This is a genomic window from Dechloromonas sp. CZR5 (assembly GCF_008711155.1).
Lineage (GTDB): Bacteria > Pseudomonadota > Gammaproteobacteria > Burkholderiales > Rhodocyclaceae > Azonexus.
Genome location: NZ_VUYQ01000002.1, coordinates 673213 through 728511 on the forward strand (window position 1 = coordinate 673213; position 55299 = coordinate 728511).

General features: G+C 62.8%; 58 protein-coding genes, 1 pseudogene and 2 riboswitches (2 of these 61 cut by a window edge). Of the genes and pseudogenes, 25 read left to right on the top strand and 34 right to left on the bottom strand.

Annotated elements, in window-relative coordinates; all coding sequences use genetic code 11:
• From F1002_RS08365 to F1002_RS08390, 6 genes and pseudogenes are all read right to left on the bottom strand, one after another.
• Nucleotides 1–17 carry the 5' portion of an acyl-CoA dehydrogenase gene (locus F1002_RS08365; protein ID WP_150428551.1) on the bottom strand. The gene continues 1120 nt to the left of window position 1, outside the view, so the window shows 17 of its 1137 coding nt (coding positions 1–17); its start codon is at nucleotides 15–17; its stop codon lies beyond the left edge, outside the window.
• Entirely contained in the window at nucleotides 14–919 is a 906-nt protein-coding gene (locus F1002_RS08370) for a DMT family transporter (RefSeq protein ID WP_150428552.1), read from the bottom strand. The genes F1002_RS08365 and F1002_RS08370 overlap by 4 nt, the downstream gene beginning before the upstream one ends.
• On the bottom strand, nucleotides 920–2110 hold the full coding sequence (locus F1002_RS08375) for an acetyl-CoA C-acyltransferase (protein WP_150428553.1): 1191 nt from the start codon (nucleotides 2108–2110) through the stop codon (nucleotides 920–922). It lies immediately after the preceding gene.
• A 38-nt stretch (nucleotides 2111–2148) separates the two neighbouring features.
• Nucleotides 2149–3315 (bottom strand): annotated as a pseudogene (gene can, locus F1002_RS08380) (carbonate dehydratase); the annotation flags it as partial.
• A 92-nt stretch (nucleotides 3316–3407) separates the two neighbouring features.
• A complete protein-coding gene (locus F1002_RS08385; RefSeq protein ID WP_150428555.1) occupies nucleotides 3408–4580 on the bottom strand; it encodes an isovaleryl-CoA dehydrogenase in 1173 nt (390 codons plus the stop codon).
• Nucleotides 4581–4612: 32 nt separating this feature from the next.
• On the bottom strand, nucleotides 4613–5059 hold the full coding sequence (locus F1002_RS08390; RefSeq protein ID WP_150428556.1) for a PaaI family thioesterase: 447 nt from the start codon (nucleotides 5057–5059) through the stop codon (nucleotides 4613–4615).
• Nucleotides 5060–5327: 268 nt separating this feature from the next.
• Between F1002_RS08390 and F1002_RS08395 the strand changes: the two genes are divergently transcribed.
• Nucleotides 5328–6809 (top strand): ABC transporter ATP-binding protein/permease, encoded by a 1482-nt coding sequence (locus tag F1002_RS08395; protein ID WP_150428557.1) that lies wholly within the window; start codon nucleotides 5328–5330, stop codon nucleotides 6807–6809.
• A gap of 10 nt (nucleotides 6810–6819) precedes the next feature.
• On the opposite strand, the gene F1002_RS08400 is transcribed toward F1002_RS08395, so the two are convergent.
• Nucleotides 6820–7212, bottom strand: a complete 393-nt coding sequence (locus tag F1002_RS08400) for a MerR family DNA-binding transcriptional regulator (protein ID WP_150428558.1) — start codon at nucleotides 7210–7212, stop codon at nucleotides 6820–6822.
• Between the two features lie 99 nt (nucleotides 7213–7311).
• Between F1002_RS08400 and F1002_RS08405 the strand changes: the two genes are divergently transcribed.
• The 3 genes from F1002_RS08405 to F1002_RS08415 all read left to right on the top strand — a co-directional run bounded on the left by F1002_RS08405 (nucleotide 7312) and on the right by F1002_RS08415 (nucleotide 10676).
• On the top strand, nucleotides 7312–8337 hold the full coding sequence (locus F1002_RS08405) for an MBL fold metallo-hydrolase (protein ID WP_150428559.1): 1026 nt from the start codon (nucleotides 7312–7314) through the stop codon (nucleotides 8335–8337).
• Between the two features lie 33 nt (nucleotides 8338–8370).
• Nucleotides 8371–10206: an alpha/beta hydrolase gene (locus F1002_RS08410; protein ID WP_150428560.1), complete on the top strand. Its 1836-nt coding sequence runs from the start codon at nucleotides 8371–8373 to the stop codon at nucleotides 10204–10206.
• Between the two features lie 110 nt (nucleotides 10207–10316).
• Nucleotides 10317–10676, top strand: coding sequence for a MoaD/ThiS family protein (locus F1002_RS08415; protein ID WP_150428561.1), 360 nt, complete (start codon nucleotides 10317–10319; stop codon nucleotides 10674–10676).
• A gap of 34 nt (nucleotides 10677–10710) precedes the next feature.
• Here F1002_RS08415 and F1002_RS08420 read toward each other — a convergent pair whose 3' ends face one another.
• Genes F1002_RS08420 through F1002_RS08430 form a run of 3 tightly spaced genes read right to left on the bottom strand, consistent with a single transcriptional unit; the run spans nucleotide 10711 to nucleotide 13086 of the window.
• Entirely contained in the window at nucleotides 10711–11163 is a 453-nt protein-coding gene (locus F1002_RS08420; RefSeq protein ID WP_150428562.1) for an SCP2 domain-containing protein, read from the bottom strand.
• Nucleotides 11164–11165: 2 nt separating this feature from the next.
• Complete coding sequence (locus tag F1002_RS08425) at nucleotides 11166–12068, bottom strand: U32 family peptidase (protein ID WP_150428563.1); 903 nt, start codon at nucleotides 12066–12068, stop codon at nucleotides 11166–11168.
• Nucleotides 12069–12078: 10 nt separating this feature from the next.
• Nucleotides 12079–13086, bottom strand: a complete 1008-nt coding sequence (locus F1002_RS08430) for a peptidase U32 family protein (protein WP_150428564.1) — start codon at nucleotides 13084–13086, stop codon at nucleotides 12079–12081.
• Nucleotides 13087–13286: 200 nt separating this feature from the next.
• On the opposite strand from F1002_RS08430, the gene F1002_RS08435 reads away from it, so the two are divergent.
• Both F1002_RS08435 and F1002_RS08440 read left to right on the top strand, forming a co-directional pair.
• Nucleotides 13287–14948: a PAS domain-containing hybrid sensor histidine kinase/response regulator gene (locus F1002_RS08435; protein ID WP_191090343.1), complete on the top strand. Its 1662-nt coding sequence runs from the start codon at nucleotides 13287–13289 to the stop codon at nucleotides 14946–14948.
• Complete coding sequence (locus F1002_RS08440; protein ID WP_150428566.1) at nucleotides 14941–15834, top strand: response regulator; 894 nt, start codon at nucleotides 14941–14943, stop codon at nucleotides 15832–15834. Before F1002_RS08435 ends, F1002_RS08440 begins: the two co-directional genes overlap by 8 nt.
• Before the next feature lie 6 nt (nucleotides 15835–15840).
• Here the strand turns inward: F1002_RS08440 and F1002_RS08445 are convergent, their stop codons facing one another.
• The 6 genes from F1002_RS08445 to F1002_RS08470 are packed head-to-tail and all read right to left on the bottom strand — an operon-like array spanning nucleotide 15841 to nucleotide 22383.
• A complete protein-coding gene (locus F1002_RS08445) occupies nucleotides 15841–16833 on the bottom strand; it encodes a septal ring lytic transglycosylase RlpA family protein (RefSeq protein WP_150428567.1) in 993 nt (330 codons plus the stop codon).
• The gene (gene rodA, locus F1002_RS08450; protein WP_150428568.1) at nucleotides 16830–17942 is read right to left on the bottom strand and encodes a rod shape-determining protein RodA; all 1113 of its coding nucleotides are present in this window, start codon (nucleotides 17940–17942) and stop codon (nucleotides 16830–16832) included. Before rodA ends, F1002_RS08445 begins: the two co-directional genes overlap by 4 nt.
• On the bottom strand, nucleotides 17939–19849 hold the full coding sequence (gene mrdA / locus F1002_RS08455) for a penicillin-binding protein 2 (RefSeq protein ID WP_150428569.1): 1911 nt from the start codon (nucleotides 19847–19849) through the stop codon (nucleotides 17939–17941). Before mrdA ends, rodA begins: the two co-directional genes overlap by 4 nt.
• 12 nt (nucleotides 19850–19861) lie before the next feature.
• Entirely contained in the window at nucleotides 19862–20383 is a 522-nt protein-coding gene (gene mreD / locus F1002_RS08460; RefSeq protein ID WP_150428570.1) for a rod shape-determining protein MreD, read from the bottom strand.
• A complete protein-coding gene (gene mreC / locus F1002_RS08465) occupies nucleotides 20383–21309 on the bottom strand; it encodes a rod shape-determining protein MreC (protein WP_150428571.1) in 927 nt (308 codons plus the stop codon). The genes mreD and mreC overlap by 1 nt, the downstream gene beginning before the upstream one ends.
• Before the next feature lie 30 nt (nucleotides 21310–21339).
• Nucleotides 21340–22383 (bottom strand): rod shape-determining protein, encoded by a 1044-nt coding sequence (locus F1002_RS08470; protein ID WP_150428572.1) that lies wholly within the window; start codon nucleotides 22381–22383, stop codon nucleotides 21340–21342.
• A 104-nt stretch (nucleotides 22384–22487) separates the two neighbouring features.
• Between F1002_RS08470 and gatC the strand changes: the two genes are divergently transcribed.
• From gatC to gatB, 4 genes are read left to right on the top strand one after another with little or no spacing between them, the layout of a single operon-like run.
• A complete protein-coding gene (gene gatC, locus F1002_RS08475; RefSeq protein ID WP_150428573.1) occupies nucleotides 22488–22775 on the top strand; it encodes an Asp-tRNA(Asn)/Glu-tRNA(Gln) amidotransferase subunit GatC in 288 nt (95 codons plus the stop codon).
• On the top strand, nucleotides 22772–24244 hold the full coding sequence (gene gatA / locus F1002_RS08480) for an Asp-tRNA(Asn)/Glu-tRNA(Gln) amidotransferase subunit GatA (protein WP_150428574.1): 1473 nt from the start codon (nucleotides 22772–22774) through the stop codon (nucleotides 24242–24244). Before gatC ends, gatA begins: the two co-directional genes overlap by 4 nt.
• A complete protein-coding gene (locus tag F1002_RS08485) occupies nucleotides 24244–24786 on the top strand; it encodes a hypothetical protein (RefSeq protein WP_150428575.1) in 543 nt (180 codons plus the stop codon). The genes gatA and F1002_RS08485 overlap by 1 nt, the downstream gene beginning before the upstream one ends.
• Before the next feature lie 13 nt (nucleotides 24787–24799).
• Complete coding sequence (gene gatB / locus F1002_RS08490) at nucleotides 24800–26254, top strand: Asp-tRNA(Asn)/Glu-tRNA(Gln) amidotransferase subunit GatB (RefSeq protein WP_150428576.1); 1455 nt, start codon at nucleotides 24800–24802, stop codon at nucleotides 26252–26254.
• Here gatB and F1002_RS08495 read toward each other — a convergent pair whose 3' ends face one another.
• Nucleotides 26255–26905: a hypothetical protein gene (locus F1002_RS08495; protein WP_150428577.1), complete on the bottom strand. Its 651-nt coding sequence runs from the start codon at nucleotides 26903–26905 to the stop codon at nucleotides 26255–26257. It abuts the gene before it with no gap.
• Complete coding sequence (gene pyrE / locus F1002_RS08500) at nucleotides 26898–27539, bottom strand: orotate phosphoribosyltransferase (RefSeq protein ID WP_150428578.1); 642 nt, start codon at nucleotides 27537–27539, stop codon at nucleotides 26898–26900. Before pyrE ends, F1002_RS08495 begins: the two co-directional genes overlap by 8 nt.
• A gap of 48 nt (nucleotides 27540–27587) precedes the next feature.
• Between pyrE and F1002_RS08505 the strand changes: the two genes are divergently transcribed.
• The 5 genes from F1002_RS08505 (at nucleotide 27588) to F1002_RS08525 (ending at nucleotide 29779) form a co-directional block, all read left to right on the top strand.
• A complete protein-coding gene (locus F1002_RS08505; protein WP_150428579.1) occupies nucleotides 27588–28367 on the top strand; it encodes an exodeoxyribonuclease III in 780 nt (259 codons plus the stop codon).
• 84 nt (nucleotides 28368–28451) lie between these two features.
• Nucleotides 28452–28766 (top strand): YqjD family protein, encoded by a 315-nt coding sequence (locus F1002_RS08510; RefSeq protein ID WP_150428580.1) that lies wholly within the window; start codon nucleotides 28452–28454, stop codon nucleotides 28764–28766.
• A 55-nt stretch (nucleotides 28767–28821) separates the two neighbouring features.
• Nucleotides 28822–29178: a phage holin family protein gene (locus F1002_RS08515; protein ID WP_255584477.1), complete on the top strand. Its 357-nt coding sequence runs from the start codon at nucleotides 28822–28824 to the stop codon at nucleotides 29176–29178.
• Nucleotides 29175–29468, top strand: a complete 294-nt coding sequence (locus F1002_RS08520) for a YqjK-like family protein (RefSeq protein WP_150428582.1) — start codon at nucleotides 29175–29177, stop codon at nucleotides 29466–29468. The genes F1002_RS08515 and F1002_RS08520 overlap by 4 nt, the downstream gene beginning before the upstream one ends.
• A 2-nt stretch (nucleotides 29469–29470) precedes the next feature.
• Complete coding sequence (locus F1002_RS08525) at nucleotides 29471–29779, top strand: hypothetical protein (protein ID WP_150428583.1); 309 nt, start codon at nucleotides 29471–29473, stop codon at nucleotides 29777–29779.
• Here the strand turns inward: F1002_RS08525 and F1002_RS08530 are convergent.
• Genes F1002_RS08530 through F1002_RS08540 form a run of 3 tightly spaced genes read right to left on the bottom strand, consistent with a single transcriptional unit; the run spans nucleotide 29763 to nucleotide 32769 of the window.
• On the bottom strand, nucleotides 29763–31031 hold the full coding sequence (locus F1002_RS08530) for an AmpG family muropeptide MFS transporter (protein ID WP_150428584.1): 1269 nt from the start codon (nucleotides 31029–31031) through the stop codon (nucleotides 29763–29765). The two genes, F1002_RS08525 and F1002_RS08530, sit on opposite strands and share 17 nt — an antisense overlap.
• Entirely contained in the window at nucleotides 31031–31642 is a 612-nt protein-coding gene (gene metW / locus F1002_RS08535; protein ID WP_150428585.1) for a methionine biosynthesis protein MetW, read from the bottom strand. The genes F1002_RS08530 and metW overlap by 1 nt, the downstream gene beginning before the upstream one ends.
• Nucleotides 31639–32769, bottom strand: coding sequence for a homoserine O-acetyltransferase (locus tag F1002_RS08540; RefSeq protein ID WP_150428586.1), 1131 nt, complete (start codon nucleotides 32767–32769; stop codon nucleotides 31639–31641). Before F1002_RS08540 ends, metW begins: the two co-directional genes overlap by 4 nt.
• Before the next feature lie 240 nt (nucleotides 32770–33009).
• Between F1002_RS08540 and F1002_RS08545 the strand changes: the two genes are divergently transcribed.
• A complete protein-coding gene (locus F1002_RS08545) occupies nucleotides 33010–33615 on the top strand; it encodes a PilZ domain-containing protein (RefSeq protein WP_150428587.1) in 606 nt (201 codons plus the stop codon).
• 69 nt (nucleotides 33616–33684) lie between these two features.
• On the opposite strand, the gene F1002_RS08550 is transcribed toward F1002_RS08545, so the two are convergent.
• From F1002_RS08550 to F1002_RS21200, 10 genes are all read right to left on the bottom strand, one after another.
• Nucleotides 33685–35775, bottom strand: coding sequence for a diguanylate cyclase (locus F1002_RS08550; RefSeq protein WP_150428588.1), 2091 nt, complete (start codon nucleotides 35773–35775; stop codon nucleotides 33685–33687).
• Nucleotides 35772–36719 (bottom strand): ABC transporter substrate-binding protein, encoded by a 948-nt coding sequence (locus F1002_RS08555; protein ID WP_150428589.1) that lies wholly within the window; start codon nucleotides 36717–36719, stop codon nucleotides 35772–35774. Before F1002_RS08555 ends, F1002_RS08550 begins: the two co-directional genes overlap by 4 nt.
• Before the next feature lies 1 nt (nucleotide 36720).
• Entirely contained in the window at nucleotides 36721–37311 is a 591-nt protein-coding gene (locus tag F1002_RS08560) for an SCO family protein (RefSeq protein WP_150428590.1), read from the bottom strand.
• Nucleotides 37308–37646, bottom strand: a complete 339-nt coding sequence (locus F1002_RS08565) for a hypothetical protein (protein WP_150428591.1) — start codon at nucleotides 37644–37646, stop codon at nucleotides 37308–37310. Before F1002_RS08565 ends, F1002_RS08560 begins: the two co-directional genes overlap by 4 nt.
• A gap of 57 nt (nucleotides 37647–37703) precedes the next feature.
• Entirely contained in the window at nucleotides 37704–38495 is a 792-nt protein-coding gene (locus tag F1002_RS08570) for a cobalamin-binding protein (protein WP_150428592.1), read from the bottom strand.
• A gap of 3 nt (nucleotides 38496–38498) precedes the next feature.
• A complete protein-coding gene (locus tag F1002_RS08575; protein WP_223879505.1) occupies nucleotides 38499–39389 on the bottom strand; it encodes a cobalamin-binding protein in 891 nt (296 codons plus the stop codon).
• Nucleotides 39386–40378 carry a threonine-phosphate decarboxylase CobD gene (gene cobD, locus F1002_RS08580; protein WP_150428594.1) on the bottom strand — a complete coding sequence of 331 codons (993 nt, stop codon included), beginning with the start codon at nucleotides 40376–40378 and terminating at the stop codon, nucleotides 39386–39388. The genes F1002_RS08575 and cobD overlap by 4 nt, the downstream gene beginning before the upstream one ends.
• Nucleotides 40371–41279 (bottom strand): adenosylcobinamide-phosphate synthase CbiB, encoded by a 909-nt coding sequence (gene cbiB / locus F1002_RS08585; RefSeq protein ID WP_150428663.1) that lies wholly within the window; start codon nucleotides 41277–41279, stop codon nucleotides 40371–40373. The genes cobD and cbiB overlap by 8 nt, the downstream gene beginning before the upstream one ends.
• Nucleotides 41279–42025 carry a 5,6-dimethylbenzimidazole synthase gene (gene bluB, locus F1002_RS08590; RefSeq protein ID WP_150428595.1) on the bottom strand — a complete coding sequence of 249 codons (747 nt, stop codon included), beginning with the start codon at nucleotides 42023–42025 and terminating at the stop codon, nucleotides 41279–41281. The genes cbiB and bluB overlap by 1 nt, the downstream gene beginning before the upstream one ends.
• A 40-nt stretch (nucleotides 42026–42065) precedes the next feature.
• Nucleotides 42066–42251: riboswitch (cobalamin riboswitch) on the bottom strand.
• Nucleotides 42252–42290: 39 nt separating this feature from the next.
• Entirely contained in the window at nucleotides 42291–43151 is an 861-nt protein-coding gene (locus F1002_RS21200; protein WP_223879506.1) for an ACT domain-containing protein, read from the bottom strand.
• A 159-nt stretch (nucleotides 43152–43310) separates the two neighbouring features.
• Between F1002_RS21200 and F1002_RS08605 the strand changes: the two genes are divergently transcribed.
• Nucleotides 43311–44774 (top strand): cobyric acid synthase, encoded by a 1464-nt coding sequence (locus F1002_RS08605; RefSeq protein WP_150428596.1) that lies wholly within the window; start codon nucleotides 43311–43313, stop codon nucleotides 44772–44774.
• A gap of 13 nt (nucleotides 44775–44787) precedes the next feature.
• Here F1002_RS08605 and F1002_RS08610 read toward each other — a convergent pair whose 3' ends face one another.
• From F1002_RS08610 to cobU, 3 genes are all read right to left on the bottom strand, one after another.
• A complete protein-coding gene (locus F1002_RS08610) occupies nucleotides 44788–46137 on the bottom strand; it encodes a response regulator (protein WP_150428597.1) in 1350 nt (449 codons plus the stop codon).
• The gene (locus F1002_RS08615) at nucleotides 46134–46742 is read right to left on the bottom strand and encodes a sensor histidine kinase KdpD (protein ID WP_150428598.1); all 609 of its coding nucleotides are present in this window, start codon (nucleotides 46740–46742) and stop codon (nucleotides 46134–46136) included. The genes F1002_RS08610 and F1002_RS08615 overlap by 4 nt, the downstream gene beginning before the upstream one ends.
• Before the next feature lie 110 nt (nucleotides 46743–46852).
• The gene (gene cobU, locus F1002_RS08620) at nucleotides 46853–47404 is read right to left on the bottom strand and encodes a bifunctional adenosylcobinamide kinase/adenosylcobinamide-phosphate guanylyltransferase (RefSeq protein ID WP_150428599.1); all 552 of its coding nucleotides are present in this window, start codon (nucleotides 47402–47404) and stop codon (nucleotides 46853–46855) included.
• 37 nt (nucleotides 47405–47441) lie between these two features.
• Nucleotides 47442–47630: riboswitch (cobalamin riboswitch) on the top strand.
• 73 nt (nucleotides 47631–47703) lie between these two features.
• Between cobU and cobT the strand changes: the two genes are divergently transcribed.
• From cobT to F1002_RS08660, 8 genes are all read left to right on the top strand, one after another.
• Nucleotides 47704–48765: a nicotinate-nucleotide--dimethylbenzimidazole phosphoribosyltransferase gene (gene cobT, locus F1002_RS08625; RefSeq protein WP_150428600.1), complete on the top strand. Its 1062-nt coding sequence runs from the start codon at nucleotides 47704–47706 to the stop codon at nucleotides 48763–48765.
• Between the two features lie 40 nt (nucleotides 48766–48805).
• A complete protein-coding gene (locus F1002_RS08630; RefSeq protein ID WP_150428601.1) occupies nucleotides 48806–49576 on the top strand; it encodes an adenosylcobinamide-GDP ribazoletransferase in 771 nt (256 codons plus the stop codon).
• A 180-nt stretch (nucleotides 49577–49756) separates the two neighbouring features.
• On the top strand, nucleotides 49757–50395 hold the full coding sequence (locus F1002_RS08635; RefSeq protein WP_150428602.1) for a hypothetical protein: 639 nt from the start codon (nucleotides 49757–49759) through the stop codon (nucleotides 50393–50395).
• A gap of 99 nt (nucleotides 50396–50494) precedes the next feature.
• Nucleotides 50495–51007 carry an alpha-ribazole phosphatase family protein gene (gene cobC / locus F1002_RS08640; RefSeq protein WP_150428603.1) on the top strand — a complete coding sequence of 171 codons (513 nt, stop codon included), beginning with the start codon at nucleotides 50495–50497 and terminating at the stop codon, nucleotides 51005–51007.
• 45 nt (nucleotides 51008–51052) lie between these two features.
• Complete coding sequence (gene rfaQ / locus F1002_RS08645) at nucleotides 51053–52147, top strand: putative lipopolysaccharide heptosyltransferase III (protein WP_223879508.1); 1095 nt, start codon at nucleotides 51053–51055, stop codon at nucleotides 52145–52147.
• The gene (locus tag F1002_RS08650; RefSeq protein WP_150428605.1) at nucleotides 52144–53286 is read left to right on the top strand and encodes a glycosyltransferase family 4 protein; all 1143 of its coding nucleotides are present in this window, start codon (nucleotides 52144–52146) and stop codon (nucleotides 53284–53286) included. Before rfaQ ends, F1002_RS08650 begins: the two co-directional genes overlap by 4 nt.
• Before the next feature lie 49 nt (nucleotides 53287–53335).
• A complete protein-coding gene (msbA, locus tag F1002_RS08655; protein WP_150428606.1) occupies nucleotides 53336–55093 on the top strand; it encodes a lipid A export permease/ATP-binding protein MsbA in 1758 nt (585 codons plus the stop codon).
• Nucleotides 55093–55299 carry the beginning of a glycosyltransferase family 4 protein gene (locus F1002_RS08660; protein ID WP_150428607.1) on the top strand. The gene runs 879 nt beyond the window's last position, so only the first 207 of its 1086 coding nucleotides appear in the window; it begins with the start codon at nucleotides 55093–55095; its stop codon lies off the right edge, out of view. Before msbA ends, F1002_RS08660 begins: the two co-directional genes overlap by 1 nt.

The window sequence follows — 55299 nt, forward strand, 5'->3', positions numbered from 1 at the left end:
TCTTGCGTGAGGATCATGCTGTTCTCTCCGAAAAATGTGTTGTGAGCCAGACGCCGGCGATGACCAGCAGGCCGCCGCCGAGGACAGTCAGGCCGAGTCGCTCGTCGAGCAGGACACCCGCCTGCAGGACGGCAAAGACCGGCACCAGATTGACGAATACCGAGGCCTTGGCGGCACCGATGCGGCGTACGCCGTCGGCAAACCAGGTAAAGGCGAGCGCTGTGCCGCCGATGGCCAGGAAGACCACGCTGGCCCAGACGCGCCACGACCAGGCGGCGAGGTCGGTGCCGCCTTGCAGCCAGGCGGTGATGCCGAGCAGCAGCGCGCCAATCAGGCTTGCATGGAGCGTCGCCGCCAGCGGCGACAGCGATTTCGTCGCCTGCCGGCCAATGAAGGTGTAGGCCGTCCATGACAATGCGCAGCCGAGGATCAGCCATTCGCCGATCCCCACCGAGCCGTGCAGCAGCGCCAGCGGGTTACCGTGGCCGATCACGGTCAGGCAGCCCAGGCAGGCGATGGCGATGCCGGCCAGTTTGACCGGGGTCATCGGTTCCTGGCCGAAAAACCAGGCGCCGAGGGCGACCATGACCGGGGTCAGGGCGACGACCAGCGCACCCTGGCCGGCGGTGATGTACTTCAGGCCGTAAAAGAAACACAGGGCGTAAATGAATATCCCTGTCATGGCCAGGCCGGTCACCACCCCCCACTCGCGACCGGTCTGCGGGCGCGGAATGCGCCCTTCGGTCGCCAGTGCGAAGCCGGCCAGCGCCAGTCCGGCGAGCAGAAAACGAATGGCGGGGGCAGCCAGCGGCGCAGTCAGTTCCTGCGCCACGACGCGTCCCGCAATCCAGGTTCCTCCCCACATGAACATGGTGCTGATCAGCTTGAGATAGGTGATTGATCCGGCCTGTTGCGGCACTTAGAGCATTTCCACTGCCATGGCCGTGGCTTCGCCGCCGCCGATGCACAGCGAGGCGATGCCGCGCTTGCCGCCGCGGGCCTTGAGGGCGCCGAGCAGGGTGACCAGGATACGGGCGCCGGAGGCACCGATCGGGTGGCCGAGCGCGCAGGCGCCGCCATTGACGTTGACCTTGGCCGGGTCGAGCTTCATGTCGTGGATGCCGGCCATGGTGACGACAGCGAAGGCTTCGTTGATTTCCCACAGGTCGACGCTGTCGGCGGTCCAGCCGGCCTTGGCCAGCATTTTCTGCATGGCGCCGACCGGGGCGGTCGGGAACAGGGCCGGGGTATTGGCATTGGTGGTGTGGCCGACGATTTTGGCGATCGGCTTGAGGCCCAGTTCGGCGGCCTTGGAGGCGCGCATCAGGACCAGCGCGGCGGCACCGTCGGAGATCGACGACGAGTTGGCGGCGGTGACCGTGCCGTCCTTCTTGAAGGCCGGCTTAAGGGTCGGGATCTTGTCCACGTTAACAGCGAACGGGCCTTCGTCCTTGTCGACGACGACGTCGCCCTTGCGACCGGCGACGGTAACCGGGGCGATTTCCCAGGCAAAGGCGCCGTTGTTGGAGGCTTCGATGGCGCGGGTGGTCGAGCGGATGGCGTAGGCATCCTGGTCTTCACGGGTGAAGCCGTAGCTGCCGGCGCAATCTTCGGCGAAGGTGCCCATCAGGCGCCCCTTGGTTTCCTTGCTGTACGAATCTTCCAGGCCGTCGAAGAACATGTGGTCAAGCATCTGGCCGTGGCCGAGGCGGTAGCCGCCACGGGCCTTGGGCAGCATGTACGGGGCATTGGTCATGGATTCCATGCCGCCGACGACGGTGATCGCCGACGAGCCGGCAAGGATGCCGTCGTGGCCGACCATGGTGGCCTTCATGCCGGAGCCGCAGACCTTGCTGACCATGGCGCAACCGGCGGACAGCGGCAGGCCGGCGAGCAGGGCGGCCTGGCGGACCGGTGCCTGGCCGAGGCCGGCCGGCAGCACGCAGCCCATCAGCACTTCCTCGACCAGAGCGGCATCGATGCCGGCACGCTCGACGGCAGCCTTGATGGCTGCGGCACCGAGTTGCGGGGCGGTCAGGCCGGCGAAGGCGCCCTGGAAGGCACCCATCGGGGTGCGGGCAGCGGAAACGATAACGATCGGGTCATTCATGCTGATTTCTCCTTGACGGTTTTTATGAATAAACAGGTTCAGGCCTCAAGCGCCTTCAATGCGGCGTCGTAGCGTACGGGCAGGTCGGCCGGGCAGTCGACGGTGATGCCGAGGTCGTGCATCAGGCCGTCCTTCAGGCCGTAGATCCAGCCGTGGATGGTCAGGTCCTGACCGCGTGCCCAGGCGTCCTTGACGACGGGGGTGTTGACCAGGCTGACCACTTGCTCCAGCACGTTCAGTTCGCACAGACGGGCATGGCGTTGTTCCACCGGCAGGCTATCGACCTGTGCCAGGTGCTTGTTATGGACTTGCTGCACGTTGTCCAGCCAGAAATCGACGATGCCGACGCGCGCCTTGTTCAGCGCGGCGAGCACGCCGCCGCAGCCGTAGTGGCCGACGACGGTAATGTGCTTGACCTTGAGCACGTCGACGGCGTACTGGATCACCGACAGGCAGTTCAGGTCGGTGTGCAGCACGAGGTTGGCGACGTTGCGATGGACGAAGACCTCGCCCGGCAGCAGGCCGACGATTTCGTTGGCAGGTACGCGCGAATCGGAGCAGCCGATCCACAACAGTTCCGGTGTTTGCAACTTGGCCAGCCGGTTGAAGTAATCGGCGTCGACTTCCTGCATCTTGCGCGCCCAAGCGCGGTTGAAATCGAACAGGTGCGACAGGTTCTCGCTGCGAACTTCTTCTTCCGACCAATTTTCCAGGTCGAGGGTGAGGAACATCGTGCCTTCGGTCGGCGTCTGGTAATAGGCCGGCGCTTCGGTAAAGCCCAGTTCGCGGTACAGCTTCACCGCCATGCGCATGTTGGGCAGGGTATCCAGCATCAGCTTCTTGTAGCCGATTTCCTTGGCTGCCTTGATCGCGGCCATGGCCAGCGTGGCGCCGACACCCTGGCCGCGTGCTTCCGGAGCCACGTAGAGGCGCTTCATTTCGCACAGGCCGTCGCTGTCCTGCAGCGGGCGAATCCCGACGCAGCCGACCGGCCGGCCGTCGATTTCGGCAAAGAACAGCCGCCCCTGCGGCGCCGCGTAGGCACCGGGCAGGGAAGCCATTTCCTGATCGAAATTCTGGTACGACAGATCGACGCCCAGCCAGGCCGCATAGTTGCGGAAATACTGGCGAACCTGCTCAAGGGCTTCGCTATCGTCGGCAGTGAGGGTGCGTAGGGTGATGGTCATGAGATGAAGCTCCGGGTAGCGACGGCGGCAGGTGGTGCCGCCGTTCGTTGGACGTGATGCGCGCTGATCGCGCGGATGGTCGTATTCTACCCGTGCCGATAATTATGGATTCAGCGCGTCTCCGCCATCAGTTCGCGACCGATCAGCATGCGGCGGATTTCGCTGGTGCCGGCCCCGATTTCGTAGAGTTTCGCATCGCGCCACAGGCGGCCCGTGGCGTATTCGTTGGTATAACCGACGCCGCCCAGCGTCTGGATCGCCTCGCCGGCCATCCAGGTCGCCTTCTCGGCCGAGTAGAGGATGGCGCCGGCCGCATCCTTGCGCAGGGTACGGGCATGGTCGGCGTTGTCGCAGGCGCGGCCCAGTGCATAGACATAAGCGCGGTTGGCCATCCAGGTCGAGTACATGTCGGCGACCTTGCCCTGCATCAGCTGGAACTCGCCGATCGCCTGGCCGAACTGCTTGCGCTCGTGCAGGTAGGGCACGACGATGTCCATACAGGCGGCCATGATGCCGAGCGGGCCACCGCAGAGCACGGCGCGTTCATAGTCGAGACCGGACATCAGCACCTTGGTGCCGTTGCCGACGCCGCCGAGGACGTTTTCTTCCGGCACTTCGCAGTCGTCGAAGAAGAGCGGGAAGGTGTTGGAGCCGCGCATGCCCAGCTTGTCGAGGTGGGTGCCATGGGTGAAGCCCGGCATGCCCTTTTCGACGATGAAGGCCGTCATACCCTTGGCCCCGGCATTGAGGTCGGTCTTGGCGTAGACGACCAAGGTATCGGCATCGCCGCCGTTGGTGATCCACATCTTGGCGCCGTTCAGCACATAGCGGTCGCCCTTCTTCTCGGCCTTGAGTTTCATCGAGACGACGTCGGAACCGGCATTCGGCTCCGACATGGCCAAGGCGCCGACATGCTCGCCGGAGATCAGCTTGGGCAGATACTTCTTTTTCTGGGCATCCGTGCCGTTGCGGCGGATCTGGTTGACGCACAGGTTGGAGTGGGCGCCGTAGGACAAGCCGACCGACGCCGAAGCGCGGGAGATTTCTTCCAGTGCGACGATGTGGGCCAGATAGCCCATGTTGGTACCGCCGTATTCCTCACCGGCCGTCATGCCGAGCAGGCCCATGTCGCCGAATTTCTTCCACAGATCGGCCGGGAATTCGTTGACGCGGTCGATTTCGGCGGCGCGCGGCGCGATCTCGGCGTCGGCGAAGGCCTTCACCGCATCGCGCAGCATATTGATGTCTTCGCCGAGGCCGAAGTCGAGGCTGGGAATGTTCATGGTTTTGTCTCCGTTATCAGATTTGTTGTGAACTACTTTTCGCTCTTGCCGTGCATGACCATGATGGTCTGCTGCATCAGCGCACACAAGGTTTCCTTGCCGTCCTTGAGCGCGAATACCTCGGCCTGGGTGACGACCAGCGTCCGGCCGGGGCGAACCACCTTGCCGCGGGCGATCAGCTTGTCGCCATCGGCCGGCGCCACCAGATTCATCTTGTATTCCACGGTCAGCACCGATGCCGATGCCGAAACCAGGGTCATCGCGGCATAGCCGGCCGCCGAATCGGCAATCATCCCGACCACGCCGCCATGTACGAAGCCGTGCTGCTGCTCGACTCCCGACCAATGCGGCAGGTGGATTTCCGTGCACCCGGGCTCGACCACCGGCAGCGTCGCCCGGATCAGTTCCATGGCGTGCTGCTTGGCGAAGCTGGCGCGGACGCGGTCGGCGAAAGCGGGGTCGTGGGCGTGCAAGCTCATGGAGCGTCTCGGAAACGGTTGGCGTAGGGTGATTGTATTGACGTTTACGTTAACGTCAACTGCCCAAATGAAATTATCCACCCTCGACAGTTTCGCGTCAGGATTTATGGAATAGACTGAGCACCACGGCATAGCGCCGTCTTTAACCAACCGCTCACGAGGAGAACTCAAATGGCCAAGAAGAAAAAGAAGAAGTAATCGCTGTATCGTGTTCGACAAAAAAGCAGGCGCAAGTCTGCTTTTTTCATTTCTGCTTCAAAATCCGTTTATGTCTGCCCATTCATCATTCCAGCGTCGGGATTTTCTGCGCTTCCTGCTCGGCCCCTCGCTTGCGGCCATGCTGTTCCTGGTCATGCTGCAGGAGTTGTTCGGGGCCGGGACGACCTGGCTGGTTATCCGGGTGGCCCGGGACATCACCGAAGCCCATGTGACAGCCGGCGATTTTGTCTGGATCGTCGTCGCACAGACCTGTTCCTACCTGGCCGGCGCGGCAAGCTGGATTTACGCCGAACGTACCGGCTTTACCGCGTTCGGCAAGTACCTGCTGCACTTTGCCCGCAGCAATCGCTTCCGGACGGCCTTGCTCGGCGATGCCCAGGCGCGGGAAAGTACCGAGCCGTTCCTGACCAACGAAAGCTTCCGGGTCTGCTTCGACCTGATGTACGACCTGCAGTTCTACCTGCGGCTCTTCTTCAACATTGTCTTCAATGCGACGGTCCTCGGCATGGAAATCGACGCCGGGCTGCCGCTCGCCTATGTCCTGGCCTTCGCCTTGCTGGTCATCCTGCAATGGACCCTGCGCAAGCCGCTGGCTGCCGCCTACCTGCACAACCAGCGCATGACCAACCGCATGATGGCGCGCACCTACAACGCCTGGGACAACATCTTTTCCGGCAATCGCTACAACTTCAGGCTGTGGCATGGCGACCTGCGCGACCGCCTGGGTGCGGCCTTGAGCGCCCAGGTGCGGGCCATCCTGGCGCGCGAGGGCTGGAGCGCGATCAGCGGCATCATCGCCTTGATCATCGTCCTGGCTGCCACCGCCTGGGTTGCCGTCAACGAGTCCGGCAACGTCGCCTTGCTCATCGCCCTGGCAGCCACCTTGCCCCGACAGATCGAGATGACGCTGGACATGCACCAACTGACCGCCGGCATGACCGACCTGCTGGCGATCTGGACGCGCATCAAGGGCATCTGCGAACACATGCAGCCGGCCGGCGACGAACGCCTCGAGGAACGCATCGATTTCGACCGCCTCGTCCTCAAGGTCGGCGATAGCGAAAGCAGTTGCACCAGCCTGGCGGAGGCGCTCAAGGTAGTGTTCGCCGAACCCACCGGATTGGTGTCGGTCCGGGGCGGCAACGGGGCCGGCAAATCGACCTTGCTGGTCGCCCTGAAAGCATGCGTCGGTGGCCGCGCCTATTACTGGCCGGCCCACGATCGCCTGAATTTCCGCTTCAACACCAAGGGGGGGGCGCCGATGCCGGAAATCGATCCGGACGACGAAGCCGAGGAGCCGGAAACGTTCAACGCCGAGGAGGCAGCGCAGGAAAAAACCGGCTATTCCTCAGGCGAGCGCCAGTTGCAGGTGCTGCGCGAAGTCGTGGTGGAGACGGCGCAGCCGATCTATCTGCTCGACGAATGGGATGCCAACCTGGATGCCCGCAACCGGCAGGCGGCGCGTGAACTGGTCGGGCAACTGGCGGCGCGGGCACGCGTCGTCGAAATCTCGCACCGCGACGCCCGTTAGGCGCGGCAGGTCATTTCGCGCCGCGGCGCGTCAATTCGTCCTGACACAGCGTTTCGAACTGGGCGATCTCGCCGAGCATGGCTTCGATGTCTTCCCGCTGCTGCTGCAACGCCGCCCGACGTCTCTCCATGATGCGCAGGCATTCGAGCAGTTGCGGCGTCTCGTCCTCGGTCGAGGCGTACATGCCGATCAGGTCCTTGATCTCCGCCAGCGACAAGCCGAGGCGCTTGCCGCGCAAGGCCATTTTCAGCCGGGCCCGGTCGCGGCGGGTGAATACGCGTTTGTTGCCTTCGCGCTGCGGCGCCAGGATGCCCTGGTCTTCCCAGAAGCGGATCGTGCGCGGCGTGATGTCGAACTCGCGGGCGAGGTCGGAAATCGCGAAGGTGGGGCCAGCCTGGCTCATTTTGTCTCCTGTTGGAGCGGCAGAGTAAAACAGATGCGGGGTCTTTTTTCAATCCGCCACCGTATGGTAAGTTGCCGTTTCATCAGACAAGAGCAAAACATGGCCCTGCATTTTCCCCACGCCCATCCGCCAGCCGCTGGCGAGCTGACCGAAGTCGCGCCCGGCGTTTTCTGGCTGCGCATGCCGCTGCCTTTCCAACTCGATCACATCAACCTCTGGCTGCTGCGCGACGGCGATGCCTGGGTCGTTGTCGACACAGGCTTTCCCGAAGACCACGTGCGCGAGAGCTGGTCGCTGATCCTCGAGCGCCTGGGCGGGCCGGTGAACAAATTGATCGTCACCCATTTCCATCCCGATCATCTCGGCTTGGCCAGTTGGTTGATGGAAAAAACCGGTGCTTCGCTATGGATGAGCACGGGCGAATTCCTGACCGCCCATGTCGTCTGGAATGAAATGGGTGGCCACGGTCCTCGCTTCATGGTCGAACAATTCCGCCAGCACGGTCTGGATGCTGAGCATCTGGCCAAGTTCGAAAAGCGCGGTTCCGGCTACCGCAAGGCGGTTCCGGCCTTGCCTGATTATTACCATCGTCTGATGGCGGGCGATTCGGTCGTCATCGGGGGGCGGAGCTGGCAAGTCATGATCGGTCATGGTCACGCACCGGAACATGTGGCGCTTTACTGCGCCGAACTTGGCGTGTTAATTTCCGGAGACATGCTTTTGCCGAGAATTTCCACCAATATCAGCGTATTTGCAGCAACTCCGGAAGCGGATGCATTACGGTGGTATCTGGAGTCGCTGGATGTGATGGCGCAGGAAATTCCGGCAGAAACGCTCGTGCTGCCTTCGCACGGGCTTCCCTTCACCGGGGTGCAGGAGAGGGTTGGGGATTTGCACGCGCACCACGAGGAGCGACTGCGAGCCCTGGAGACAAGCTGTGAACAAGCGTCAAAGAGCGCTGCCGAATTGCTGGACACGTTGTTCAACCGGCAACTCGATACACACCAAACCATGTTCGCGATGGGTGAGGCGATCGCTCATCTGAACTACCTTGAACAAGCTGGTCGGCTGTCGCGTCACTGCGATGCCGAAGGGGTGATTCGCTATATGCGGACGGGACACTGAGCCACCGCGCACTGACAGAGAGGGAGTTTGAAGATGTCGCAGCAAACCGAAAACCAGGGTATGAATTTGCCCAATCCGGCCGAAATGGCCAAGACCTACGCCGAAGTCGCCCAGCGCGCCTCCCGCGTGATCACCCAGTACATGGAAAAGAAGGCCAAGGATGGCGTTGACGCCCCGGCCGACGAACTGGGCGTGGCCAAGGCCTTCATGGACCTGTCCGCCCGTCTGATGGCCAATCCGTACAAGATGGCCCAGACCCAGATGAACATGATGTGGGACTACTTCTCGCTGTGGCAGGGTTCCATGATGAAGATGATGGGCATGCCCGGTGCTGCCCCAATCGCTGCCCCGAAGAAGGGCGACAACCGCTTCAAGGACGAGGACTGGGAGCAGCATTTCCTGTTCGATTTCGTCAAGCAGTCCTACCTCATCGCTGCCCGTCACATCCATGACACGGTGGCAGGCACCGAAGGTCTGGACGAGGCTACCCAAACCAAGGTTAACTTCTTCACGCGCCAATACATCGATGCCCTGTCGCCGTCCAATTTCGCACTGACCAACCCGGAAGTCTTCCGCGAAACCGTCAAGTCGCACGGCCAGAACCTGATCAAGGGCCTCAACAACCTGCTGCACGACGTCGAGGCCGGCGACGGCCAGCTGCGCATCCGCATGACCGACACCTCGGCCTTCGAAATGGGCAAGAACGTCGCCACGACGCCGGGCAAGGTGATCTTCCAGAACGAACTGTTCCAGCTCATCCAGTACGATCCGAAGACCCCGGACCAGTACAAGAAGCCGTTCCTGATCGTCCCGCCGTGGATCAACAAGTACTACATCCTCGACCTGCGCGAGAAGAACTCGATGGTCAACTGGGCGACCAGCCAGGGCCACACCACCTTCATCATGTCGTGGATCAACCCGGACGAGAAGCTGGCCCAGAAGTCCTTCGAGAACTACCTGCTCGAAGGCTCGCTGGAAGCCATCAACCAGGTCTGTGCCCACACTGGCGAAGACAGCGTCAATCTCGCCGGCTACTGCCTGGGCGGCACGCTGACCATGACCACGCTGGCCTACATGGCAGCCAAGAAGGACAAGCGCGCCAATTCCGCCACCTTCTTCACCACCATGCTCGACTTCTCCGAGCCGGGCGAACTGGGCGTCTTCCTCGATGAAGGTGCTGTCGCCGGTCTGGAAAAGAAGATGGCCGAACGCGGCTTCCTCGAGGGGTCGGAAATGGCCGGCACCTTCAACATGCTGCGCGCCAACGACCTGATCTGGTCCTTCGTGGTCAACAACTACCTGATGGGCAAGGACCCGTTCCCGTTCGACCTGCTCTACTGGAACTCGGACTCCACCCGCATGCCGGCCGCGATGCACAGCTTCTACCTGCGCAACATGTACCTCGGCAACAAGTTGAAGGATGCGGGCGGCATCACCTTGGGCGGTGTCAAGATCGACATCTCCAAGGTCAAGACGCCGTGCTATTTCATCTCCACGATCGAAGACCACATCGCGCCGTGGAAGAGCACCTACATGGGCGCCCGCCTGCCGAGCGGCAAGACCAAGTTTGTGCTGGGTGGCTCGGGCCACATCGCCGGCATCGTCAACCCGCCGGCGGCCAACAAGTACGGCTTCTGGACCAATGACGCCACGGACGGCGACCTGCCGGAAAGCCCGGACGACTTCCTGGCTGGCGCCACGCAGAATGCCGGTTCGTGGTGGACTCACTGGGATCAGTGGGTGACCAGCCTGCCGGGCGGTTCTGCCAAGGTCAAGGCGCGTCAGCCGGCCGATGGCAAGCTGAAGGTCATCGAGGATGCCCCGGGCGCTTACGTCAAGTTCCGCCTGGACGCCCAGAAGAAGAACTGATCGCCCCGGCGATTCGTTTCAAGCAAAGGGAGGCTGCGGCCTCCCTTTCTTTTTGGCGAACTTCCGTTATGCCGCTTGTCCAACGTACACAGCAAGCAAGGAGGTGCGCCATGTTGATGAGCGAGTATCCCGTGGTTTCGGTTCATATCCCGATGGAACTGCGTGCGCTGGCGGGAGGTCACGACGAAGTGATGGCGAGCGGCGAAACGGTGGGTGAGGTGCTCCGCGCCGTCGGTCATGCCTATCCTGATTTTGCGATGCGGGTGCTGTGTGCAGATGGCCAACTGGCCGACAGCCTGAAGGTCTACCTGGGCGGATGCATGCAGCCGAAGGATTTGATGGCGCCCGTTGAGCAGGAAGAAGTGCTCAGCATCATCGCGACGGGTGAAGTGGCCTGCGCGGTTAGCCGCCCACAAACGGACGGGCGGGCAGTTTCGCCGCCTGAAACGCTGATTTCAATCGGCGATTGATCAGCCAGGCCGGGGATGAACCCGGCCCATCTCATTAACTGCTGGCCAGCGGGAGGCGGGGCAGCTTCGGCCACTCGACGGCATCGAGCATGTTCTTCACGATCAGCCCGAGTTCGGTATCGCCGGTGATTTCCAGTTCCCGATTGAAGAACAGCGTATCCGGATCTTCCTGGCGAGCCAGCAGTTGCAGGAAAGCCGACAGGTTGGCGGCGAAAGCCAGGTCGGGTTCGCGTTCGGGCCGGAAAACCGGGCGGAACAAGCCGCTGCGGTAGGTGTAGGATGCTTCGCCGCCGGTATCCAGCACGCGAACACGGAACAGCTTGTCTTCCAGCATCGCCAGTTCGCTTTCCGGCAACAGCTTCATTTTCAGCGCCGCGTTGAGCGCACCGACCAGGACCAACGCATGCGGCCACTGCGGAAGCTTGTGGCCGAGGCTGGCGACGAAGTCGGGCAGCTTGAATTTGGGAATGGTGAAGTTGCCGTTCATGGTCATGCTCCCAGGGTTGCGAGGGCTTGCGTATGGTGCTGGCGGATACCCGCGTCGCCGAACCAGTAACCGTCGACCTGGCCGCTGGTGCTCCAGTTCCGACTGTCGGCAACGACCGGCAGACCGTGTCGCGCGGTATCGAAGGCGGCGATGATGTCGTTCATATGCTGTTGCTGCGGGCTGAGGCGGACGATGTCGATGCCCATGGCGAGCATGTCGGGAATCTCGTGCAGCAGATTGTAGCTCTGCGCCGACATGGTCTGGATACCATTGATGGTCAGGAAATCCTGCCCCTCGCGGGTTTTCAGCGTCAGGCCCTCGGCGTGGTCGAGGCACTTGAACTGGCAGTCGTCCTTGTTCAGGTTGTAATGACGGGCCGTGAAGCAGCGGGCCGAGAAGGCGAGCGGAATTTTGCCAAAGGCGAACACCTCGGTTTCGACGCCCGCAGGCCGGCTGCGGTGCAGGGTGTCGATCAAGGTTCGGGTGGCCTCGAGCGGCGGTACCCAGCGCTTCAGGCCATAGCGGGCGAAGGTGGCTAGGGTTTCCTCGTTGTAAATATTGAGGTGCGGTCCGGCGACAAAGTCCTTGCCGGCGGTCAGGTTGACCGCGCCCAGATCGTTGGCTTCGACCTTGCAGCCGGCTTCATCGACCAATCGGCGCAAGGCCTTCAGATCACTTTCCGATTCGAGCAGGGCCTGGGCGGAGACAACGACTTCCTTGCCGGCATCGGTCAGATCGCGCGCCAGACCGATCCAGTCGGCGGTGCGCAATTGCTGACGGCGCGAGCAGACGACTTCGCCGACATAGACGATATCGATGGCCGGGTTCTGCGCCATGTCGGCGTAGAACTCCATGACTTCAGCCTTGGGCCAGAAATAGAGCAGGGGTCCGAGAGACAGTTTCATGCGTAATCCTTCAGCGCCACGGCCGGTTATAGGCGCCCAGGGTTGCCTGGCTGCCTTCGGATACCTTGGCCAGTTCGGCCTGCCAAGCCGGCTTGACGTGGAAGCGCTCGGCGCTGTCGCGGGCTGCATCGAGGGCGGCGCGCAAGGTGCGGGTGACCTGAGCGACGTAGGTCGGGCTGCGCTGGCGGCCTTCGACCTTGATGGCGCGGACGCCGATCTTGATGATGTCGGGCAGGAGTTCCAGCACGTTCAGGCTGGTCGGCTCCTCGAGCGCGTAGTAGGTCTCGCCCTGCACCTCGAAGCGCCCCTTGCAGAGGGTGGGATAGCCGGCCGGTTCGTCATCGCCGAAACGGTCGATCAGGATGCCGTTGAGCCGCGTTTCCATGGTTCCCGGCTTCTTGTCCCATTTGACGTACTTGGCGGGAGAGCAGGCACCGACGGTATTCGGCGATTCACCGCAGGCGTAGGAAGAGAGCCAGCAGCGCCCCTCGTTCATGACGCACAGGCTGCCGAAGCCAAATACCTCGATTTCGACCGTGGTGTTCTTGATGACGTGCTCGACCTGCGCCAGGGTCAGTACGCGCGGCAGCACGGCGCGGCGGATGCCGAATTCGCGCTGGCAGAAATTGATCGCCTCGTAGCTGGTGGCCGAACCCTGAACCGACAGGTGCAGGCGCTGTTGCGGGTGTTTGCGGGTGGCGTAATCGAGGAGGCCGATGTCGGCCAGGATGATCGCATCGACCCCCTGGTCGACGGCGCCATCGACGGCGGCATGCCAGTCGGCGGTGCGTCCGGCTTGCGGGAAGGTGTTGATCGCCATCAGCACTTCGCGGCCCTTGGCATGGGCGTAGCGGATACCTTCCGCCATGGTCTTGGCGTCGAAGTTGAGGCCGGCGAAATTGCGGGCATTGGTATCGTTTTTGTAGCCGAGATAGACGGTGTCGGCGCCGTTGTCGACAGCGGCCTTGAGGGCGGGAAGGCTGCCGGCGGGACAGACGAGATCGGGCAGGGAGCTCATGGGCAGACTCCGGAATATCAAGCGCCGGAGTATAGCCACACCAAATTGCATGCCATTGATCCTCATCAAACACACGGGCGATGCGAAGATCAGAATCAAAACAGGGGATAACTAAAATGTGTGCACAATCTCGGCAAGCAATTGATGCGGATCCGGGGGCTGTTCTGGAGCCTGTCGCGCGACCAATGGTTGTGGGGGGCTTGCTGCTGCTGATTCTGGTTCTGGTACTGCCGAGCGTGCACCTGATGCTGGAATATTCGCGCCTCTCCGTCACCATGGCGAGCGAGGCTAAAGCCCAGGCCGAGTTGGCCTCCCGTTTCGCAGCCCAGGCGCCGAATGCTTGGCGTTGGGCGCCGGGAGAGTTGCTCGATGCGCTGGCCGATCGTCTCTACCCGGAGCATAGAACCGTGGTTGAGGATGCGTTTGGCTCAACCATCGCAACCCTGAGCGATCCGCCTTCCTGGCCGAGTGTTTCGGGCCGAGCGGCGATCAAGCTGGATCAGCATACCGTCGGCGTGTTGAAAGTCGAAAGCAGCTTGCGCGATGAAATCAACGATACCTTGTTCGCCTCGTTGATCAGTGCATTGGTCGCGTTGGCCATTATGGTGCCGCTCTACAGCCGGCACTGGGCCAGCTTGCGCAAGGCCAACGCGGCGCTGGCGCAAAGCGAGATGCGGTTTCGCGATCTGGCGACGCTTTCGTCGGACTGGTTGTGGGAGCAGGATGCCGATCTTCGCTTCCGTGAGCTGTCCTCTGGATTTGACCGGGCAGGCATGAACGCTCAAAGCCTCAGGGGAAAGCGGCGCTGGGAGCTACCCATCCTGTTAGACGAGGCGGATTGGGCGGCGCACAAGGCGGTATTGGCGGCGCGCCGGCCATTTTCCGATTTCGAGTATCCCATCCGTGGAGACGACGGGTTCCTGCACTGGTATTCGGTGTCCGGCAGTCCTGTTTTTGACGAGGCGGGATGCTTTGTCGGCTATCGAGGAACGGGCCGGGAGATCACGCGCGCCAAGGCTGCGGAAGCGGCGTTGCGCGAGCATAGCGGGCATCTGCAGGCCCTGGTCGATAGTCGTACGGCCGATCTCTTGCGGGCCAAGGAAGCGGCGGAGTCGGCCAACCGGGCGAAGTCGGAATTCCTGTCGAACATGTCGCATGAACTCAGGACGCCGATGCATGGCATCCTTTCATGCGCCCGCCTGGGGGCAGATCGGGTTGGCAAAATCGATGACGAACGTCTGCGCGGATATTTCCAGTTGATTCAGGATAGCGGGAAGCGCCTGCTTGTGCTGCTCAACGACCTGCTCGATCTCTCCAGGCTGGAGGCCGGTACGACCTTGGTGCAGCCGGTCGCGCTCGATCTCGCAGAACTTGTGCGCCGCGTGATTTCGGAGTTGCACGCGTTGTTCGAACTCCGCGGACAACGGATCGCGTTTTCCTGCGAAGGGGATGCGGCGATGCATGGCGATCCCGAACGTTTGACACAGGTTGTTCGCAATCTGTTGTCGAATGCCGGGAAATTCGCACCGCAGGGGAGTGTGGTGTCCGTTAACCTCCGGCCTGACAACATGGTCGTGGCCGGCGAGGAGGTGGCCGGCCTGAGATTGGCCGTCGAAGACCATGGATCAGGCATTCCGGCGGACGAACTGGAGAGCATTTTCGACAATTTCGCGCAAAGCTCGATAACAAGCAGCGGGGCCGGCGGTTCCGGTCTTGGGCTCGCGTTGTGTCGGGAAATTATTCGGTTACATTGCGGTATGATCTATGCCCAGAATCGCCAGAGTGGCGGGGCCTGCTTTACCGTGCAGCTACCCGTTCGTCATCCGGTCTCTGGGGAAGGAGAAAGACTGAGCAATGGATAAGGAACGTGTCCTCGTTGTTGATGATGAACAATTGAACCTGTTCATCATCGAGGAATTTCTCGAGCAGGAAGATATCGAGCTCGAGATGCACAGCAATCCGGTGGATGCCTGGTCGAGCCTGAGCGCTCCCGACAGCAATTTTTCGCTGGTGGTGCTTGACCGCATGATGCCGGAACTCGATGGCATGGAATTGCTCCGCCGGATGAAGCGCGAAGCGCGTTTTGGCGACGTTCCGGTCATCATGCAGACGGCGGCGTCGTCGCCCGATCAAGTGCGTGAAGGGCTCGAAGCAGGGGCTTATTACTATCTCACCAAGCCCTATGAGCCGGAAGCGCTGATTTCGATTGTCAGGGCCGCGCTGGAGGATCGCCGCGGTCGTCGCCAGCTGCGCAGTCGTGCGGCTCGCCTGGAGGAAGCGCAGGCGCTGATCCGGAATGTCGAATACAGCTTCGTGACGCTCGACGATATCGCCTCGCTGGTTCCGGTGTTGGCCGACATGTGTCCGGTTCCGGACGTCGTCGCGCCAGGCCTTTCCGACCTGATGGTCAATGCCGTGGAGCACGGCAATCTGGGCGTCAGCTATCAGGAAAAATCCCTGCTCAAGTGGGAGGGTGACTGGGAGGGGGAAATCCAGCGCCGTCTGGCCCTGCCGCAGTTCCTGGGGCGTTTTGCCACGGTGCGGGTGGAACGCGATGCCCGGTCTCTGACATTTACGATTACCGATCAGGGTGCCGGGTTCGTGTGGGACAAGTTCCTGAGCTTCGATCCCGATCGGGCCTTCGATCCCAATGGTCGCGGTATCGCAATGGCCCGGATGATGAGCTTTGCCTCGCTGGAGTACCAGGGCAAGGGTAACGTGGTGGTTGCCCGGGTCAGCCTGGAGTGAATTCGATCAGCGGGTGACGAAAGTCGGTTTGAAGCCGAGTGCGGCGCGGATTTTGTCCGCGATCTTTTCGGCATCCCCGCGACTGGCGTAAGGCCCCAGTTGCAGGCGGTGAATGCCGCCGGCCGGGTGGATACGCATCGGCTCGACCAGCCAATCCAGTTCGCGCATCAGATGGTTTCTGAGGTTTTCGGCATTGTCGGCGCTGGAAAAGGCGCCCAGTTGCAGATAAACCCCCTTGGCAAAACTCGTTTCGCCGCTCACTCCGGTCATCGTGGCGGCTTGTACCGGCTTTTCCTCCGCGATGCCCCGGGCAAACTGGGCGATGTCGTCGCTTTCGCCGGCGCTTGGGCGGGCTGGCGTGACCTGGGCGTAGGTCGTTCCGCTTGCTTCGCCCGGAATGATCGCCTCAACCTCGACCTGGCCGCTGCCGCCGTTGATCAGCCCGAGCTTGTAGGCAGCCGTGTAGGACAGATCGATGACCCGGTCGGCGTGGAACGGCCCCCGGTCGGTGACGCGCACGACGACCGATTTGCCGGTCTGGGTGCTGGTCACCCGGGCATAGGAAGGTAGGGCCAGCGTGGTGTGGGCGGCGGTCATGGCGAACATGTCGTAGGGCTCGCCGATGGAGGTCTTCTGGCCGTGAAATTTCTTGCCGTACCAGCTGGCAATGCCCCGCACCTTGTACGGCTTGACCGCGGTGTTGGGAACGTATTCCTTGCCGAGGACGACATAGGGCTTTGTCGCCGGCTTGTGCAGCGGTTCCCATTTGGGTTCGGCGTCCGGAATGTCTTCCAGTCCATCGGGAATCTCGTCGGCCGGGCCGTCATCCTTGTAGAAGCCGCCTCCCCGCTTGAGCACGGCGGTCGGCTTCTTCGTCGGGGTCGGTGTCTTGGTCGTCGGCACCCTGGGCGTGTCGGCGCCGGGTTCGCGCACCGGGCCGGAGCCACCGCAAGCGGCCATGAGCAATGCTGCGGCGAGCGGCGCGAGCAGGCGCTTCATTTTTTAACCAGCATCCGGTGCGTATGGATCGACATCAATATGCCAATCCCCAGGAACAGGGTGACCAGCGCCGTGCCACCGTAGCTCATGAAGGGCAGCGGGACGCCGACTACGGGCAGGATGCCGCTGACCATGCCCATGTTGATGAAGGCATAGGTAAAGAAGCCGAGTGTGATGGCGCCGGCCAATAGTCGCGAAAAAGTGGTCGGTGCGGCCGAAGCGATCATCAGGCCGCGGCCGATGAGCAGGGTGTACAGGAAGACCAGCGTGGCGTTGCCGATCAATCCCCATTCCTCGGAATAGACGGCAAAGATGAAGTCGGTATGTTTTTCCGGAATGAACTCGAGGTGGGTCTGGGTGCCGTTCAGGAAGCCTTTGCCGACGGCCCCTCCGGAACCGATGGCGATCGTCGCCTGGATGATATGGTAGCCGGAGCCGAGCGGGTCGGTCGTCGGGTCGATCAGGGTCAGGATGCGTTTCTGCTGGTAGTCGTGCAGCATGTTCCACAGCACGGGCGCGGCGGCGCCAGCCATGGCGATCAGGCCGACGATGATCTTCCATGGCAGGCCGGCGAAGAAGATCACATAGAAGCCGGCGGCACCGACGAGTAGCGCAGTGCCGAGGTCGGGCTGCTTGGCGACGAGGCCGAATGGCACGAGAAGCAAGAGCGCGGCGACGCCATAGTGTTTGAGTTTCAGGGTGGCCTCGTACTTGTGGAAGTACCAGGCGAGCATCAGCGGCATGGCGATCTTCATGATTTCCGAGGGCTGGACGCGTGTGAAGCCGACGGACAGCCAGCGCCGGGCGCCGTTGACCTTGATGCCGAAGAGGAAGACGGCAACCAGCAGGACAATGCCAACGATGTAGAGCGGAATCGCGAAGCTCATCAGTTTTTGTGGCGGAACACGGGAGATGACCCACATGACGACGAGGGCGATGCCCATGTTGGCGGCCTGCGACATCATGCGGTGCGTGCTGTCGTAGGTGGCGGAATACACCGTGCCCAGACCGACCGCCATGATGGCGGCGGTGATCAGCAGCAACGGGAAATCGATATGGGCGATAGCGTTGGCCCAGGCCCGACGCAAGGTTCCGGCGATGTCCATCATTCGTCGTGCTCCTCCTCGATGGCGTCGCTGTCTTCCCTGGCGGCGCCGGCCGGCAGCTTGCCGAGCAGGTAGTAGTCAAGCACCATGCGGGCGATCGGTGCCGCCGACTGGGCGCCGAAACCGCCGTTTTCGACCAGGACGGCGAGGGCAATCTTCGGATTCTCGACCGGTGCGTAGGCGATGAACAGGGCGTGGTCGCGGAGGTTCTTCTTGACGGCCGATTCCTTGTACTGGGCACCTTTCAGCGAGAAGACCTGGGCCGTGCCGGTCTTGCCGCCGACGCTGTAGGGAACCCCGGCGAAAGCACGCGCGCCGGTACCTTCCTTGTTCACGCCAATCATGGCGCGGTGGATGACTTCCAGGTTCTTCTCTTTCCAGCCGAGATCGCGCAGCGGTTTGGGTTCGATCGGCCTTTTGTCGCCGGTCTTGGTGTCGACGATATTTTGTACCAGGTGCGGTCGGAACATCACGCCATTGTTGGCCAGCGTAGCCACCGCCTGTGCCAGCTGGATCGGCGTGTAGGCGTTATAGCCCTGGCCGATGCCGATGGAGATCGTTTCGCCGGCGTACCATTTCTGCTGCTCCGGCTTCTTGAAGCGCTGCTTTTTCCATTCCTGCGAGGGAAGAACGCCCTTCGACTCCCCGGCATCGTCCTTGCCGAGGTCGATGCCGGTACGCTGGCCCAGCCCGATACTGCCCATGAACTTGGCGATGTTGTCGATCCCCATGTCGTTGGCCAGGACGTAATAGTAGGTATCGCAGGAATGGACAATCGATTTGTACATGTCCACGACGCCGTGTCCGCCCTTCTTGTCGTCGCGGAAGGTGTGGTTGCCGAACGTGAAGAAGCCTGGGTCGCTAATGGCTTGCTGGGCCGTGCGTTTGCCCATCTCCAGCGCGGCCAGGGCCATGAAGGGCTTGAACGTCGATCCCGGTGGGTAGGCGCCGTTGATGGTACGGTTGACCATGGGCTTGTCTGGGTGGTCGTTCAGTTCCTTCCAGTTTTCCGGGGTGATGCCGTCGACGAATAGATTGGGGTCATAAGTCGGGGTGGACACCAGGGCCAGCACGCCGCCAGTGGCCGGATCAATGGCGACCAGGGCACCCTTGCGATCGCCAAAAGCCTTTTCGGTTATTTCCTGCAGCTTGATATCGAGCGTCAGCTGCAGGTTGTTGCCCGAAACTGGGGGGATGCGTTTCAGGCTGCGCAGGGCACGGCCGCCGGCATCGATCTCGACCTGCTCGTAACCGGTTTCACCGTGCAGTTCGAACTCGTAATGCTGCTCCAGTCCGGTCTTGCCGATATGATCGGTACCCTTGTAGTTGGCTTGCCGCTCGGCTTCCTCAATCCATTTCAGGTCGCGCTCGGTGATCCGGCCGATATAGCCGATGGCGTGCGAGGCGACGGCGCCGAGCGGGTACTGGCGGAACAGGCGGGCCTTGACCTCGACGCCGGGGAAACGGTAACGATGGGCCGAGAACTTGGCGACTTCGGCATCGCTCAAGCGGGTACGAATGGGGATGGATTCGAAATTCTTCGCCTCGTCGAGGAGGCGCTTGAAGCGTTTGCGGTCCTTGGGCTGGATATCGATCACTTCAGCCAGTGCATCGATGGTTTGCTCAAGGCTTCCCGCCTGCGATGGCGTGATTTCCAACGTGAAGGCGGAATAGTTGTGGGCCAGAACCACACCATTCCGGTCGGTGATGACACCCCGGTTGGGAACGATTGGGATCAGCGCAATCCGGTTGTCTTCGGCACGGGTCTGGTAGAAGTCGTGCTGGATTACCTGCAGCCAGACGAAGCGGCTGATCAGGATGCCAAAGCAGGCAAGGACGAAGACGGCCGCAAAGCCGAGACGGAAGCGGAAGCGGTCGAGATCGGCTTCCGGATTGTTGAAGTCACCCACGTGCGATCAGCCTTAGATCGGACGGTTGGGATCCTGCTCGACCGGACGGTATTGCGGCAGCAGCAGGACGAATGTAGCGGGAATCCACAGCAGGGTCGCCACAAAGGGGCCGATGAAGTAACCCCACCCTGGAAAATCGGCACCAACCGCCAGGCGCATCAGGGCCTGGATGATCTGCGTGCCGATGAGCAAGGGCATGATCTGGAGTGCCTGCTGGGCCAGCGGGAACCAGAGGATACGCCGGGACAGCGACGAGGCGGTGTAGGCGAGCAGCACGTAGGCAAAACAGTGCTGGCCGAGGACGGCACCGTCGGCCACGTCCATCAGCAGGCCGAGAACGAAACCCCAGCCCATGCCGACCCGGCGGAACTCGCGTACGCTCCAGAAGCACAGAACCAGTGCCACCCAGTCGGGCATGCCGGGCCAGTGCGCGGTGGGCAGGAAATTGAGTACGGCGGCGCCGATCAGGCTCAGGAAGATGAACCACGGGCGAACCGGCAGCAGGATGCGCGATGAGGAAAAGGTCGGTTGCATCAGTTCTTGGGCATTCGTTTTTTCTTGACCCGCTGACCGTCATTGGCCGCAGCCCGGCTGCCACTTTCCGGCGGGCGCTCCGGCCTGGCCTGACGCTGCGCGAGGATCATGACTTCACCGAAGTTTTCGACACCGGCGATCGGTACGCAGAAGATGCGGGCGAAGGAATAGGCACTGTCACGTTCGATGTTGACCACCTTGGCAACCGGGAATCCGGGTAGATAAATGTCGTCGAGGCCCGATGTGACCAGCAGGTCGCCAACCTGGATGTCGGCGTTGGCCGGCATGTAGCGCAGTTCGAGCTGGCCGTTGCCGAGGCCGAAAACGACCGAACGCTGGCCGGTGCGCACGACCTGCACCGGGACGACCTGATCCTTGTCGGTGATCAGCGTGATCTCGGCCGAGAACGGGAAGACACGGGTGACTTGACCGACGACGCCGGCCTCGTCGATGGCCGGCAGGCCCGCCGCGATGTCGGCTTGTTGGCCTTTGTCGACAATCACCTTGCGCGAGAATGGGTCGCGGGCGGTGTACATGATCTGGGCGACCTGGCCGTTGGCCTTTTCGCGTTCCTTGACGTCGAGCAGCTTGCGCAAGCGGGTGTTTTCCACCTCCAGTTGCGCCAGGCGCTGCAGGTCAGGTGCCGTCGTCAGCTTGGCGTGCTTCAGTTCTTCGTTTTCAAGCTGCAGCGAACGCATGCCCTGCAGGTACTGTCCGGCGTAATCGACCAGGCTGCCCGGCGTCTGGGCCACGCGCTGTACCGGATCGACGATCAGGGCGATGCTCTGGCGCAGCAGTTCAAGGCTCTTGAAACGCAGGTCGACGACAAAGATCGCCAGCGAAACGGCGATGTAGAAAGTCAGAAGGGCCAGCGGTGCTGGCCCTCGCTTGAAGAACGGTGGTGGCGCGTGATCCATGCCGGCCATCGCTCACACTTGCCTTGCAGCGGTCAAGGGTCAGTCCGAGGCAAAAATGCTGCCCAGCTTGTCCATCTTTTCCAGCGCCATACCGCAACCGCGGGCGACGCAGGTCAGCGGCTCATCGGCAACGATGACGGGCAGGCCGGTCTCTTCCATCAGCAGACGGTCGAGGTCGCGGAGCAGGGCGCCGCCACCGGTCAGGACCATGCCCTTTTCGGCAATGTCGGCACCGAGTTCGGGCGGGGTCTTTTCCAGCGCCGACTTGACGGCAGAAACGATCTGGTTCAGCGGGTCGGTCAGCGCTTCGAGGATTTCGTTGGAGGAAATCGTGAACTTGCGCGGGATGCCTTCGGCCTTGTTGATGCCGGAGACTTCCATTTCCCTGACCTCGGCACCCGGGAAGGCGGAACCGATGTTCTTCTTGATGTTTTCGGCGGTGTTCTCGCCAATCATCATGCCGTAGTTGCGGCTGATGTAATTGATGATCGCTTCGTCCAGCTTGTCGCCGCCGACACGCACGGAGCCGGCATAGACCATGCCGCCGAGCGAGATGACGCCGACTTCGGTAGTGCCGCCGCCGATGTCGACGACCATGGAGCCGGTGGCGTCAGCGACCGGCAGGCCGGCACCAATCGCAGCGGCCATCGGCTCCTCGATCAGGTACACCTGGCTGGCACCGGCGCCGAGCGCGGATTCGCGGATGGCACGGCGTTCAACCTGGGTCGAGCCGGACGGTACGCAGATGATGATGCGCGGGCTCGGGCTGAACAGCTTGGAGTCGTGCACTTTCTTGATGAATTGCTTGAGCATCTGCTCGGTGACGGTGAAGTCGGCGATCACGCCGTCCTTCATCGGGCGGATGACGGTGATCGTGCCCGGGGCCTTGCCCAACATCTCTTTGGCTTCCTTGCCGACAGCCTGGATGGTTTTTTTTGCGTTAGGGCCGCCTTCGAGGCGGATGGCGACGACAGAAGGCTCATCGAGGACGATGGAGCGGCCGCGCACGTAGATGAGCGTATTGGCCGTGCCGAGGTCGATGGCGAGGTCGTTTGAAAAGTATTTGCTGAGGAAACCGAACATCTATAGCTCCGCGTTGGGGGGGTGCGGTAGGGAAAACTTTTATGATACCTTATAACGCTTTCCATTTTAAGACTTTGTGCACTGCAAAAAAGTCTTTGGCTCCCATGTCGCTCACATTAGAACAGGTTAAGCGCATCGCCCATTTGGCTCGTATCGAGACCAACGATGCCGAGGCACTTTCCACACAGGGCCATCTCAATGGCATCTTCCAGTTGATCGAGCAGATGCAGGCAGTGGATACCACTGGCGTCGAGCCGATGGCGCATGCTCAGGACCTTGGTCAGCGTCTGCGTGACGATGCGGTGAGCGAGCCCGACCGCCGCAAGGCCTACCAGGCCGTCGCACCGGAAACCGAGGCAGGCCTCTATCTTGTGCCGAAGGTGATCGAATGATCCACGCCAGCCTGAAGGAGCTGTCGCAGGCCCTGGCTGCGAAGAAGATTTCCAGCGTCGAGCTGTCCACGCTGTTCCTCGATCGTATCCAGCGTCTGAATCCGGATATCAACGCCTTCGTTACGGTCGACCGCGACAAGAGCCTGGCCATGGCCCGCGCTGCGGATGCCAGTATTGCTGCCGGTACGGCCGGCCCGCTGACCGGCATCCCGGTCGCCCAGAAGGACATCTTCTGCGCCGAAGGGTGGACGACGACCTGCGGCTCGAAGATGCTGGCCAATTTCGTGTCGCCCTACGATGCGACGGTGATCGCGAAAATGCATGGCGAAGCCGGACTGGTGTCGCTGGGCAAGACCAACATGGACGAATTTGCCATGGGTTCGTCGAACGAAACCTCGTTCTTCGGCCCGGTCAAGAATCCGTGGGATCGCGCCCGCGTGCCGGGCGGCTCGTCCGGCGGTTCGGCGGCAGCCGTCGCGGCCCGTCTGGCGCCGGCAGCAACCGGTACCGATACCGGTGGTTCGATCCGCCAGCCTGCTGCCCTGTGCAACCTGACCGGCCTGAAGCCGACCTACGGTGTGGTTTCCCGCTACGGCATGATTGCCTTCGCCTCGTCGCTTGACCAGGGTGGCCCGATGGCGGCCAGCGCTGAGGACTGTGCGCTGCTGCTCAACACCATGGTCGGTTTTGATGAGCGCGATTCGACCTCGCTCGACCGCCCGACGGAGGACTACACCCGCGAATTGGGTGAAAAGGCCGGGGACAAGCCGTTGAATGGCCTGCGTATCGGCCTGCCCAGGGAATTCTTCGGCGAAGGCTGCGATGCCGAGGTGATGGCCGCCGTGCGCGCCGCCATCGCCGAATATGAAAAGCTTGGCGCCACCTGCGTCGAGGTGTCGCTGCCCAATTCCCACCTGTCGGTGCCGGCCTACTACGTCATCGCACCGGCCGAGGCCAGCTCCAACCTGAGCCGCTTCGACGGCGTACGCTACGGTTATCGTGCGCCGGAATACGGCAATCTCGACGACATGTACATGAAGAGCCGTGCCCAAGGCTTCGGCGCCGAGGTCAAGCGCCGCATCCTGATTGGTACCTACGTGCTGTCGCACGGTTACTACGATGCTTATTATCTGCAGGCGCAGCGCATCCGCCGCCTGATCGCCAACGATTTTGTCGAAGCCTTCAAGTCCTGTGACGTGATCATGGGGCCGACCTCGCCGTCGACGGCGTTCAAGCTGGGCGAAAAGGCAGCCGACCCAGTGCAGATGTATCTGTCGGATATCTACACGATTGCCGTCAATCTGGCCGGCCTGCCCGGTATGTCGATTCCTTGCGGTTTTGCCGGAGGCTTGCCGGTCGGGCTGCAGTTGATCGGCAACTACTTTGCCGAAAACCAGTTGCTCAACGTTGCCCATCGCTACCAACAGGCAACCGACTGGCACGCCCGGCGGCCGGAAGCGATTGCCTGATGCGCTACTGGCTGGCCCCGCTGGCCGTCGTGCTGCTGCTTGCCAGTTGCGCAACGCCGCCACCGGAGAGCGAGCAGCAGCCGGCTGAGCCTGCCGCGAGCAAGCCGCCGAGCAGTCGGCCGGCCAGCCAGCCAGGCCTGTCGGCTGAAGCCCAGCGGGCATTGGCCCGCCGCGGCATCAAGCAGCACGACACCTCGCCGGTCAGCGTGACCTCGCGTTGCTCGCATGTCGATGAAATCGGTACGGCGACCAAGCTGAACCTGCAGGTCGATGACGGCGACGTACGCGATTTCCAGGCCAACGTGGCCATCAAGGGGCGTGGAGCCTGTCGTTTTGCATTGCCTGATTTTCGCCAGGAAACAGCGACACCTCAGGTTCTGCTGCGACACGCCAGGGACAGTAAGTGTACGGTTCGCATGTGGCGCGAACAGGGCGAAAAAATCACCATCGCCTTCACCGGTTGCCACAAGTCGTGCGAAGGCAAGGCGTTCGATTATTTGTGGCCGATTCTCGTCGAGTCGAAAACCGGCCAATGTTCGTGAAACGGATGAAGCTATGAATCAGTGGGAAGTCGTCATCGGTATCGAAACACACGCACAACTGGCGACGGTTTCGAAGATATTTTCGGGTGCCTCGACGGCCTTCGGGGCCGAGCCGAATACCCAGGCCTGTGCGGTCGATCTGGCCTTGCCGGGCGTTCTGCCGGTGCTCAACAGGAAGGCGGTCGATTGCGCCATCCGCTTCGGCCTGTCCATCGGTGCGGAGGTGGCGCCGAAATCGGTATTTGCCCGCAAGAATTATTTCTACCCCGACCTGCCCAAGGGCTACCAGATCAGCCAGATGGACCTGCCGGTCGTCGTGGGCGGTAGCCTGACCCTGCAGGTCGGCAGCGGCGACAAGGCCTACGAAAAGGTCGTCCGCCTGACCCGTGCCCACCTCGAGGAGGATGCCGGCAAATCCCTGCACGAGGATTTCCACGGCAAGTCCGGCATCGACCTGAACCGGGCCGGCACGCCGTTGCTGGAAATCGTCACCGAGCCCGACATGCGCTCGTCCGACGAGGCGGTCGCCTACGCCAAGGCGTTGCACGGCCTGGTGCGCTGGATCGGTATCTGCGACGGCAACATGCAGGAAGGTTCCTTCCGCTGCGATGCGAACGTCTCGGTACGTCCGAAGGGACAGGCTGAGTTCGGGACCCGCCGTGAAATCAAGAACCTGAACTCCTTCCGTTTTCTCAAGGAAGCCATCGACTACGAAGTCCATTGGCAAATCAACGAGATCGAGGAAGGCCGCAGGATCCAGCAAGCGACCGTGCTGTTCGACCCGGATACCGGAGAAACGCGCACCATGCGGACCAAGGAAGATGCGCACGACTACCGCTACTTCCCCGACCCCGACCTGCTGCCGCTCATGATCGGTGCCGAATGGATCGAACGCATCAAGGGCGAGTTGCCCGAGTTGCCGGGCCAGAAGCGCGAACGCTTCACGAACGTCCTGGGCCTGTCGGCCTACGATGCAGCGACGCTGACAGCGAGTCAGGAGATCGCCGCCTATTTCGAGGCCGTGGTTGCCGTGGCCGGCCAGGGTAACGCCAAGCCGTGCGCCAACTGGGTCATGGTCGACCTTGCTGCCCGCCTGAACAAGGAGGGCCTGGAGATGGCCGAATCGCCCGTCTCCGCCCAGCAACTTGGTGGATTGATCTTGCGCATTGCCGACAACACCATTTCCAACAACATCGCCAAGAAGGTTTTCGAGGCGCTGTGGAATGGCGAAGGCGCGACGGCTGACGAGGTCATCGACAAACAGGGCTTGAAACAGATCACCGACAGCGGTGCCATTGAGGCGCTGGTCGACGAGGTGCTTGCCGCCAACGCCGCCAATGTTGCTGAATTCAAGGCTGGCAAGGAAAAAGCTTTCAATGCGCTGGTGGGTCAGGTGATGAAGGCCGCCAAGGGCAAGGCCAACCCACAGCAGGTCAATGACCTGCTGAAGAAGAAACTGGCTGGCTGATCAGCGCAGCGGGGTGGCCGCGCTGCCTGACGGCGCGGCCGGTGGCCGACGGGCCAGTTCGAAATAGCGCTTGCGATCGGCGTCGTACTTGGACTTGATGGTGTCGAACTCTTTCTTCTTGAGTTCGACCAGTTCCTGCTGCAGCCTGAGCTCGTGCTCGACGGCACGCAAATCCTTGTCCAGCTCGGGGGGCATGGTTTTTTTCTTGTAGAACTCGGCTTCGTCGGCCAGTTTTTTACGTTTCTTCTGAGCGGTCGCAATGCGTTCGTTGGTTGCCTGAATGGTGAGGTTCACGTCGGCCTCGGCCTTTTTCTGGGCGAGATCGATGTCTTCCGGTGTCGAGTAGGTGTCCAGTAATGCCTGGTCACGTCGTCGTTGTTCGCGTCCCGCATCTTCCTGCTGCTTGCGCCGTTTGTTCTCCAGGATTTGCTCGGCTTTTTGTTCGGGAGTCAGCGGAGGGCCGACGTCCTTGACGACATTGCCGCCGCTGTCCAGAACACGGTAGGCGCGTCCGCGGCATTGCTCGGGCAGCGTATCCCCACAGACGCGACGGCCGCTGGCGGAGTCTTGGCAGCAATAGAATTCACCCGACGCCTGGGCCGTCGAGACCAGGAGCAGTGCGAGAAATGGGAAGGCTGCCGTCTTACGCATCGACCCCGTACTGCTCACGATAGCGGTTGACTGCTTCGCGGTGCGCAGAAAATTCGGCACGTTCCGCCAGGAAGACCATCAAATCCTTCAGCCCGGCAACGGCAACCACCGGTATGCCGTAATCGCGTTGTACTTCCTGCACGGCCGAAAGTTCGCCCTGGCCGCGTTCCTGGCGATCGAGCGCGATCAGCACACCGGCTGGCGTAGCGCCGGCGGCACGGATCAGTTCGACCGATTCGCGTACCGAGGTGCCGGCGGAAATGACATCGTCCACTATCAGTACGCGACCTTGAAGCGGGGCACCGACAATGCTGCCGCCTTCGCCGTGATCCTTCGCTTCCTTGCGGTTGTAGGCGAAGGGGAAATTGCGGCCGCGTTGGGCGAGTGCCATGGCGATCGTGGCGACCAGCGGGATGCCCTTGTAGGCAGGGCCGAACAGCATGTCGAATTGCACGCCGCCGGCTTCGGCGGCTTTGGCGTAGAATTCGGCGAGTCGACCGAGCGAGTTGCCGTCATTGAAGAGTCCGGCGTTGAAGAAGTAGGGCGACATGCGCCCCGCCTTGGTCTTGAATTCGCCAAAGCGCAACACTTGGCATGCGAGCGCGAATTCGATGAAGTCCTGACGAAAATCCATGGTTTCCTAATTGCAAACGACCCAAAAACACAGCCTAGTCTAAGCACAATGTTACGCATCATATCCCTGAACCTCAATGGTATCCGCTCGGCGTGGAGCAAAAATGTACTGCCCTGGGTGGAGAGTCAAAAGCCCGACGTCATATGCTTGCAGGAATTGAAGGCTCAACTGCCGGATCTGACGAGTGAAATGCTGGCACCCGATGGTATGCACGCGTACTATCATTGTGCCGAGAAAAAGGGTTACAGCGGCGTCGGCATCTGGAGTCGGCGTGAACCGGACCGTGTTGTCGAGGGCTTCGATGGCGGTGAATTCGATGCCGAGGGGCGCTATATCCGGGCGGACTTCGGCAATCTGTCCGTGATTTCGCTCTACCTGCCTTCCGGATCATCATCGCCGGAGCGCCAGGAGGCCAAATTCCGCTTTCTCGACGTGTTTTTCCCGCACATGCAGGCACTGCGTGCCGAAGGGCGCGAGATTGTTTTGTGCGGTGACTGGAATATCGCACATAAGGAAATCGACCTGAAAAACTGGAAGTCGAACCAGAAAAACTCGGGTTTTCTTCCCGAGGAGCGCGCCTGGTTGAGCAGGGTTTTCGATGAGCAGGGCTGGGTCGATGTCTACCGCCGCCTGCATCCCGATGCCACTGGTGAGGCTTATACGTGGTGGAGCAACCGCGGCCAGGCCTGGGCCAAGAACGTAGGCTGGCGGATCGATTACCAGATCGCCACCCCGGGAATCGCAGCAAGTGCCATGGCTGCCGGGGTGTACAAGGCCGAGCGTTTTTCCGATCATGCGCCTCTTAGCGTCGACTACGACGTCAAATAAGTATCCAGTGTGAATTGCTTTCACAGCACGCTAGGGATACCCTTGAAATGCTCCGATCAACATGATTCACAACGAGGTTTGAAAATGTCAGAACAACTCTCCGTAGCCAACAAGGAAAAACTGGTCTCCGATCTGAAGGTCGTCATTTCCGATACCGAAGAACTGCTGCGTGCCACGGCTGGCGCTGCTGGCGAGAAGGTTGGTGAACTGCGCGAGCGTTTGGGCGTCCGCCTGCGCGACGCCAAGGAACGCGTGCTCGACCTGGAGGCTGCCGTTGTCGATAAGACCAAGGCCGCTGCACGCGCAACCGATGATTTCGTCCATGAGCAACCGTGGAAGGCAGTAGGCGTTGCGGCTGCCCTGGGCTTGGCTCTGGGCGTCCTGATCGGCCGTCGCTAAGCGAATGACGCAATTCGCAGGGGGTGAAGAGGGCCGCGAGGGCCTTTTTGCCTCCTTGAAAAATCTCGTTGCGACGCTGCTCGCGATCGGGAAGACGCGCGCCGAACTTTTGGTCACCGAGCTGGAGGAGGAGAAATTCCGCCTCATATCGCTATGGGCGAGGGCAATCGGTGCGGCTTTCCTGCTTGCTCTGGGCGTCGTGATGCTGGTCTGCTGCATTGCACTGGCTTTCTGGGAGCAGCGCGTCGTTGTCTTCGGTGTCTTTGCGGCACTTTTTGTCACCGGCGGCCTGTTGTTGGTCAGATCCCTGCAGCGTCAGGCGAGCCAGCCGAGCAAGATGTTCAAGGCCAGCCTGTCGGAGCTTGAAGCCGACATGGCCCAGTTGCGTCGTTATCGCGACCGCTCGGAATGAACCCCAAACTGCTCGAACTGGCGACCCGCCATGGTGCGTTGCAGGTGCGCATTGCCGAGCAGCGCCGCCAGTTGGCGCGTCATGCGGCGCCGCTGGAGGCCGCTCTGGCCAAAGGAGATGCCGTTCTCGACGGTGTTGATTGGCTCAAGCAGCATCCGGCTGCGGTCGGCGTCGCCGCTGCTGCGTTGGCGGTGGCGCGTCCGAAAAGGGCGTGGCGCTGGGCTCGGCAGGGCTTTTTCCTGTGGCGCGGCTGGCAGGCCGTCAAGAGTCGTCTGACAGGAGCGCGCTGAACATGGCAGGTGGTGGGGGCAAAGAGGCTGCGCTACCGGGCTGGTGGCGCCAGATGGTTTCGTCGCAGCGGCGCGAAGCCGGCCGTATTCTGGCTGAACTGATGGAAACGCGCGGCATCATGCCTTTGTTGATGAAGGCACGTAATGGGCAATCTTGGAGTGCGGTCGAAAAAGCCCAATTGCTCGCCCATCTACGCCGCATGGCGCACCTGTCGCCCTATTTGATCGCCTTGTTGCTGCCAGGTTCGGTGCTGTTGCTGCCGATCTATGCCTGGTGGCTGGACCGGCGTCGCCTCAGGCGGGGTGACTAGCCTCTGGCGCCGTTTCGTTCCACGGCGCCACTTTCAATAGCAGCACCATGCCCGGCACGGCGAGGGCCGAACACAGCCAGAAGAAGTTGAACCAGCCCAGTTGTTCAACGAGCCAGCCAGCCGAGGCGTTGATGAAGGTGCGCGGTACGGCGGCCAGGCTGGTGAAGAGCGCCATCTGCGTTGCCGTGTAGGCAGGATGCGTGGCGCGGGCGATGAAGGCGACGAAGGCTGCGGTCCCCAGGCCGACGCCGAGGGCTTCGAGGCCGATGACGAAGGCAAGCGCCACGCGCTCGCTGGCTCCGATGCTGCCGTAATGCCCTTGGGCGGCGAGCCAGGCGAAGCCGAAAATGGAAACCAGCTGGACCACGCCGAACAACCATAGCGCCCGGTTGATGCCCAGTTTGACCATCCACAGGCCGCCGAGCAAGGCACCGATGACTGCCGGCCACAGGCCGGCGTGCTTGGCGATCAGGCCGATGTCGGTCTTGGTGTAGCCCATATCGAGATAGAACGGGGTGGCCAGCGCCGTGCACAGGCTGTCGCCGAGCTTGTACAGAAAGATGAAGCCGAGGACCAGGGCGGCACCGCGCCAGCCCTGGCGGCCCATGAATTCGTGGAATGGTTCGGTGACCGCCTGACGCAAGGTTTTCGGTGCGCCCTTGATACTGGGTTCGCTGACCAGCCAGGCCATGGCCATCCCGGGCAGCATGAAGGCGCCGGTAATCCAGAACACCTCGTTCCACGGCAGGCGGTCGGCCAGGATCAGCGACAGCGAGCCGGGAATCAGGCCGGCAATGCGGTAGGCATTCACATGCACGGCATTGCCGAGGCCAAGTTCGTTATCGCTCAGGATTTCGCGGCGGAAAGCATCGACGGCGATGTCCTGGGTGGCCGAGAGCAGCGACAGCAGTGTGGCCAGCCACAGGATGGGCCAGATGTTTTCCCTGGGGTTCAGGCCGCCGAGTGAGCCGATGGCGAACAGCAGACCGACCTGGGTGAGCAGCATCCAGCCGCGCCGGCGGCCGAAGCCGGGTAGGCTGAAGCGGTCGAGCAGCGGTGCCCACAGGAATTTCCAGGTGTAGGGGAACTGGATGAGGGCGAAGAAACCGATGGTCTTCAGGTCGACGCCCTCGCTACGCAGCCAGGCCGGCAGCAGGTTGAGCAGCAGGTAGAGCGGCAGGCCCGACGAGAATCCGGTGAAGATGCAGATCAGCATCTTCCGCGTGAGCAGGGCCGCGAGCCAGGCCGGCATCAGCGGGCTTGCGTCAGGCGATAGACCGCCAGGCTGCCGAGGAAATTCAGTTCGCGCTCGTCGGCGTTCTCGACCATGTTGCCGCCCTCGTCGAGGACATGGCGCTCGCGGATGATGAGGCCCATCCGCGTGCACAGCGCCTCGAAGTCGAGCAGCGTGAAAAAGCGGACATTGGGCGAGTCGTACCACTGGTAGGGCAGGTCTTCCGAGACCGGCATGCGGCCGTCGAGGACCGAGCGCAGGTTCTTCCAGTAGGCGAAATTGGGGAAGGAAACGACGGCTTCACGGCCGACACGCAGCATTTCGCGCAGGACGCCCTCGGTATGGCGCACCGTCTGCAGGGTGCGCGACAGCACGACATGGTCGAAGGACTGGTCGGCGAATTCGTCGAGGCCCTTTTCCAGGTTGCCTTGCAGTACATTGATGCCATTCGTGATGGCGGCAAGGATGTTGGCGTCGTCGATCTCGACACCGACGCCACGCACGCCGCGGGTATCGATCAGGTGCTTGAGAAGCGTGCCGTCGCCGCAGCCGAGGTCGAGCACACGGTGGCCGGGTTCGATCCAGGCGGAAATGATGTCGAAGTCGGGGCGTCCCAGCGTGTGTGTCATAGCTTGATGTTCCGCAGGTAGGCAGCGACGACGCCATGGTAGTGGGCATCGTCCATCAGGAAGGAATCGTGGCCGAAGTTGAGGTCGATCTCGGCGTACGACACGTTGCGGTTGCAGGCGAGCAGGGCGGCGACGATTTCCTTCGAGCGGGCCGGTGTGAAGCGCCAGTCGGTGGTGAAGGAAGCGATCAGGAAGCCGGTATTCGGATTGCTGCGGGCCATGGCCTTGGTCAGGTCGCCGCCGTCTAGGCGGGCCGGATCGAAGTAGTCGAGCGCCTTGGTCATCAGCAGGTAGGTGTTGGCGTCGAAATAGCCGGCGAATTTGTCGCCCTGGTAACGCAGGTAGGACTCGACTTCGAACTCGACGTCGAAATCGAAGCCGAAGGAGCCGTTGCGCAGTTCGCGGCCGAATTTCTCACCCATCTGATCGTCGGACAGATAGGTGATATGGCCAAGCATGCGTGCCAGACGCAGACCGCGCACCGGGCGGGTATTGTGCTCGTAATAGTTGCCGCCGTGGAAATCGGGGTCGGTCAGGATGGCCTGGCGGGCGACGTCGTTGAAGGCGATGTTTTGCGCCGACAGTTTGGGGGCTGAGGCGATGATGATGGCGTTGCGGACGCGTTCCGGCTGGCTGATGGTCCAACGCATGGCCTGCATGCCGCCCAGACTGCCGCCGATGATGGCCGCCCAGGCGTCGATGCCGAGGCGATCGGCCAGGCGGGCCTGGGCTTCGACCCAGTCGCTGACGGCGACGATGGGGAAATCAGCACCCCACGGCTTGCCGGTGGCCGGGTTGATCGATGACGGGCCGGTCGAGCCATGGCAGCCGCCCGGGTTGTTCAGGCCGACGATGAAGAACTTGTCGGTGTCGAGCGGCCGGCCGGGGCCGATGATGTTGTCCCACCAGCCGATATTGTTGGGCGCGTCGGCGTAATGGCCGGCGACATGGTGGTGGCCGGACAGGGCGTGGCAGACGAGAATGGCGTTCGACTTGGCGGTGTTGAGGGTACCGTAGGTCTCGTAGACCAGATCGTAGGCCGGCAGAACCCCGCCGCTGCGCAAGTGGAGCGGCTGGTCGAAGTGGGCGCGTTGCGATGTGACGACGCCGACGGATTGTCCTGGCATGCTGTTCCTGAAAACAAAAAACCCAGTTGGCCGAAAACGCGAACTGGGTGTTCCCGTTTTAGCTGAATTTATAAGCGCCCGCAATCAGAGCTCAAATCGGCGCGGCCGAACTCGCGTCCAGCGTTCTTGGACGATACCGACGGTGCATCGAAATGTCAATGAAACGAGGCGCTTAAGGCGTTTCGAATAGTCAAGTTTTGTTAGAATTCCTCGCTTAAATCCTTGGAAAGAATCTGGCTCATGTTGGATCAACGAAGGCATCAGCGCATTCGCTTCGGTACGCCACAGACGATCAGTATCGGTTTTGGCGGGCAGGCAGGTAAGGGGGTGATCGAGAATCTCTCCCTGTCAGGATTGATGCTGCGGACGCCGATGCCGCTTGAGATTGCCCACAACATAGGGTGCGAGTTCAGCGTTTTCGATTCACCCGTGATTGATGTCCCGGCGGTGGTGGTCAGCCGCGTGTGTGATCTCTACGGGGTGCGTTTCCAGCAGGGGCCGATCAGCCAGATCGTGATCGAGGACGCGATCAATGCGGCGCTGGCCAGCGGCAAGGCTTCCATCCTGTCTGTCCACGAGTTGGGCAGGTGCAAGACGATGCGGATTACCGGCGGATTATCCGCTGTCTTGCGCAGCGATTTCATGCATGCCCTGACCCGGATGGGGGTCGATGAAATCGACTTGGAGGGTGTGACAGCAGTGGAGCAGGCAGGCCTGGCGCTGTGCCTGGTCGCCACCAAACGTCACGGCGTAACCTTGGGCGCGCAATCAGTCTGTTTTGCCGAGGCTTGGGCACAGGCGATGGCTGCACCCGGCAGTATCGAGCGATTGGAAGTCGACGGGTAAGCGAACCTCGCGGGGCGCAGTAGCCTGCACCTCGTTCTCTGACCTGCCGCTGCGGCAGGGACGTTTCGGTCAGGCGGAGCGCATGACCGCGCCTTCGAACCAGACATCGAACGGCTCGTTGGGGGCGATCGCCTTGCCCTGCGCATAGTCGATTCCCAGGTCGCGCAATTGATCCAGCGTTTCCAGATCGTCGACGTCTTCGGCGATCGAGCGTATATGCTGGTCGGCCGTGATTTCCTGTACCGCCCGCAGGAGAGCCGTGGAGGCGCGGCTGCCGCCCAGGTCGCGGGTCAGGCTACGGCTGAGTTTCACGTAACCGGGGTAGATGCTGCGCAGGTGACTGAAAGAGGAGAGTCCGCCACCAAAGTCTTCAAGACCGATCTGGCAGCGCAGACTCTTCATTTGACGGGAGAATTCGATGGCCTGGCTGGTCTGGTGGGTCAGGATGTCTTCGGAGAATACAAAGCACAGCCGGTCTCCGGACAGATTGTGGGTTGTCAGGCTATGCGCAATGTAATCGATGGTTTCGCGGCTGCTGATCGAGCTGCGGGACAAGGGTACCAGGCAGTACAGCGAACGCTGTTGCAGCCTTGCCCGCGCAAGGGCGGCGACGGCGCAGTCGATCAGGCGTCGATCGATGGCGGGCGCCAGGTCGTAGCGTTCGGCTGCATCGATCAATGCGGCCAGGGTCACTGGAGGTTGTCCGGGCTCGTTGAGGCGGGCCGTCAGAGCAACGGTATGGCCGCCCATGGAAACCTGCAGGGAACGCAGGGGAATGGCTTCGATCAGCAGGCGATCTTCGGACAGGGCAATGGCGATCCGGCTTGCCCAATTGCTGTTTTCCTGCCGGCGATCCTGTGCTTGGACAACCTCCTGCTCGCAAACCCGGTTGCGGCCGCTTTCCTTGGCCCGGTGGCAGGCGGCATCGCCTGCAGCGAGGATCTCGTTGATATTCCGGACCTTGCGGGTGACTGTCGTGACGCCGATGCTGGCTCCGATGGCGAAGACCTTGTCCTGCCAGATGAAACGGTAGGCAGAAGCCAGTCCGCACAGATCCTCGGCGACCTGCCGTGCCCGGGCGCCCGTGCAGTTGGCCAGAATGATGCTGAATTCGTCGCCGCCGAGCCGGGCGAGCGTATCGTCCTCGCGCAGGCGCCCCTGGAACAGCAGGGCAATCTGGCGCAACAATTCGTCGCCGGCGAGATAGCCGCAGGTGTCGTTCACCTGTTTGAAGCGGTCCAGGTCGGCGAAGATGACCGAGAACTCCTCGTCGCCGGCCTGAACGCTGGCCAGTGCCTTTTCCAGGCGGTGTTCGAATTCGCGCCGGTTGAGCAGGCCGGTTAGCGCGTCATGACGGGCCTGGAAGGCGAGTTGCGCGGTCGCCTCCTCGATACGCGCCTGCATTGACAGGTGGACTTCCTCGATGCGCGAGGCCATCTGGTTGAAGCCGTTTTCAAGGACGCCGAGTTCGCCGCTGGAGGTGGTGGGAACGCGCGTTTCCAGCTTGCCCGACGACATGCCGTTGACGGCCTGGACCAGGCGCATGACCGGACGGGCCAGATTGTCGGCCATGGTAATGGCGAGCGCAGCCAGCACCAGCATGCCGAAAAGGACGATCATCAGCCCGCGCATGACCAGTTCGCGTTGCTTGTCGGCGAGTTCCGTCTTGTCGAGTTCGACAAAAATATAGCCGATGATCTCGGGCGTCGAAGATTTCCCGGTGTTCGATGGCGGGTCGAAGAACAGGTCGGTATCGGTGGTCGAGCGCTTGACCGGGGCACCGAACGCGATCCAGTGGTCGGTTTCGGCAACCAGCCGGGGTTCGCCCAGGGCATTGCGGAGTTCCTCGGCCGACAGGGATACCCGCCCGCTGACGGCGATGGTCCGGCCCTTCTGATTGACGACAACGGCGGCCTTGACTCCCGACTCCTGGACGGTGGCCTGGGCGAGTCCGTGCAGGCTCTCGACCTGCCCGGCAATGATCCCGTATTCACTGATCGGCGCCAGATAGCGGACGGTCGCCAGCCCCTTGAGGCGAAGCTCACCTTCGAGGGTGCTGATGCCGCTCAGGGTGAAATAGGCGACCAGCGCGACGGCGATCAGCGCGCTCGGGAGCAAGGTCAGGAAAAGCAATCGATGACGCAGGGTCAGGTGGTTCATCGCGACTCCCTGTCGGCGTTCATGGCACGCCGGATGGCAGCTTCGTCGGGGATTTTCAGACCGAGCGACTGTGCAACATTGGCATTGATCGCTACGGCGAACTGGTTCGGCCCGCTCGGGGGCGGGAGATTGCTTCCGTTGGTGAGGATCAAGTCCGCGGTCTGACGAGCAATTTGCGTCGGCGTGGTGTGCAGTGCGGCCAGCGCGCCCGCGGTGACGAAGGCAGGCGAATAACCGATCACCGGGCGTTGCTGGCGGAAGGCGGTAATCAGTATGGCCTTGATGTTGTTGCGTCGATAGATGGTGTTGTCCGGTATGGCAACCAATGCAGCAGAACGTTCCAGGATTGAATTGAGTGCCGGGAGCAAGGCACGGTCAGTATCCGCATCTTCGACATCGAGGTTGAGCCCGGCGGTACCGAAGGCTTGCCTGAACTGGGGGAGCATCGCGCGGCTTTCGGTACTGACCAGCATCCCGAAGCGTTTCTGGTCCGGGAATAGGTGGCGAAGAAAGGCAGCCTGGCGGGCTGCCGGTTGATCGAGGAATATCGCCGTGATGCGGCCGGGCCGCCGATTTTCAGCCAGAATCCGTTCGTAGCTTTGACGAGGCAGTAGGGTGGCGACGATCGGCGGGCTGTCGCTGCGACCAAGCGCTTTACGCAAGGCATCGCTGCCGGCGGTGACGACAATATCGGACGGTGGGGGCAGGCCGGAATCAGCCTGGGTTGTTGAATTGATGTTCCAGGTCGAGCCGCTCAGTGCATCGTCGAGGATGTTGGCAAATTCCCCATAGGCGCCGCCGCTTTCGCTAAGAATGAGCGCAATGCTGCCACCCCAGGCTTGGGTGGACAAGGAAAGCAGGAAAAAGAGGAAAAATGACGCCAGCTTGCGCATTTGTAAAATATCGCATGCCCGGTATGCCAAAGCAATGAGGGATTTCGGCAAGTCAGCGATTATTTAACAGTTCGCCCAGTTGTTTCGTGACTTCAGGAACGGGCGTCGAGAAGGCAAATTTCTTGATGAACTCACCCTGGGGGCCAAGCAGGATCATGCCGGCGGAGTGATCGACGGCATAGCGGCCGGGATCGCCACCGGGTTCGCGGACCTTGGCGTAGCGAATCTTGAAATTGTCGGCAGCGCGGCGAACCAGGGCGGGAGAACCGGTCAGGCCGAGAATGCGCGGATCGAAAAATTCGGTGTAGGTCTTCAGGACCTGGCCGCTATCGCGTTCCGGGTCGACGGAGATGAAAATCGCCTGAAAGCGGTCGGCTTGCTTGCCCAGCTGCTTCAGGATTTCGGCCATTTCGACCAGCGTGGTCGGGCAGACATCGGGGCAATAGGTGTAGCCGAACGAGATCAGCTGGAAGCGGCCGCGAAAGTCCTCGCTGGAGACGCTGCGACCATTTGGGTCCTGTAGCAGGTAGCGCGGGTTGATGCCGTTGTTTTCGCCGCGCAGCAGCTCCAGGCTATGGTTGGCCTGGGCCGTCGCCGGGCCGGCTACCAGCAGCGCGAGGCAAAGGATACCCAGACGGATCATTGGGCTTTCGGAAAGGCAGCCTGCAGGCGTTTTTCGCCGGCGGCGATCCGGCTGGCCAGCGTGGCGCCATCCGGGCACGGGGTCTTGCCCTTGCCTTGCTCGAGGTAGGCGGCATTGGTGGCATTTTCGAACGTCTCGCCAATGTCGCGTGTTTTGGGCGCGGTCGTGACGATGGCGTTGCGGGCACGGGTGACCAGGGCCGGCTGCTGGCAGGCGAGGGCGATACCGTTCAGTTGGCCGAGTTCGGTAACGGCGGCCGAGCCTTGATCGGCGGCATGCCCCGGGATGCACGGGAGAGCCAGGGACAGGAACAGCAGCGGGGCAACGATCTTCATGGGTTATCTCCTCAAGTCTGGTCGCCGATTATAGGCGCTCGGCCGAGGCCGACCTTTTCACAGATCAAAAATGTCGAGCAGCGCGGGGAGTCCTTCGCTGATGGCGACCGGTCCGGGGGTCAGGATGACGGCCGACTTGATCTCGTGCATCCGGCCGTCGCGAACCGCCGGGATGTTTTCCCAACCCGGGCGGGCAGCAACCCGTTCGGGGCGGAAATGCTTGCCGCACCACGAGCCGACGATGATGTCCGGGGCTGCGGCGACCACCTGTTCCGATGTCGGCCGGCGATCCTTGGCCAGCGGGGAGCGGGCCTGTTCGGCAAAGACATCCTCGCCGCCGGCGATGTCGATCAGCTCGGAGGCCCAGCGGATACCGCTGATCAGCGGTTCATCCCATTCCTCGAAATAGACGCGCGGCTTGCGCCCTGTCCGTGCCAGGCGTTCGGCGGCGATGTGTCGGGTTTTCGCAATCTCGGCTTCCAGTTCGGCGACGATGGCCAGCGCCCTGGCCTCGGCGCCGACCAGACGGCCGACGGTTTCGATCATGGCCAGAATGTCGTCAACGCTGCGCATGTTGAGGGCGTAGACCGGAATGCCGGCCTTGATCAGATCGCGCGAAATCTCGCTCTGCAGGTCCGAGAAGGTGAGCACCAGATCGGGCTGGGTAGCGAGGATCTTCTCGACGTCGCCGCTGGTGAAGGCGAAGACCTTGGGCTTTTCCTTGCGTGCTTGCGGCGGTCGGACGGTGTAGCCGGAGATGCCGACGATGCGGTCCTGCTCGCCGAGGGCGTAGAGGACTTCGACCGTTTCGGTGGTCAGGCAGACGATGCGTTGGGGCAGGCGGGGCATTTTTTACTTGGTGGGGCGATGGCTTCTTGCGACATCGAGATGCGCGCAAAGTTTCTCGGCGCCCTCGAGAATGCGTGGCGTGTGCCGCTGCATGATGTCGGGGTTGATGTGGAACAGGTTGTTGCGTTTGACGGCGGTCATCTTGGTCCATTTGTCCCAGTCGTGCAGCCATTCCGGCTTGGAGTCGCCCATGCCGGTGGCGACGATGGCTTCCGGGTCGGCTTCGAGTACCGCCTCAATGCTGACGGTCGGCGCCATCTTGCCGAGATGGCCGAAGACGTTTTCCCCTCCGCACAACTTGATGGCATCGCTGATGATCTGCTGGCCGCCGACGGTCATCAGCGGCGTTTTCCATATCTGGTAGAAAACGCGAACCTTGGGCTTGTTGGCATTGGCTTTGCGCAAACCATCCAGTCTTTGGCGAAAACTTTCGGCCGCCGGTTTGGCGACGCCCTCGGTGCCGGCCAGCTGGCCGAGGCGTTCGAGCTGGTCGGCGACGTTGTCCATCCTGTTCGGCTGCGACACATAGACGGTCAGGCCAAGCGCCTTCAGTTTATTGATCTGTGGCATGTTATTGCCGCTTTCCCAGGCCAGTACGAGATCGGGTTTCAGGGCGGCGACGGCTTCGAGATCGATGCGCGAATAGCCGCCGACGCGGGCTACTTTCTTGGCTTCCGGCGGATAGTCGCTGTAATCGACGGTGCCCACCAACTTGTCCCCGGCGCCCGCCGCATAGAGGCTTTCGGCAATATGCGGGGCGAGGGCGACGATGCGCCTGGCGGGGGTCTTGAGACGGATTTCCTGGCCGGTATCGTCCTTGAAGGCCAGGTCGGCGTGAGCCAGGCCAGCCAGGGCAAGGCCCGAGAGCAAGATCGCAAACCGGTTGGTTCTCATGCGGGGTTCCATTCGTTCAGGGCATCGGAGAGCCGCTGCCATTCGGCGGCATTGCCGGGCAGGCCGAAGCGCAGCAGGGGATGCTGGTCGAAGCGGCGGGTCAGGATGGCGCGGCGGGCAAGGTGCTCGTGGAGTTCGCCGACGCGGGCCGAATTGAGGGTGGCGAACAATGACGTGGCCTTGACTTCGCCGAGCTGTGACAGCAATCCCTGCAGGCGGGTAGCCTCTGCCTCCAGGCGGCTGCGGGTGGCGTTCTGCCATGCCGTATCGAGCAGCGCCAAGCGGGCTACCTCACGGGATGGGCCGGGGATCGTCCAGGGCCCCATGGCCTCCTGCATGCGGTGCAGCAACTCGGGGGCGGCGAACACGAAGCCGACCCGCGCCCCGGCCAGGCCGAAGAACTTGCCGAGCGAGCGGAAGACGACGAGATTGGGCGCCTCGTCGGTGCCGGCCAGCGGGGTCAGGCTCAGTTCGGGCGTGGCATCGATGAACGCTTCGTCGACGATCAGCCAGCCGCCGCGTTTTTTCAGCTGCCGGGCGGCGTCGATCACCGCCTCGTACGGGTGACGGTCGGCGGTCGGGTTGTTCGGGTTGCACAACAGGATGTAGGGCGTGATCGCCGCCAGCGCACGCGGCAGGGTGGCATTCTGCAGGAAGCGGATCTTGTGGCCGGCCTGCTGCCAGGCATGCGGATGCTCGGCATAGATGGGCGCGATGCAGGCCACCGCCGCCTTGGGGAGCAGGCTCGGGAGGCACTGGATGCCGGCCTGGGAGCCGGCGACCGGCAGCAGGTTGGAATTGCCGTAATAGGCTGCCGCTGCCGACTCCAGGCCGTCGCCGGCTTCCGGCAGGCGTTGCCAGACCGATGTCGGCAACGCCGGGACCGGCCAGGCCTCCGGATTGATGCCGGTGGACAGGTCCAGCCAGCGGTCGAGCGGGATATCGTAGTGCGCTGCGGCTGCGCGCAGGCGGCCACCGTGTTCAAGCATGCAGGAATCCAATCACGAAAAGGACGGCCAGCCAGAGCCACTGGCTGTGCCGGATCAGGGCGATCGCCCGGTCGAGGTCGGCTGCCACCGGCGCGGGGCCGCAGCCGAGCGGCGGACGGATTTCTTCCTGCCCGTGGTAGATCGCGGCGCCGCCGAGCCGAACGCCCAGACTGCCGGCTCCGGCCGACATCACCGGGCCGGCATTGGGGCTTTCCCAGTTGCCGGCCTGGGTGCGCCAGCATTGCACCGCCTGCCGCGTCTGCCCGAGCAGGGCATAGGTCAGCGCCGTCAGGCGGGCGGGCAACCAGTTCAGTGCGTCGTCGAGGCGGGCGGCCGGGCGGCCGAACAGGTTAAAGCGCTCGGTCCGGTAGCCCCACATGGCGTCCAGCGTATTGGCCAGACGGAAAAGCAGAGCGCCGGGGCCGCCGAGCAGGGCGAACCAGAACAGGGCGCCGAAAATGGCGTCGTTGCCATTCTCCAGTACCGATTCCATGCCGGCCTTGGCAACGCCGGATTCGTTGAGCTGCGCCGTGTCCCGCGACACCATCCAGCCGACGCGTTGGCGGGCCTCGTCGAGCCGCCCTTCGCGCAACGGCCGGGCGACGGCTTCGGCGTGTTCGGCCAGGCTGCGCGAACCGAGGGCGAAATAGAGCAGTGCGACATCGATGGCGAACGGGGCGAAGGGCCGCAAGGCGAACGCCAGGGCGACGAAGGGAAGCACGACCAGCGTCCAGGCCAGCAGGCCGGCCGGCAGGTTGCGCCGGTTGAGGAGCTTTTCGACGCGCCCGGCCAGGTTGCCGAAGCCGATCAGCGGATGAAAGCGGCGCGGCTCGCCGAGCAGACGGTCGAGTACTGCCGCTGCCAGCGCGGCGGCCGGCATGGCGAGCGCACCATCCGGCATCATTTCGGGAAAATGCCCCGTTGCTGGATATCGTCCTGCATGGTTTCGAGCGTGCTGGTCAGGGATTCGCGGCGGCTGGCGTCGGCCTGGCCCCACTGATCGTAATAGAGCAGGTCGGCGATGGGCAGGCGGGGCAGCCAGCCGGCCTTTTCCAGTTCCGGCTTGTCGTGGAAATGGCTGACGTAGCCGATGCACAGGTAGGCGATGGGTACGATGTCGGCCGGTATGCCCAGCGCCACTTGCAGTTCCGGCTGGTTGAAGATGCTCACCCAGCCGACGCCGAGGCCTTCGGCGCGGGCCGCCAGCCACAGGTTCTGCACGGCGCACACACTGCTGTACAGGTCCATCGTCTTGATATGGGTGCGGCCGACGACGACCGGGCCGGTGCGCTCGCGATCACAGGTGATGCACAGGTTGACCGGCGCCTCGACGATGCCTTCCAGTTTGAGCTTGCTGTAGGTTTCGCGCTTGCCTTCCGGGAACATCATGGTCGCTTCGGCATGGGCCTTGGCGAAGACGTCGCGCACCCGCTGCTTGACCTCGGGCGAACGGACGAGCAGGAAGTTCCACGGCTGCATGAAGCCGACCGAGGGCGCGTGGTGCGCGGCCAGCATGACGCGGGCGAGCACTTCGTCCGGCACCGGGTCGGGCAGGAACTGGCCGCGTACGTCGCGGCGGTTGAAGATGGTGCGATAGACGGCGGCGCGCTCGGCCTCCGAAAAGGCATGATCGATCGGATTTTCCATGAATTCCCCTTGTGGAAAAACGATGGCTGCCTGTCCATGCAGCCCGGTTTCGTCTCCCGGCCGGTCTTCTGACTTGGATTCACCCGTTGCCGCGCCTTCCCGGTAAAAACCAGTGGCCGCCTGCGGCGAACGTCCTCCTTACAGCGTTGGGCACGTGGCGGAATCGCACCGCCTTCCCGATTCTCCGCCTGCATGAACAAGCGGCACCGAGAGACCTGAAGTGCGAAGGATAACAGGTGGAGGCGGGGTAGCGCGACGGGCAGTCTTACGACAGCTCGAGGGCGAGGAAGGCGGTGCCGGGAACGGGGTTGTCGCTGACCGGCGGTGCCGGCACGAAACCGAGCGTTTCATACAACTGCCGTGCGGCGGCGAATTCGGGCAGCACGTCGAGACACATCGTCGAGTAAGCCGCCTGCCGGGCTTCCCGGATCATCCGTTCGACCAGCATCCGGCCGATGTGCCGACCACGGGCGGAAGGGCGGACATAGACCCGCTTCAACTCGCAGCGCAGGCCATCCACCCGGCGCAGCGCGGCACAACCGACGACTGCGCCATCGAGCCAGGCGAGGAGGATGCGGCCATCCGGTTCGGCGTATTTTCCGGGCAAATCCGCGAATTCCGCTTCGTAGTTCTGGTAAGCCAGGCTGACCGTCGGGCTGGCGACATATTCCCGAAAAATGGCGATTACCGCCTCGAGGTCGGCCGGTATGCCGGCCGGGCGGATCGAAAAGCCCTGCTGCAGCAAGTTCAGTGCGGCCAGCGCCTGCGCGCCGCGCTCGACCGGAACGAAGAGATGATCATGGAAGGCGCCGGCGATCACGTTGCAGCTGATGTCAGCCTCCCCCAGCGCACCGGCGAAGGCTGCGGTCAGGCCGACCGCGTGGAGATCCGAATGAACCCTCAGGGTGATCCATGCCGCGCGAAACAGCACGGCCAGCCCGGCTGCGATAGCCTGGTCTTCAGGCAGGACCAGCGTGATTCCTTCGCTTTCGGCAATCGTCGCCACGGGCTTGAGCCCGGCGGTGTCGCTGCCGTGCGGAACGACGCAGTAGGCATAGGTGCCGGCATGAAGCACGGGTTCCATCGAATGGATCAAGGTGGCAAGGTTCGAGATGCGCGTTGTCATGATGCTCGGTTTGTGGATGGGGCGGCCTGAGCGGGGCGGTGCGCCGCCAGCGATCCGGGAATTCTATCGCCATGCTGCGGTACCCGTGCTTTATCGCGCATCGCCGGTCCAGCCCGCTTCATTTCCGCGATAATCCATGTTTTGTCTCTTCGCCTCGCCATGCTCCGTTCTGCCCTGATGGTCCAGGGGACCACCTCCGATGCCGGCAAGTCCACGCTGGTTGCCGCCCTGTGTCGCATTCTCCAGCGCCGTGGCGTGCGTGTGGCGCCGTTCAAGCCGCAGAACATGGCGCTCAATTCGGCGGTGACCGTCGATGGCGGCGAGATCGGGCGGGCGCAGGCATTGCAGGCGCTGGCCTGCGGCCTGGCGCCGCATACCGATTTCAACCCGGTGCTGCTCAAGCCCACTACCGACAAGAAGGCGCAGGTGGTCATTCACGGCAAGGTGGCCGCCGATCTCAATGCGCGCGACTATCAGGAATACAAGCCACGGGCGATGCAGGCGGTACTCGAATCCTGGGGGCGGCTGACGGCCGCCTATGACTGCGTGCTGGTCGAGGGCGCCGGTTCGCCGGCCGAGATCAACCTGCGGGCCCGCGACATCGCCAACATGGGCTTTGCCGAGGCGGTTGATTGCCCGGTCATCATCGTCGCCGACATCGACCGGGGCGGCGTCTTCGCGCACCTGGTCGGCACGCTCGAACTGCTGTCGCCGTCCGAGCAGAACCGGGTGGTCGGTTTCGTCATCAATCGTTTTCGCGGCGATATCAGCCTGCTCGAATCTGGCCTGAGCTGGCTGGAGGAGCGTACCGGCAAGCCGGTGCTCGGCGTGCTGCCCTACCTGCACGGGCTGATGCTCGACGCCGAGGATGCCATCGCCACGGCGGCCATCGGCGACAAGCGCGAGGCGAAACTGAAGGTCGTTGCGCCGGCTTATCCGCGCACCTCGAACCACAACGATCTCGACCCGCTGCGCCTGCACCCGGAAGTCGATTTCCGCTGGATTGGGCCGGGCGAGACACCGCCGGCGGCCGACCTGATCGTGCTGCCCGGCTCCAAGGCGGTGCGCGCCGATCTCGACTGGTTGCGCGGGCAGGGCTGGGACGGTGCGATCCGCAAGCATCTGCGCTACGGCGGCAAGGTCATCGGCCTGTGCGGTGGCTACCAGATGCTCGGCCGGATGATCCACGACCCGCTCGGCCTGGAGGGGCAGGCTGGCAGCACGCCGGGCCTCGGCGTGCTTGATGTTGAAACCTGGCTGGAAAGCGAGAAGCAGCTGCGCAATGTGAGCGGTCGCCTGGCCTTGCCCGGGAATCCGGCAATGACCGGCTACGAAATCCATCTTGGCGTGACGCGCGGCGCGGGATTGTCCGCAGCGGCGGTTGAACTGGCCGACGGCCGGCAGGACGGCGCCATTTCCGGTGACGGTCAGGTGCTCGGCACCTACTGCCATGGTGTCTTCGACCATCCGCAAGCGCTGACGGCGCTGCTTGCCTGGGCCGGGATGACCGAAACCCGGTCGGTCGATTTTGCGGCCCGGCGCGAGGCCGATCTGGATCGGCTGGCCGATTCGGTCGAAGCGGCGCTGGATTGGCCGAAGCTGGCGGCCTTTCTGCCGCGTTGAGCCATGCTGCCGTTCAGGCGGCGGGCGTATCGTGCTTGATGCGCTTGAGCGCAACCTGCTTCTGGATATTGCGGAAGTCCATCTCGCGGCCGTGCAGGGCGTACAGCTTGCGCGTGGTGCCGAAGGTTTTCTTGGCGTCGTCGGCTTCCATCAGGGTTTCGGCCTGATGGTCGGCCAGCTCGTGGTCGCTTAGCGTCAGTGCGGCGCGCAGGATGTCCAGGCGCGAGGTCGATTCGAGTGTCGCCGACATCAGCGCCGGGCGCAGGCCGGCAAAACGCGGCTTGCCGCGTCCCGGCGAGCTGATTGCCAGCAGCGCGGCGTAGCTGGCCTGCAGATCGAGTGTCAGGTTCTGCAGGTCCGACTCTTTCAGGCCGACCAGCGTTTTTTCCGCCGATATCAGGTCGTTGGCGTTGACCTGGCTGCGCGCCAGGGACAGCCGGTCTTCCGGCTGCACGGCGCCGGGCATGGTGTCGTTGGCGATCACGTCGGCCATCGCGGCGCGCGCCGTTTCGTCGTCGCCGTTCAGCGTGGCGGCTTCGGCGAGCAGGCGCTTGCGCAGGTAGTTGCGCGGGGTTTTCTTGGCCACCTCGTCGAGTACGCGCTGCGCTTCTTCCGCTTCGCCCTGCGCCATGCAGATGTTGGCCTTGAGATCGGCGGCGTCGAAGAAGGTCGGCGTGCTGCTGACCACACGCTCGATCTCCTCGCGCGCCTCGCTGAGCCGTTCCTGCTTGTGCAGGCTGCGTGCCACGCCGGCACGGGCCCAGGGAAATTCGTAGTTGTTGAGGATCGTGCGATAGGTTTCTTCGGCGGTCTTGGCGTCGCCACTCGCCATTTCCGTTTCCGCCTGCTGGCGGAGTATCTCGAAACGATAGGGACGGCCGGCTTCACTGTCGCGCTTCTTGGCGAGCAGGGCCAGCGCCTCGGCGTACTCCTGCTTTCGCTTCGCCTGGTAGTAGTCCTTGAAGAACTCCTTTTTGGCGACGATGCGGTCCAGGCGCAAGAGCAGTTTGTCGGGCGAGAAAGGCTTGATGATGTAGTCGTCCGGTACCAGTTCGACGGCCGAAACGACCTGTTCGTAGGATTGCTCGCCGGTCACCATCATGAAGATGTTTTCGTCGGCGAGCAGGTTGAAGCGACGCAGTTCTTCCAGCAATTGCTGGCCGGAGCGGCCTTCGCCCAGCATGTAGTCGCACAGGATGACGTCCGGCGCATTGTTGCGGATGCGGTAGAGCGCGTCCTGATAGTTGGCGGCGAACTCGACAGAAAAGACACCGATGCTCTGAGCGACCGTGCGCAGCGCATCGCGGGCCGTCGGCATGTCGTCGACGACCAGGAAGCGTTTCTTGGCGTACATGCTGTTCATGGCAGCCACAGGGCAAAGCGGGCGCCACCGAGCGGACCGCCGTTGTCGAGATGCAGGTGGCCATGCTTTCCGTGGCGAGTGTGCAGCGCAGCCAGCGTTTCGGCCAGCTTGAGGCCGGTACCGCCGGCCGGCGGCAGTTCCGCATAGCCGGGGCCGTCGTCTTCAACGCGCAGCAGCAACCCGCCATCGTCCGTTGAAGCACTGAGGCGGACGCAGGTCTTGGCAAACCGCCCGGCATTCTGGACGGCATTGTTGAGAATGTCGGTCAGCAGGTCACGGTCGAGCGGCCATTCGTCGAATGCCTGGCAGTCAACTTCCAGGCCGATCTGCGCGGTCGCGAGGTGATGACGCTGGGCCAGGGCGACCTCGTCGCAAAGATCGCAGACCACGGTCGGAACGATGGCCAATGCCTGGTCGTGGCGCCCGAGTCGATAGGCGATCAGCGTGCGGGACAGGCGCTGGGCAGCAGCTTCGATGGCATAGCGTGCTTCGCCGAGGTCGATGCCGTATCGGGTTTCCGCTTCGATCAGGGTCGATTCGGCCTGGAACAGCTGGTTTTTTGCGTCGTGAATGCCTGACGCCAGGATGTCGAGCAGCTTCTGCATGTCGTTATATCGCCGGTGGCGCTAGTCCCTTTGCGCGCAAGCATACGCCGGCCGGCAGGGGATGGGAACCGCTGCCGGCAGTCGGCTGACCGGCGGTGCGGAAGGCAGTATCAGCGGGGTTTCAGCTGCAACGGCAGGCCGGCAGCGACCAGCGTTACCTGGTCGCAGACGGCGGCGACGCGCTGGTTGAGGCGCCCCTGTTCGTCGGCGAACAGTCGCGAAACAGGATGCATCGGCACGACGCCCCAGCCCACTTCATTGGAAACCAGGATGATGCGGCCCGGCAATTGCGGCAGCATGTCGACCAGGGCGCCGGTCTGGGCGCGGAACAGCGGGCAATCGACAGCCTCACCGGCCTCGGCCTGGGTTGCTGCCTGCCCGGCGAAGAGCAGGTTGGACAGCCACAGCGTCAGGCAATCGACCAGGATGCAGGTATCCGGTGCGGCCAATTCGCGCAGGCGCTCGGTCAGGTGCAGCGTTTCCTCGACGCAGCCCCACTCGGCCGGGCGCCGTTCGCGGTGGTGGGCCACCCGGCGGGCCATTTCGCCATCCAGTGCTTGCGCGGTGGCAAGGTAGATGACCTTGAGTCCGGATTCTTGGGCGCGTTTTTCGGCGAGCAGGCTTTTGCCCGAACGCGCGCCGCCGAGGATCAGTTCTTTCATGGCCGGCATTGTGGGTGAAGGCGGGCAGGGCGGCAACCGCTATAATCCGGCTTCCGACATTACGGAACCCGGTGCGAGCACAGCTCAATTCCGGGGCGGGCCCGCCGCTGTAACCGGGGACTGCCGTTGCATGACGTCACTACGAGGGGAAACAGACCCTCCGGGAAGACGCAACGGACAGGACGATCCGGAAGCCAGAAGACCTGTCGGAACGAGAAGTAGGAAGCCTGTGGACAGGGCTTCGCGGTGGCGTTTGGACAACGTCGCTGCGAGGCCCTTTTTGCTTTTTGGAGAATCGGATGCATTCGTTTGACCACCTGTTCAACATCGTCGCCCCGAACCGCGACATCGACACCGCGCTGCAGCACAAGATCGACCGCAAGACCAAGCCGCTCGGCGCACTCGGCCTGCTCGAAAAAGCGGCCAAAAAAATCGGCCTGATCCAGCAGACGCTGACCCCCAGCCTCAAGAACCCGCAGATGCTGGTTTTCGCCGGCGACCATGGCGCCGCCAAGGCCGGCGTGTCGGCCTATCCGCAGGACGTCACCTGGCAGATGGTCGAGAACTTCCTGGCCGGCGGCGCGGCGATCAACGTGTTCGCCCGCCAGAACGGCTTCGGCCTGTCGGTGGTCGATACCGGCGTGGCGCACGACTTCGGCGGCGAGCGCGAAGGGTTGATCGACCTCAAGATCGCACCGGGCACCGCCAATTACATCGAACAGCCGGCAATGACCGTCGCCCGGTGCGCCCAGGCCATCGAGCAGGGTGCCGGCATTGTCCTCGGACTGGCGGCAGCCGGCTGCAATGTCGTCGCCTTTGGCGAAATGGGCATCGGCAACACCGCCTCTGCCTCGCTGCTCACCCACTGCCTGACCGGCCTGCCGCTCGCCGAATGCGTTGGGCGCGGTACCGGGCTGGACGATGCCGGTCTCGCCCGCAAGCAGGACCTGCTCGAACAGGCCCTGCAGCGCTACCGCAACGGGGGCGGCAACAACGATCCGTTCGCCGTGCTCGCCGAGTTCGGCGGTTTCGAGATCGCTACCATGGTCGGCGCCATGCTGGCCGCCGCAGAAGCGAAGATGGTGCTGCTCATCGACGGCTTCATCGTCGGCTCCGCCGCGCTCGTCGCCTCGCGCCTGGCCCCGGCCCTGCTCGACTACTGCGTCTTCTGCCACCGCTCGGCCGAAGCCGGCCACCGTACGCAACTGCTCGCCATGGGTGCCGAACCGCTGCTCGACCTCGGCCTGCGCCTCGGCGAAGGCACCGGTGCTGCGCTGGCCTACCCGCTGGTTCAGTCGGCCGTGAATTTCCTCAATGACATGGCCAGCTTTGAATCGGCCGGCGTGTCGGACAAGGAATAAGCCGCTTGCCCGAAGGCAAGCGGGAATCGAAGGCTGCAAGATGATCCGTCGCGAACTGGAATACTTCTTCGGCGCCGTCCGCTTCTTCACGCGGCTGCCGGTGCCCGGCTGGGTCGTGCATTCGGCCGAGGCGCTCAACCACTCGGCCCGCTACTTCCCGGCTGTCGGCCTGCTGGTCGGTGGCATCGGCGCGCTGATCTATTGGCTGGCCCTGCACCTGTGGCCGCAGCCTGTCGCCGTCCTGCTGTCGATGGTAGCCACCGTCTATGCCACCGGCGCCTTCCACGAGGACGGTCTGTCGGACACCGCCGACGGCCTCGGCGGCGGCTGGGAGAAACAGCGCATCCTCGACATCATGAAGGACTCGCGCGTCGGCAGCTACGGCGTCGTCGCGCTGGTGATCGCGCTGCTCGGCAAGTTCGTGCTGCTCTCCTCGCTCGACCCGGCGCTGGCCCCCGTCGCCCTGCTCACCGGCCACGCCGTCTCCCGCTTCTGCGCCACTACACTGTTGGTCACGATGGACTACGTCCGTGAAGACGCGCTCAGCAAGGCCAAGCCGCTGGCGACACGGATGTCGGGCGGCAACCTGCTCGTCGCGCTGTGTTTCGCCGCAGCCCCGCTGGTGTTGCTGCCGTGGTGGAAAGCGCTGGCCGCGGTCGTACTGGCTGCGGTGGCGACGCTATGGCTGGCCGGGAAATTCCGGCGTTGGCTGGGCGGTTATACCGGGGATTGTCTGGGGGCAGTGCAGCAGGTGGCGGAGATCGGTTTTTATCTGGGGTTTGTGGTCAATCTGGCTGTTTTTGTGATTTAACTCGGCCAATTTCCTAACCGTCCTCTGGGTACGCCTCAACGTTGAAGTTTCAATGGTCTCCTATGCTTCAACTTCGTTGCGAAGTGTGGAATTCGGAATGCATAATCGATATGCCAATGTGCGTTCGTCTGGTCCTATAAGTAACGAATAGGTCCTTTACTCCACAAGGAGGGTTTTGCAGTGCAATCTATTTTCAAAAATAACGAATTTGCAAATGTGCAAAGATTATTCGTCATTGCAATAGCTTTTCTAGTTAGTGCATGCGGTACGACTTTCAATTCAAGGGGGCAAGTCTATGACGGCCAGAATCAAGTTACCGCTGTCTACGTTTACTCATTTCTTGACCTCCGCGAGGGAGCTCTTGGCGGGCAGTTTCTTGCGGAAGTTAGACGCCAGTTGCCTGACGCACTATTGAAGGAAGGGATTCGGACTAAGCAACTTTGGTTCAACGACTCACCATTGAGAACTCAGTTTTCTTTAGAAGACAAAGGTCCAAACCAAGCAAACACGAGTACCCGAGTTCCAGTTGATGAAGTTGTAATGGCAACCCGCGAAGACGAACGTTCATTTGGTGCTACGCACCGCCTGATAGTGTTTCCTGCTTCGGTAATGATGTCCAACACGGGCTCAAATTTTGACATTCGGTGGACGTTGATTGATTCTCAAACAGATAAGATCAGTTGGTCCACTGCGTCCTTTAGTTCTCATGCCAAGTGGTTTCTTGGTGACGAAAATCCAACCGGGCGGGCCACCGAGTTTGTAAATGGCCTTGTGGCTGAGTTGCGCAAGGCGCGTGTAATCTCGAATCGTGGGGCGTGATCAAGCGGTACGATGGTTTGCATTTTGGGGAGCACCGGATTTGCGGAGTGCCAGTACTTTCCATATGTGCGGTGAAGCAGTATTCCTAGCCAAGTTCAGATGAAACTATATCTAGTCCGCCATCCGAAGCCGGAGCTGGAGCCAGGCATCTGCTACGGTCGGCACGATTGTGCGGCAGAGAATCTTGTCTCTGCGGCTGGTGTATTGTTGGCTGGATTGCCGCATGGTTTGCCAGTCTGGACAAGTCCCTTAATCCGTTGCCGTGCCCTGGCAGAGTGTCTTCATTCCCATCCCGTCATCGACGACCGCCTCGTCGAGATGCATTTCGGCGACTGGGAGGGCCAGCGCTGGGACGACATTCCGCGTGCCGAACTCGATGCCTGGGCGGCGGATGTGGCAGGGTATGCGCCACCGGGCGGGGAGTCGCCGCGGGAGTTGCAGCGGCGGGCGCTCGATTTCGTCGCCTCGCTGGATGTGCCGGAGGCGGTGATCATCACCCATGCCGGGGTGATCCGTACCTTGCTGGCGCATTGGCGGGGGTTGCCGCCGGAGCGGTGGACGGAGCTAAACTTTGCCTACGGGTCGTGCACGGTGGTCGACGTGCCGCGCTGACGGTGGCGCGGATCGGCGGGGCCGGTAGCGGGTAGAATGCCGGCCATGGAAAATTTCAATCCCTTGCGCGACGCGATCCCGGTGGGCGAAGTCCGCCGGGTGCTGGTCATCAAGCTGCGTCACCATGGCGACGTGCTGGTCAGTTCGCCGGTGTTCTCGGCACTCAAGGCGCATGCGCCGCAGGCCGAGATCGACGCGCTGGTCTATGCCGATACGGCTGAGATGGTGACGCTGCATCCGGCCATCGCGCAGGTGCATACCATCGACCGCAAGTGGAAGCAGCTGGGCGCGATGGGTCAGCTCAAGGCCGAGCTGGCGCTGTACAACGCGCTGAAGGCGCGGGGTTACGACCTGATCATCCATCTCACCGAACATTGGCGCGGCGCCTGGCTGTGCCGGCTGTTGAAGCCGCGCTGGGCGGTCGGTCCGGCGGTGAAGGGGCGGCCGAAGCGCTGGAAACAGAGCTTCACGCACCTCCAGACCATGCACAACCCACTGCGCCACATGGCGGAGACCAATCTCGATGCGCTGCGCCGGCTTGGCATCCAACCGGGTCCGGACGAGCGGCGCCTGACGCTGGTGCCGGGGGCGGCGGCCGAGGCAGCGGTGGCGGCGCATCTGGCCGGCTTTGGTTTGCGCGGCAAGGATTTCATTCACGTGCATCCCGCCTCGCGCTGGTTCTTCAAGTGCTGGCCGGTCGAGCGCATGGCGGCGCTGGTTGAGCGACTGCAGGCGGCGGGCCACGCGGTGGTGCTGACGGCGGCGCCGAGCAACGACGAAAAGAAAATGCTGGAGGCCATACAGGCGCGCTTGGCCAAGCCGGCCTTCAGCCTGTCCGGCCAGTTGTCGCTGAAGGAACTGGCGGCGCTGACCCAGGCGGCGAAACTGTTCATCGGCGTCGATTCCGCTCCCATGCATATCGCGGCGGCGGTCGGCACGCCGACCGTGGCGCTGTTCGGGCCGTCCGGCGACAAGCAGTGGGGGCCGTGGAGCGCCAATAGCCGCGTCGTGGCCAGCCAGTCTCATCCGTGTCGCCCCTGCGGCCACGACGGTTGCGGCGGCGGCAAGGTCAGCGACTGCCTGACCTCGATCGCTGTCGACGACGTGATGGCGGCCGCACAGGAATTCCTCGGCGCGTGAAGATCGCCATCATTCGCCAGCGCTACAACCCGTTCGGCGGGGCCGAGCGCTTCGTCGAGCGCGCGCTTGGGGCGCTGGCCGGCGAGGGGGCGGAGGTCACGCTCATTACCCGCAACTGGGACGGCGCGCCGCGTGAGGGTTTCCGGCAGATCACCTGCGATCCGGCCTATTCGCGGCTGCTTGGTGGTCGGGCGGCGCGCGACCGCAGTTTTGCCGCAGCGGCGCAGGCCGAGATGGCCAAGGGTGGTTTCGATATTACCCAGTCGCACGAACGCATCCCCGGCTGCATGATCTTCCGGGCCGGCGACGGTGTGCATGCCGCCTGGCTCGACCATCGCGCCCGCATTCTCGGCCCCGTGCAGCGGGCGACGCAGCGGTGGTCGCCGTATCACCGCTACGTGCTGGGGGCCGAAAAGGGGATGTTCGCCGATCCGGCCCTGCAGGCGGTGATCTGCAACTCGCAGATGGTGGCCGACGAGATCGAACGTTACTACGGCGTGGCACGCAGCAAGTTGAAGGTCATCTACAACGGCGTTGATACGGAGGTGTTCCATCCGGGACTGGCCGATGAGCATCGGCGCGCGATGCGCTCCGGCAATGGCATTCCCGACGAGGCGCCACTGCTGCTCTTCGTCGGCAGCGGCTTCGAGCGCAAGGGTGTGCCGCAGTTGCTGCGGGCGGCAGCGCGCATGCAGCGGACCGATGCGCGCATCGTCATTGTCGGCGCCGACCGCAAGCTGAAGGCGATGCGGAAGCTGTCCGAACTGCTTCGGTTGGACCGGCGGGTGCTGTTCACCGGACCGCTCAAGGATGTCCGCCCGTGGTACGGCGCAGCCGACGGTTTCGTGCTGCCGACGCTCTACGACCCGTGTCCCAATGCGGCGCTGGAGGCTTTTGCCTGCGGCCTGCCGGTGGTGACCTCGACGACCTGCGGGGCGCAGGAGTGGGTACACGCCGGCGAGAATGGCTGGGTGGTCGATGCGGTCGATATCACTGCGCTGGCTGGCCGGCTGGACGATCTGGCCGGATTGGCCGGGAATGGGGAAGCGCGGTCAGCGGCACGGGCCGTGGCCGAACCGCTGACCCTGCCGGCGATGGCCGACCGGTTGCTGGCGCTCTACCGTGCGCTGGGCCGTTGACGCGGCCAAGGTATAATCTCCGGTTCTACTTTTCGCTTCAAGGATTTGCATGTCTGCTGACATGACCAGCCGCGAGCTGTACCTCCGGCTGCTGACCTATGTCCGCCCCTACTGGAAGGCCTTCCTTGCCGCGCTGGCGTGCATGGGGCTTTCCTCGCTGGCGGAACCGGTCTTTCCGGCGATCATGAAATCGCTGCTCGACGACGGTTTTTCCAAGGCCAACGGCCCGTGGGACTGGCTGTTCTACCCGCTGGCGATCATGGGCATCTTCCTTGTCCGGGCCATCTTCGGTTTCCTTGGCGATTACCTGATGAGCTGGGTGTCGAGCAACGTCGTGGCCGAGTTGCGCCAGGCCATGTTCGCCCGCATGGTGCGCCTGCCGACCCGCTACTACAGCGACAACCTGTCCGGTCGCCTGATGTCGCGCATCGCCTACGACGTGACCGGCGTCGCCGGGGCGGCGACCAATGCGCTGACCTCGCTGATCAAGGATTCGCTGTCCATCATTGGCCTGCTGATCTGGCTGCTTTGGCTGAACTGGCAATTGACCCTGATTACCTTGAGTGTCGTGCCCTTCATCGCCATCGTCGTGCGGGTCTTCAGCAAGCGCTTGCGCAGCGTGGCGCGCGGCCAGCAGGAGTCGATGGGCAAGATCACGCAGGTGCTGCAGGAGACCATCGAGGGGCACAAGGTGGTAAAGATTTTCGGCGGCCAGAAGTACGAGGAAGACCGCTTCTACAAGTCGGTGCGCGAGCAGCGCCGCCTGGCCATGCGGGCGACCATGGCATCGGCCGCGCAGTCGCCGCTGGTCCAGTTCTTCGCGGCGACCGGCGTGGCGGTCATCATGGGCGTTGCCCTCAAGCAGGCATCGAATGACCAGACGACGGTCGGCAGCTTTGTCTCCTTCGTCACTGCGATGCTGATGATCATGGCGCCGCTGAAGCGGGTCACCGACGTCAATGCGCCGATCCAGCGCGGTCTGGCGGCGGCGGAAAGCGTTTTCTCGCTGATTGACGAGGATGCCGAGCCGGACAACGGCAAGGAAGACCTTGGCCGTGCCCAGGGTCTGGTCGAATTCGACAAGGTGACCTTCACCTACCCGGGCGCCGAGCGCCCGGCGCTGGAGGGGGTGTCGTTGACCCTGCGCCCCGGCGAATGCGTGGCGCTGGTCGGCCCGTCGGGCAGCGGCAAGACCACGGCGGCCAACCTGCTGCCGCGCTTCTATGCGCTCGATTCCGGCGAGATCCGCGTCGACGGCCATGCCCTGCCCAACATCCGCCTGAACAGCCTGCGCGCCAACATCGCGCTGGTCAGCCAGGACGTCGTGCTGTTCAACGACACCATCGGCGCCAACATCGCCTATGGCGGGAAGCGCGACGCGACCCCCGAAGAAATCCGCGCCGCGGCCAAGGCGGCGCATGCGCTGGAATTCATCGAAGCCTTGCCCGATGGCTTGAACACGATGATCGGCGAGAACGGCGTCAAGCTGTCCGGTGGCCAGCGGCAGCGTCTGGCCATCGCTCGCGCCATCCTCAAGGACGCACCGATCCTGATCCTCGACGAGGCGACGTCGGCGCTCGACACCGAATCCGAGCGCCATGTGCAGGCCGCCCTCGACGAGCTGATGAAGGGGCGCAGCACGCTGGTCATCGCCCACCGCCTGTCGACCATCGAACGTGCCGACCGCATCATCGCGCTGGCCCACGGCCACAAGCAGGAAGAGGGCTCGCACGCCGAACTGCTTGCCCACGACGGTCTGTACGCCCGCCTGTATCGCATGCAGAAGGCGGAAGAGGTCGCTGTCTGATGCGCATCCTGCATACCGAGTCGTCGAAGGGCTGGGGCGGCCAGGAAAACCGGACGATGAACGAACTGGTCACCATGCGCGACCGGGGCCACACGCTGGCCGTCGTCGGCCGGCCCGGAGCGCGCATCCTGGATCGCGCTCAGGAAGCGGGATTCGAGACTTTCGTCGTTGACATGCGCGGCGCCATCGACCTGCCGGCAATCGTC

Coding starts and splice junctions, on each gene's coding strand:
- F1002_RS08375 (WP_150428553.1), bottom strand. CDS start 2,110: ATGAATGACCCGATCGTTATCGTTTCCGCTGCCCGCACCCCGATGGGT.
- F1002_RS08385 (WP_150428555.1), bottom strand. CDS start 4,580: ATGAACATTCCCAGCCTCGACTTCGGCCTCGGCGAAGACATCAATATG.
- F1002_RS08390 (WP_150428556.1), bottom strand. CDS start 5,059: ATGAGCTTGCACGCCCACGACCCCGCTTTCGCCGACCGCGTCCGCGCC.
- F1002_RS08395 (WP_150428557.1), top strand. CDS start 5,328: ATGTCTGCCCATTCATCATTCCAGCGTCGGGATTTTCTGCGCTTCCTG.
- F1002_RS08400 (WP_150428558.1), bottom strand. CDS start 7,212: ATGAGCCAGGCTGGCCCCACCTTCGCGATTTCCGACCTCGCCCGCGAG.
- F1002_RS08405 (WP_150428559.1), top strand. CDS start 7,312: ATGGCCCTGCATTTTCCCCACGCCCATCCGCCAGCCGCTGGCGAGCTG.
- F1002_RS08410 (WP_150428560.1), top strand. CDS start 8,371: ATGTCGCAGCAAACCGAAAACCAGGGTATGAATTTGCCCAATCCGGCC.
- F1002_RS08415 (WP_150428561.1), top strand. CDS start 10,317: ATGTTGATGAGCGAGTATCCCGTGGTTTCGGTTCATATCCCGATGGAA.
- F1002_RS08420 (WP_150428562.1), bottom strand. CDS start 11,163: ATGAACGGCAACTTCACCATTCCCAAATTCAAGCTGCCCGACTTCGTC.
- F1002_RS08425 (WP_150428563.1), bottom strand. CDS start 12,068: ATGAAACTGTCTCTCGGACCCCTGCTCTATTTCTGGCCCAAGGCTGAA.
- F1002_RS08430 (WP_150428564.1), bottom strand. CDS start 13,086: ATGAGCTCCCTGCCCGATCTCGTCTGTCCCGCCGGCAGCCTTCCCGCC.
- F1002_RS08440 (WP_150428566.1), top strand. CDS start 14,941: ATGGATAAGGAACGTGTCCTCGTTGTTGATGATGAACAATTGAACCTG.
- F1002_RS08445 (WP_150428567.1), bottom strand. CDS start 16,833: ATGAAGCGCCTGCTCGCGCCGCTCGCCGCAGCATTGCTCATGGCCGCT.
- rodA (WP_150428568.1), bottom strand. CDS start 17,942: ATGATGGACATCGCCGGAACCTTGCGTCGGGCCTGGGCCAACGCTATC.
- mreD (WP_150428570.1), bottom strand. CDS start 20,383: ATGCAACCGACCTTTTCCTCATCGCGCATCCTGCTGCCGGTTCGCCCG.
- mreC (WP_150428571.1), bottom strand. CDS start 21,309: ATGGCCGGCATGGATCACGCGCCACCACCGTTCTTCAAGCGAGGGCCA.
- F1002_RS08470 (WP_150428572.1), bottom strand. CDS start 22,383: ATGTTCGGTTTCCTCAGCAAATACTTTTCAAACGACCTCGCCATCGAC.
- gatC (WP_150428573.1), top strand. CDS start 22,488: ATGTCGCTCACATTAGAACAGGTTAAGCGCATCGCCCATTTGGCTCGT.
- gatA (WP_150428574.1), top strand. CDS start 22,772: ATGATCCACGCCAGCCTGAAGGAGCTGTCGCAGGCCCTGGCTGCGAAG.
- F1002_RS08485 (WP_150428575.1), top strand. CDS start 24,244: ATGCGCTACTGGCTGGCCCCGCTGGCCGTCGTGCTGCTGCTTGCCAGT.
- gatB (WP_150428576.1), top strand. CDS start 24,800: ATGAATCAGTGGGAAGTCGTCATCGGTATCGAAACACACGCACAACTG.
- F1002_RS08495 (WP_150428577.1), bottom strand. CDS start 26,905: ATGCGTAAGACGGCAGCCTTCCCATTTCTCGCACTGCTCCTGGTCTCG.
- pyrE (WP_150428578.1), bottom strand. CDS start 27,539: ATGGATTTTCGTCAGGACTTCATCGAATTCGCGCTCGCATGCCAAGTG.
- F1002_RS08505 (WP_150428579.1), top strand. CDS start 27,588: ATGTTACGCATCATATCCCTGAACCTCAATGGTATCCGCTCGGCGTGG.
- F1002_RS08510 (WP_150428580.1), top strand. CDS start 28,452: ATGTCAGAACAACTCTCCGTAGCCAACAAGGAAAAACTGGTCTCCGAT.
- F1002_RS08520 (WP_150428582.1), top strand. CDS start 29,175: ATGAACCCCAAACTGCTCGAACTGGCGACCCGCCATGGTGCGTTGCAG.
- F1002_RS08525 (WP_150428583.1), top strand. CDS start 29,471: ATGGCAGGTGGTGGGGGCAAAGAGGCTGCGCTACCGGGCTGGTGGCGC.
- F1002_RS08530 (WP_150428584.1), bottom strand. CDS start 31,031: ATGCCGGCCTGGCTCGCGGCCCTGCTCACGCGGAAGATGCTGATCTGC.
- metW (WP_150428585.1), bottom strand. CDS start 31,642: ATGACACACACGCTGGGACGCCCCGACTTCGACATCATTTCCGCCTGG.
- F1002_RS08540 (WP_150428586.1), bottom strand. CDS start 32,769: ATGCCAGGACAATCCGTCGGCGTCGTCACATCGCAACGCGCCCACTTC.
- F1002_RS08545 (WP_150428587.1), top strand. CDS start 33,010: ATGTTGGATCAACGAAGGCATCAGCGCATTCGCTTCGGTACGCCACAG.
- F1002_RS08550 (WP_150428588.1), bottom strand. CDS start 35,775: ATGAACCACCTGACCCTGCGTCATCGATTGCTTTTCCTGACCTTGCTC.
- F1002_RS08560 (WP_150428590.1), bottom strand. CDS start 37,311: ATGATCCGTCTGGGTATCCTTTGCCTCGCGCTGCTGGTAGCCGGCCCG.
- F1002_RS08565 (WP_150428591.1), bottom strand. CDS start 37,646: ATGAAGATCGTTGCCCCGCTGCTGTTCCTGTCCCTGGCTCTCCCGTGC.
- F1002_RS08570 (WP_150428592.1), bottom strand. CDS start 38,495: ATGCCCCGCCTGCCCCAACGCATCGTCTGCCTGACCACCGAAACGGTC.
- F1002_RS08575 (WP_223879505.1), bottom strand. CDS start 39,389: ATGAGAACCAACCGGTTTGCGATCTTGCTCTCGGGCCTTGCCCTGGCT.
- cobD (WP_150428594.1), bottom strand. CDS start 40,378: ATGCTTGAACACGGTGGCCGCCTGCGCGCAGCCGCAGCGCACTACGAT.
- cbiB (WP_150428663.1), bottom strand. CDS start 41,279: ATGCCGGATGGTGCGCTCGCCATGCCGGCCGCCGCGCTGGCAGCGGCA.
- bluB (WP_150428595.1), bottom strand. CDS start 42,025: ATGGAAAATCCGATCGATCATGCCTTTTCGGAGGCCGAGCGCGCCGCC.
- F1002_RS21200 (WP_223879506.1), bottom strand. CDS start 43,151: ATGACAACGCGCATCTCGAACCTTGCCACCTTGATCCATTCGATGGAA.
- F1002_RS08605 (WP_150428596.1), top strand. CDS start 43,311: ATGCTCCGTTCTGCCCTGATGGTCCAGGGGACCACCTCCGATGCCGGC.
- F1002_RS08610 (WP_150428597.1), bottom strand. CDS start 46,137: ATGAACAGCATGTACGCCAAGAAACGCTTCCTGGTCGTCGACGACATG.
- F1002_RS08615 (WP_150428598.1), bottom strand. CDS start 46,742: ATGCAGAAGCTGCTCGACATCCTGGCGTCAGGCATTCACGACGCAAAA.
- cobU (WP_150428599.1), bottom strand. CDS start 47,404: ATGAAAGAACTGATCCTCGGCGGCGCGCGTTCGGGCAAAAGCCTGCTC.
- cobT (WP_150428600.1), top strand. CDS start 47,704: ATGCATTCGTTTGACCACCTGTTCAACATCGTCGCCCCGAACCGCGAC.
- F1002_RS08630 (WP_150428601.1), top strand. CDS start 48,806: ATGATCCGTCGCGAACTGGAATACTTCTTCGGCGCCGTCCGCTTCTTC.
- cobC (WP_150428603.1), top strand. CDS start 50,495: ATGAAACTATATCTAGTCCGCCATCCGAAGCCGGAGCTGGAGCCAGGC.
- rfaQ (WP_223879508.1), top strand. CDS start 51,053: ATGGAAAATTTCAATCCCTTGCGCGACGCGATCCCGGTGGGCGAAGTC.
- msbA (WP_150428606.1), top strand. CDS start 53,336: ATGTCTGCTGACATGACCAGCCGCGAGCTGTACCTCCGGCTGCTGACC.